Source organism: Streptomyces lateritius (genome assembly GCF_014649715.1).
Lineage (GTDB): Bacteria > Actinomycetota > Actinomycetes > Streptomycetales > Streptomycetaceae > Streptomyces > Streptomyces lateritius.
This window is the reverse complement of record NZ_BMTO01000006.1, coordinates 66,982-123,047: the sequence shown is the minus strand read 5'-3', so window position 1 is coordinate 123,047 and position 56,066 is coordinate 66,982. Positions and strand designations below refer to the sequence as shown.

General features: G+C 70.9%; 53 protein-coding genes, 1 pseudogene and 1 riboswitch. Of the genes and pseudogenes, 24 read left to right on the top strand and 30 right to left on the bottom strand.

The annotated features are described in order from the left end of the window. Window positions 1-163: 163 nt before the first annotated feature. The 3 genes from IE136_RS13730 to def all read left to right on the top strand — a co-directional run bounded on the left by IE136_RS13730 (window position 164) and on the right by def (window position 3,173). Window positions 164-1,423 (top strand): HD-GYP domain-containing protein, encoded by a 1,260-nt coding sequence (locus IE136_RS13730; RefSeq protein WP_158990265.1) that lies wholly within the window; start codon window positions 164-166, stop codon window positions 1,421-1,423. Between the two features lie 79 nt (window positions 1,424-1,502). Then, the gene (locus tag IE136_RS13725; RefSeq protein ID WP_158990267.1) at window positions 1,503-2,483 is read left to right on the top strand and encodes a tetratricopeptide repeat protein; all 981 of its coding nucleotides are present in this window, start codon (window positions 1,503-1,505) and stop codon (window positions 2,481-2,483) included. Between the two features lie 60 nt (window positions 2,484-2,543). After that, window positions 2,544-3,173: a peptide deformylase gene (gene def, locus IE136_RS13720; protein ID WP_189600467.1), complete on the top strand. Its 630-nt coding sequence runs from the start codon at window positions 2,544-2,546 to the stop codon at window positions 3,171-3,173. 74 nt (window positions 3,174-3,247) lie between these two features. Here the strand turns inward: def and IE136_RS13715 are convergent, their stop codons facing one another. The 6 genes from IE136_RS13715 to IE136_RS13690 all read right to left on the bottom strand — a co-directional run bounded on the left by IE136_RS13715 (window position 3,248) and on the right by IE136_RS13690 (window position 11,004). Further along, window positions 3,248-4,258 carry a ribonucleotide-diphosphate reductase subunit beta gene (locus tag IE136_RS13715; RefSeq protein ID WP_158990271.1) on the bottom strand — a complete coding sequence of 337 codons (1,011 nt, stop codon included), beginning with the start codon at window positions 4,256-4,258 and terminating at the stop codon, window positions 3,248-3,250. Continuing rightward, a complete protein-coding gene (locus IE136_RS13710) occupies window positions 4,258-6,633 on the bottom strand; it encodes a ribonucleoside-diphosphate reductase subunit alpha (RefSeq protein WP_158990273.1) in 2,376 nt (791 codons plus the stop codon). Before IE136_RS13710 ends, IE136_RS13715 begins: the two co-directional genes overlap by 1 nt. A 129-nt stretch (window positions 6,634-6,762) precedes the next feature. Continuing rightward, a riboswitch (cobalamin riboswitch) is annotated at window positions 6,763-6,897 on the bottom strand. Between the two features lie 52 nt (window positions 6,898-6,949). Beyond that, a complete protein-coding gene (locus IE136_RS13705; protein WP_158990275.1) occupies window positions 6,950-7,453 on the bottom strand; it encodes a GNAT family N-acetyltransferase in 504 nt (167 codons plus the stop codon). Between the two features lie 147 nt (window positions 7,454-7,600). Then, the gene (locus IE136_RS13700; RefSeq protein ID WP_158990277.1) at window positions 7,601-7,816 is read right to left on the bottom strand and encodes a YbdD/YjiX family protein; all 216 of its coding nucleotides are present in this window, start codon (window positions 7,814-7,816) and stop codon (window positions 7,601-7,603) included. After that, window positions 7,813-10,050: a carbon starvation CstA family protein gene (locus tag IE136_RS13695; RefSeq protein WP_158990279.1), complete on the bottom strand. Its 2,238-nt coding sequence runs from the start codon at window positions 10,048-10,050 to the stop codon at window positions 7,813-7,815. Before IE136_RS13695 ends, IE136_RS13700 begins: the two co-directional genes overlap by 4 nt. A 189-nt stretch (window positions 10,051-10,239) precedes the next feature. Next, on the bottom strand, window positions 10,240-11,004 hold the full coding sequence (locus tag IE136_RS13690; protein WP_158994681.1) for a GntR family transcriptional regulator: 765 nt from the start codon (window positions 11,002-11,004) through the stop codon (window positions 10,240-10,242). Between the two features lie 286 nt (window positions 11,005-11,290). Between IE136_RS13690 and IE136_RS13685 the strand changes: the two genes are divergently transcribed. From IE136_RS13685 to IE136_RS13670, 4 genes are all read left to right on the top strand, one after another. After that, entirely contained in the window at window positions 11,291-12,571 is a 1,281-nt protein-coding gene (locus IE136_RS13685) for an extracellular solute-binding protein (protein WP_158990281.1), read from the top strand. 80 nt (window positions 12,572-12,651) lie between these two features. After that, window positions 12,652-13,659 carry a carbohydrate ABC transporter permease gene (locus tag IE136_RS13680; RefSeq protein WP_158990283.1) on the top strand — a complete coding sequence of 336 codons (1,008 nt, stop codon included), beginning with the start codon at window positions 12,652-12,654 and terminating at the stop codon, window positions 13,657-13,659. Continuing rightward, window positions 13,656-14,519: a carbohydrate ABC transporter permease gene (locus IE136_RS13675; RefSeq protein WP_158990285.1), complete on the top strand. Its 864-nt coding sequence runs from the start codon at window positions 13,656-13,658 to the stop codon at window positions 14,517-14,519. Before IE136_RS13680 ends, IE136_RS13675 begins: the two co-directional genes overlap by 4 nt. Window positions 14,520-14,528: 9 nt before the next feature. Continuing rightward, window positions 14,529-16,043, top strand: coding sequence for a glycoside hydrolase family 3 protein (locus tag IE136_RS13670; RefSeq protein WP_189600466.1), 1,515 nt, complete (start codon window positions 14,529-14,531; stop codon window positions 16,041-16,043). Window positions 16,044-16,145: 102 nt separating this feature from the next. Here the strand turns inward: IE136_RS13670 and nagB are convergent, their stop codons facing one another. Continuing rightward, entirely contained in the window at window positions 16,146-16,931 is a 786-nt protein-coding gene (gene nagB, locus IE136_RS13665) for a glucosamine-6-phosphate deaminase (RefSeq protein ID WP_189600465.1), read from the bottom strand. Window positions 16,932-17,088: 157 nt separating this feature from the next. Continuing rightward, window positions 17,089-17,853 (bottom strand): SDR family oxidoreductase, encoded by a 765-nt coding sequence (locus IE136_RS13660; RefSeq protein ID WP_189600464.1) that lies wholly within the window; start codon window positions 17,851-17,853, stop codon window positions 17,089-17,091. 82 nt (window positions 17,854-17,935) lie between these two features. Here IE136_RS13660 and IE136_RS13655 point away from each other — a divergent pair, with 82 nt between their 5' ends. Then, the gene (locus IE136_RS13655; protein ID WP_158990293.1) at window positions 17,936-18,607 is read left to right on the top strand and encodes a TetR/AcrR family transcriptional regulator; all 672 of its coding nucleotides are present in this window, start codon (window positions 17,936-17,938) and stop codon (window positions 18,605-18,607) included. Window positions 18,608-18,910: 303 nt separating this feature from the next. Further along, window positions 18,911-20,377 carry a sensor histidine kinase gene (locus tag IE136_RS13650; protein WP_158994683.1) on the top strand — a complete coding sequence of 489 codons (1,467 nt, stop codon included), beginning with the start codon at window positions 18,911-18,913 and terminating at the stop codon, window positions 20,375-20,377. Window positions 20,378-20,527: 150 nt separating this feature from the next. Here the strand turns inward: IE136_RS13650 and IE136_RS13645 are convergent, their stop codons facing one another. Together IE136_RS13645 and IE136_RS13640 are read right to left on the bottom strand one after the other, a co-directional pair. Continuing rightward, entirely contained in the window at window positions 20,528-20,785 is a 258-nt protein-coding gene (locus tag IE136_RS13645; RefSeq protein ID WP_003953983.1) for a WhiB family transcriptional regulator, read from the bottom strand. A gap of 317 nt (window positions 20,786-21,102) precedes the next feature. Further along, on the bottom strand, window positions 21,103-22,071 hold the full coding sequence (locus IE136_RS13640; protein ID WP_158990295.1) for a diacylglycerol/lipid kinase family protein: 969 nt from the start codon (window positions 22,069-22,071) through the stop codon (window positions 21,103-21,105). Between the two features lie 74 nt (window positions 22,072-22,145). On the opposite strand from IE136_RS13640, the gene IE136_RS13635 reads away from it, so the two are divergent. Then, entirely contained in the window at window positions 22,146-22,583 is a 438-nt protein-coding gene (locus IE136_RS13635) for a hypothetical protein (RefSeq protein WP_158990297.1), read from the top strand. 64 nt (window positions 22,584-22,647) lie between these two features. On the opposite strand, the gene IE136_RS13630 is transcribed toward IE136_RS13635, so the two are convergent. The 3 genes from IE136_RS13630 to IE136_RS13620 form a co-directional block, all read right to left on the bottom strand. Then, window positions 22,648-23,625, bottom strand: a complete 978-nt coding sequence (locus IE136_RS13630; protein ID WP_158990299.1) for an RNA polymerase sigma factor SigF — start codon at window positions 23,623-23,625, stop codon at window positions 22,648-22,650. Further along, window positions 23,622-24,035 carry an ATP-binding protein gene (locus tag IE136_RS13625; RefSeq protein ID WP_019889334.1) on the bottom strand — a complete coding sequence of 138 codons (414 nt, stop codon included), beginning with the start codon at window positions 24,033-24,035 and terminating at the stop codon, window positions 23,622-23,624. Before IE136_RS13625 ends, IE136_RS13630 begins: the two co-directional genes overlap by 4 nt. A 258-nt stretch (window positions 24,036-24,293) precedes the next feature. Continuing rightward, window positions 24,294-24,554, bottom strand: a complete 261-nt coding sequence (locus IE136_RS13620; RefSeq protein ID WP_158990301.1) for a UBP-type zinc finger domain-containing protein — start codon at window positions 24,552-24,554, stop codon at window positions 24,294-24,296. 40 nt (window positions 24,555-24,594) lie between these two features. On the opposite strand from IE136_RS13620, the gene IE136_RS13615 reads away from it, so the two are divergent. Beyond that, window positions 24,595-26,193, top strand: a complete 1,599-nt coding sequence (locus IE136_RS13615; protein ID WP_158990303.1) for a Na+/H+ antiporter — start codon at window positions 24,595-24,597, stop codon at window positions 26,191-26,193. A 10-nt stretch (window positions 26,194-26,203) separates the two neighbouring features. Here the strand turns inward: IE136_RS13615 and IE136_RS13610 are convergent, their stop codons facing one another. Both IE136_RS13610 and IE136_RS13605 read right to left on the bottom strand, forming a co-directional pair. Further along, entirely contained in the window at window positions 26,204-27,103 is a 900-nt protein-coding gene (locus IE136_RS13610; protein ID WP_158990305.1) for a 1-aminocyclopropane-1-carboxylate deaminase/D-cysteine desulfhydrase, read from the bottom strand. 22 nt (window positions 27,104-27,125) lie between these two features. Next, a complete protein-coding gene (locus tag IE136_RS13605) occupies window positions 27,126-27,716 on the bottom strand; it encodes an N-acetylmuramoyl-L-alanine amidase (RefSeq protein ID WP_189600463.1) in 591 nt (196 codons plus the stop codon). A 267-nt stretch (window positions 27,717-27,983) separates the two neighbouring features. Here IE136_RS13605 and IE136_RS13600 point away from each other — a divergent pair, with 267 nt between their 5' ends. Beyond that, window positions 27,984-29,399, top strand: coding sequence for a family 2B encapsulin nanocompartment shell protein (locus IE136_RS13600; protein WP_158990309.1), 1,416 nt, complete (start codon window positions 27,984-27,986; stop codon window positions 29,397-29,399). A gap of 86 nt (window positions 29,400-29,485) precedes the next feature. Continuing rightward, a complete protein-coding gene (locus IE136_RS13595; protein ID WP_189600589.1) occupies window positions 29,486-30,529 on the top strand; it encodes a family 2 encapsulin nanocompartment cargo protein polyprenyl transferase in 1,044 nt (347 codons plus the stop codon). A 77-nt stretch (window positions 30,530-30,606) separates the two neighbouring features. Here the strand turns inward: IE136_RS13595 and IE136_RS13590 are convergent, their stop codons facing one another. Beyond that, complete coding sequence (locus tag IE136_RS13590) at window positions 30,607-31,182, bottom strand: TetR/AcrR family transcriptional regulator (RefSeq protein WP_158990313.1); 576 nt, start codon at window positions 31,180-31,182, stop codon at window positions 30,607-30,609. Between the two features lie 126 nt (window positions 31,183-31,308). Here IE136_RS13590 and IE136_RS13585 point away from each other — a divergent pair, with 126 nt between their 5' ends. Genes IE136_RS13585 through IE136_RS13575 form a run of 3 tightly spaced genes read left to right on the top strand, consistent with a single transcriptional unit; the run spans window position 31,309 to window position 32,759 of the window. Further along, a complete protein-coding gene (locus IE136_RS13585; protein ID WP_189600462.1) occupies window positions 31,309-31,896 on the top strand; it encodes a dihydrofolate reductase family protein in 588 nt (195 codons plus the stop codon). A 26-nt stretch (window positions 31,897-31,922) separates the two neighbouring features. Continuing rightward, window positions 31,923-32,297 carry a hypothetical protein gene (locus IE136_RS13580; RefSeq protein ID WP_189600461.1) on the top strand — a complete coding sequence of 125 codons (375 nt, stop codon included), beginning with the start codon at window positions 31,923-31,925 and terminating at the stop codon, window positions 32,295-32,297. 42 nt (window positions 32,298-32,339) lie between these two features. Then, on the top strand, window positions 32,340-32,759 hold the full coding sequence (locus IE136_RS13575; RefSeq protein ID WP_158990317.1) for a DUF6304 family protein: 420 nt from the start codon (window positions 32,340-32,342) through the stop codon (window positions 32,757-32,759). A gap of 363 nt (window positions 32,760-33,122) precedes the next feature. Here the strand turns inward: IE136_RS13575 and snpA are convergent, their stop codons facing one another. Further along, on the bottom strand, window positions 33,123-33,779 hold the full coding sequence (gene snpA / locus IE136_RS13570; RefSeq protein ID WP_158990319.1) for a snapalysin: 657 nt from the start codon (window positions 33,777-33,779) through the stop codon (window positions 33,123-33,125). A gap of 200 nt (window positions 33,780-33,979) precedes the next feature. Between snpA and IE136_RS13565 the strand changes: the two genes are divergently transcribed. Then, window positions 33,980-35,023 (top strand): LysR family transcriptional regulator, encoded by a 1,044-nt coding sequence (locus tag IE136_RS13565; protein WP_189600460.1) that lies wholly within the window; start codon window positions 33,980-33,982, stop codon window positions 35,021-35,023. Continuing rightward, complete coding sequence (locus tag IE136_RS13560; RefSeq protein WP_373309059.1) at window positions 35,020-35,490, top strand: GNAT family N-acetyltransferase; 471 nt, start codon at window positions 35,020-35,022, stop codon at window positions 35,488-35,490. Before IE136_RS13565 ends, IE136_RS13560 begins: the two co-directional genes overlap by 4 nt. Before the next feature lie 88 nt (window positions 35,491-35,578). Here IE136_RS13560 and sodN read toward each other — a convergent pair whose 3' ends face one another. Then, a complete protein-coding gene (gene sodN, locus IE136_RS13555) occupies window positions 35,579-35,974 on the bottom strand; it encodes a superoxide dismutase, Ni (protein WP_158990323.1) in 396 nt (131 codons plus the stop codon). Window positions 35,975-36,124: 150 nt separating this feature from the next. On the opposite strand from sodN, the pseudogene sodX reads away from it, so the two are divergent. After that, a pseudogene (sodX, locus tag IE136_RS36415) lies at window positions 36,125-36,409 on the top strand (nickel-type superoxide dismutase maturation protease); the annotation flags it as partial. 17 nt (window positions 36,410-36,426) lie between these two features. On the opposite strand, the gene IE136_RS13545 reads toward sodX, so the two are convergent. Then, entirely contained in the window at window positions 36,427-37,101 is a 675-nt protein-coding gene (locus IE136_RS13545; protein ID WP_229818829.1) for a CGNR zinc finger domain-containing protein, read from the bottom strand. A gap of 94 nt (window positions 37,102-37,195) precedes the next feature. On the opposite strand from IE136_RS13545, the gene IE136_RS13540 reads away from it, so the two are divergent. Then, the gene (locus IE136_RS13540) at window positions 37,196-37,960 is read left to right on the top strand and encodes a class I SAM-dependent methyltransferase (protein WP_189600457.1); all 765 of its coding nucleotides are present in this window, start codon (window positions 37,196-37,198) and stop codon (window positions 37,958-37,960) included. A 71-nt stretch (window positions 37,961-38,031) separates the two neighbouring features. On the opposite strand, the gene IE136_RS13535 is transcribed toward IE136_RS13540, so the two are convergent. Genes IE136_RS13535 through IE136_RS13525 form a run of 3 tightly spaced genes read right to left on the bottom strand, consistent with a single transcriptional unit; the run spans window position 38,032 to window position 40,741 of the window. After that, complete coding sequence (locus tag IE136_RS13535; RefSeq protein ID WP_158990329.1) at window positions 38,032-38,793, bottom strand: amino acid ABC transporter ATP-binding protein; 762 nt, start codon at window positions 38,791-38,793, stop codon at window positions 38,032-38,034. Further along, window positions 38,790-39,734, bottom strand: coding sequence for an amino acid ABC transporter permease (locus IE136_RS13530; protein WP_158990331.1), 945 nt, complete (start codon window positions 39,732-39,734; stop codon window positions 38,790-38,792). The genes IE136_RS13535 and IE136_RS13530 overlap by 4 nt, the downstream gene beginning before the upstream one ends. Before the next feature lie 29 nt (window positions 39,735-39,763). Continuing rightward, complete coding sequence (locus tag IE136_RS13525; RefSeq protein ID WP_158990333.1) at window positions 39,764-40,741, bottom strand: ABC transporter substrate-binding protein; 978 nt, start codon at window positions 40,739-40,741, stop codon at window positions 39,764-39,766. A gap of 535 nt (window positions 40,742-41,276) precedes the next feature. Here IE136_RS13525 and IE136_RS13520 point away from each other — a divergent pair. The 3 genes from IE136_RS13520 (at window position 41,277) to IE136_RS13510 (ending at window position 45,195) form a co-directional block, all read left to right on the top strand. Then, window positions 41,277-42,488, top strand: coding sequence for an NAD(P)-dependent malic enzyme (locus IE136_RS13520; protein WP_158990335.1), 1,212 nt, complete (start codon window positions 41,277-41,279; stop codon window positions 42,486-42,488). 205 nt (window positions 42,489-42,693) lie between these two features. Then, the gene (locus IE136_RS13515; protein ID WP_158990337.1) at window positions 42,694-43,659 is read left to right on the top strand and encodes a zinc-binding dehydrogenase; all 966 of its coding nucleotides are present in this window, start codon (window positions 42,694-42,696) and stop codon (window positions 43,657-43,659) included. Window positions 43,660-43,815: 156 nt separating this feature from the next. Further along, entirely contained in the window at window positions 43,816-45,195 is a 1,380-nt protein-coding gene (locus tag IE136_RS13510; RefSeq protein ID WP_189600588.1) for a cellulase family glycosylhydrolase, read from the top strand. Window positions 45,196-45,379: 184 nt separating this feature from the next. Here IE136_RS13510 and IE136_RS13505 read toward each other — a convergent pair whose 3' ends face one another. Beyond that, window positions 45,380-46,273 carry a PadR family transcriptional regulator gene (locus IE136_RS13505; protein ID WP_189600456.1) on the bottom strand — a complete coding sequence of 298 codons (894 nt, stop codon included), beginning with the start codon at window positions 46,271-46,273 and terminating at the stop codon, window positions 45,380-45,382. Between the two features lies 1 nt (window position 46,274). Then, a complete protein-coding gene (locus tag IE136_RS13500; RefSeq protein WP_158990343.1) occupies window positions 46,275-47,177 on the bottom strand; it encodes a DUF4097 family beta strand repeat-containing protein in 903 nt (300 codons plus the stop codon). A gap of 157 nt (window positions 47,178-47,334) precedes the next feature. On the opposite strand from IE136_RS13500, the gene IE136_RS13495 reads away from it, so the two are divergent. Beyond that, window positions 47,335-48,192: a hypothetical protein gene (locus IE136_RS13495; RefSeq protein WP_158990345.1), complete on the top strand. Its 858-nt coding sequence runs from the start codon at window positions 47,335-47,337 to the stop codon at window positions 48,190-48,192. 51 nt (window positions 48,193-48,243) lie between these two features. Here the strand turns inward: IE136_RS13495 and IE136_RS13490 are convergent, their stop codons facing one another. The 6 genes from IE136_RS13490 to IE136_RS35585 all read right to left on the bottom strand — a co-directional run. Beyond that, complete coding sequence (locus IE136_RS13490; RefSeq protein ID WP_037695221.1) at window positions 48,244-48,426, bottom strand: DUF6104 family protein; 183 nt, start codon at window positions 48,424-48,426, stop codon at window positions 48,244-48,246. Window positions 48,427-48,759: 333 nt separating this feature from the next. Beyond that, window positions 48,760-52,590 carry a multifunctional oxoglutarate decarboxylase/oxoglutarate dehydrogenase thiamine pyrophosphate-binding subunit/dihydrolipoyllysine-residue succinyltransferase subunit gene (locus tag IE136_RS13485; protein ID WP_158990347.1) on the bottom strand — a complete coding sequence of 1,277 codons (3,831 nt, stop codon included), beginning with the start codon at window positions 52,588-52,590 and terminating at the stop codon, window positions 48,760-48,762. A gap of 280 nt (window positions 52,591-52,870) precedes the next feature. Then, entirely contained in the window at window positions 52,871-54,010 is a 1,140-nt protein-coding gene (locus IE136_RS13480) for a HAMP domain-containing sensor histidine kinase (RefSeq protein ID WP_506417208.1), read from the bottom strand. Continuing rightward, complete coding sequence (locus IE136_RS13475) at window positions 54,007-54,744, bottom strand: response regulator transcription factor (protein WP_158990351.1); 738 nt, start codon at window positions 54,742-54,744, stop codon at window positions 54,007-54,009. Before IE136_RS13475 ends, IE136_RS13480 begins: the two co-directional genes overlap by 4 nt. A 59-nt stretch (window positions 54,745-54,803) precedes the next feature. Continuing rightward, on the bottom strand, window positions 54,804-55,478 hold the full coding sequence (locus tag IE136_RS13470; protein ID WP_158990353.1) for a spermidine synthase family protein: 675 nt from the start codon (window positions 55,476-55,478) through the stop codon (window positions 54,804-54,806). A 166-nt stretch (window positions 55,479-55,644) separates the two neighbouring features. After that, the coding region (locus IE136_RS35585; RefSeq protein WP_229818828.1) for a hypothetical protein at window positions 55,645-56,066 on the bottom strand (422 nt) is incomplete at its 5' end.

The window sequence follows — 56,066 nt, the reverse complement described above, 5'->3', positions numbered from 1 at the left end:
TGCCCCCGGGGCGGCAGGTCCCGGCGTCCGGTTCCGCGTCCCGGGAGGGGGCGGTCCCGGCAGCCGGCCATGGGCCCGCCGGGGCCCGCCGAGCGGCCGGACAGGAGGACCGGGCCGCCGGCGGCCGGGCAGGCCACGCGGCCCCGCCGCGGCGGGGGCGGGCGTGAGGGCCGGAGGCGCGATTCCCGGCGCGGTTCGCGCGGCCGCGCTCGCCCTCACGCTCGCCGGGTTCGCCTCCACCCTCTGGAACGGCGTCGACGAGCCCGGCCACGCCCTCGCCTTCGGCGTCCTCATCGCGCTCGGCGAGCTCGCCCGCCGCGGCGCCCTGCCCGGTGACAGGGAGCCCGCGCCGCTCGCCTCCGCCGGAGCCCTCGCGTACGCCCTGCTCGGCGAGAGCGCGGGCGGCGGCACGAGCCACGGCGTCCTCCAGATCGTCGCCGTCGTCGTCGCCGGCGGACTCGCCGGGCTCGTCCCGCACATCGCCCGCGGCAGCGGCCCCGACCTCGACCACCTGGCCCGGCGCATCCTCAGCGTCGGCTTCGCCGCCCTCTGCTTCCAGCCGCTCTACAACGCCGGCGCGGTCACCACCGTCCTCGGCCACGGTCCCTCCTACGCCCTCTTCCTGCTCCTCCTGCTCCTGCTCACCGCCCTGTGCGACGCCGTGCTCGCCGCCCTGATGCTCCGCGCCCGCAAGGGCTACCCTTACGGCCCCCTGCTCCGAGAGGAGCTGCGCGCCCTCCTCGGCATCGGCTCCGCCGTCTGCGCCACCGGCGCCGTGATGGCCCTCGGCGTGGCCGTCGCCGGGCTGTGGGCGCTGCCCGTCTTCTGCGTCCCGCTCCTCCTCACCCAGGTCTCCTTCCGCCGGTTCACCGCCGTGCGCACCACCAACCGGCAGACCATCGCGTCCCTCGCCCGCGCCACCGAGATCGCCGGCTACACCTCTCCCGGGCACGCCCGCCGCGTCGCGGCCCTGAGCGGCGCCGTCGGGCGCGAGCTCGGCCTCTCCGAGCCCGACCTGACCGTCCTGGAGTACGCGGCGCTCATGCACGACATCGGGCAGCTCTCCCTCGTCGACCCGGTGCCCGAGGGCGCCACCGCTCTCCTCCCGGCCGAGGAGCAGCGCCGGATCGCGCTCCTCGGCGGCGCCGTCGTCCGCCAGACCGGCGTCCCGGCCGCCGTGGCCGTCATCGTGGAGCGCCAGGCCGACCCGTACCACGAGCAGCCCCTGCCCGCCCGGATCGTCCGTACCGTCAACGCCTACGACGACCTCGCCGCCGGCAGTGCCTGCGGGGCGCTCACCGCCCTGGAACGGCTCCGCCTGGCCACCGCCCGCGACCACCACCCCGAGGTCGTCGAATCCCTGGCCCGCGTCCTCGCACGCGGTGACGGAGCGGGGAGCATCGCCCCCGTCCCTCCTGGGTAACCCATGGGTAATGAGCGCGCGTCCAACCGGGCATGGTTGGATGCGAACAAGAGGGTGAAGCGACCGGCAGGCGGGAAACGTGAGGATCTTCGGGAAGGTACGGCATCGGCCCTCCGCCTCGTGGCGGCAGGCCACCGACCGCGCGTTCACGCTGATCGGTGACGGCCGGTACGAGGACGCGGGCGCGCTGCTGACGCGCGCGGCGGACCTGGAGCCCTGGCTCTCGGAGTCCTGGTTCAACCTGGCGCTGCTGCACAAGTTCCGGCACGACTGGGAGCAGGCGCGGGCCGCCGGGCTGCGCGCCGTCGCGCTGCTCGACAAGGAGACCGGCGCCCCGGACTGGTGGAACGTCGGCATCGCGGCCACCGCGCTCCAGGACTGGCCGCTGGCCCGCCGCGCCTGGCAGGCGTACGGATTGAAGGTGCCCGGGGCCTCCGCGGGCACCGGGGAGCCGGCCGGGATGGACCTGGGCAGCGCCGCCGTCCGGCTCTCGCCCGAGGGCGAGGCCGAGGTCGTGTGGGGCCGCAGGCTCGACCCGGCCCGTATCGAGGTCCTCTCCATCCCGCTGCCGTCCTCCGGCCGCCGCTGGGGCGAGGTCGTCCTGCACGACGGAGTGCCCAACGGCGAGCGGACCACCACCGCGGGGCCGTCCTATCCCGTCTTCGACGAGATCGAGCTGTGGGCCCCGTCACCCGTCCCGACCTGGGTGGTCCTCCTGGAGGCCGCCACCGAGGCCGACCGGGACGCGCTGGAGCAGCTCGCCGCCGACGCCGGCTTCGCCGCCGAGGACTGGTCGTCCTCGGTCCGCCTGCTCTGCCGCGCCTGCTCGGAGTCGACCATGCCGAGCGCCGAGGGCGAGGGCGAGCACCTCGACCCCCACGACCACAGCGAACCGGGCCACCCCGGACCGCTGGGCCACCGCTCGCCCGGCGAGCTGTGGGTCCCCGAGCGCGAGTGCGGCATCGCGGCGCCCGTCGGCCTGGTCCGCGGGCTCCTCGACGGGTGGGTCGCGGACAGCCCCGACAGCCGTGAGTGGCGGGATCTCGAAGAAGTCTGCTGACGGCTGCCCGTAGGCTGTACGGGATCGATTACCGGGGTTCTAGGAAGGCGTGCGGCGGACATGGCGCAGCAGGAGACGGACGAGCAGATCAACGACGGGTTCGTCGTCGACACGGAGGACTGCGAGGCGCGGGAGCTCGCGTACCGCGAGCGTGGCACGGCGCGCCCGATCACGGTCGTCGGCAACCCGGTGCTCCACCGGGAGTGCAAGGACGTCACCGAGTTCGACGACAAGCTCGCGGCGCTGATCGACGACATGTTCGCCAGCCAGAAGGCGGCCGAGGGCGTCGGCCTGGCCGCCAATCAGATCGGCGTGGACCTCAAGGTCTTCGTCTACGACTGCCCGGACGACGAGGGCGTGCGGCACACCGGTGTCGTGGTCAACCCGGTCCTGGAGGAGCTGCCGGCCGAGCTGCGGGTCCTGGACGAGTCCAACGAGGGCTGCCTGTCCGTGCCGACCGCCTACGCCGAGCTGGCCCGCCCCGACTACGCCGTCGTCCGCGGCCAGGACGCGCAGGGCAACCCGATCAAGGTCCGCGGTGCCGGCTACTTCGCCCGCTGCCTCCAGCACGAGACGGACCACCTGTACGGCTACCTGTACATCGACCGGCTCTCCAAGCGGGACCGTAAGGACGCGCTGAAGCAGATGGCCGAGGGTACGCCGCGCTACGAGACCGTCCCGAACGACTGACCCGCGGCGACCGAGGTACGACAGAAGGGGCCCCGCTCGAAGCGAGCGGGGCCCCTTCTGTTCACAGGCCCGGCCTAGAAGTCCTCGTCGAGGTCCACCGAGCCCTCGACCGCCACCTGGTAGGCGGACGGGCGGCGCTCGAAGAAGTTCGTCAGCTCCTGGACGCCCTGGAGCTCCATGAACGCGAACGGGTTCTCGGAGCCGTACACGGGGGCGAAGCCCAGGCGCTGCAGCCGCTGGTCGGCGACGCACTGCAGGTACTCGCGCATCGACTCGGTGTTCATGCCCGGCAGCCCGTCGCCGCACAGGTCGCGGCCGAACTGCAGCTCCGCCTCCACGGCCTCCTTCAGCATGTCGGTGACCTGTCGCTGGAGCGCGTCGTCGAAGAGCTCCGGCTCCTCTTTGCGGACGGTGTCCACGACCTCGAAGGCGAAGTTCATGTGCATCGTCTCGTCGCGGAAGACCCAGTTGGTGCCGGTGGCCAGGCCGTGCAGCAGGCCGCGGGAGCGGAACCAGTAGACGTAGGCGAAGGCGCCGTAGAAGAACAGGCCCTCGATGCACGCGGCGAAGCAGATCAGGTTGAGCAGGAAGCGGCGCCGGTCGGCCTGCGTCTCCAGACGGTCGATCTTCTCGACAGAGTCCATCCAGCGGAAGCAGAACTGCGCCTTCTCGCGGATCGAGGGGATGTTCTCGACGGCGGCGAACGCGGCGGCGCGGTCGTCCGGGTCGGGGAGGTAGGTGTCGAGCAGCGTCAGATAGAACTGGACGTGCACGGCCTCCTCGAACAGCTGACGCGACAGGTACAGCCGCGCCTCGGGGGAGTTGATGTGCTTGTAGAGCGTCAGCACCAGGTTGTTCGCCACGATCGAGTCGCCCGTCGCGAAGAACGCGACCAGCCGGCCGATCATGTGCTGCTCACCGGGGGTGAGCTTGGCGAGGTCGGCGACGTCGGAGTGGAGGTCGACCTCCTCCACCGTCCAGGTGTTCTTGATCGCGTCCCGGTAGCGCTCGTAGAAGTCCGGGTAGCGCATGGGACGCAGGGTCAGCTCGAAGCCCGGGTCGAGGAGATTCTTTTCAACGGACATCACTGGCAGGCCTCGCAGGACTCGGGGTTTTCCAGGGAGCAGGCGACCGCGTCGGGGTCGGCGGCCTGCTGGACGGGGATGGGCGTCGCGGACGCCGCGCGGGCGATCCGGGTCGCCGGGCGGGAGCGCAGGTAGTACGTCGTCTTCAGGCCCTGCTTCCAGGCGTACGCGTACATCGACGACAGCTTGCCGATCGTCGGCGTCTCCAGGAACAGGTTCAGGGACTGCGACTGGTCCAGGAACGGGGTCCTGGCCGCCGCCATGTCGATGAGGCCGCGCTGCGGGATCTCCCACGCCGTGCGGTACAGCTCGCGGACCTCGGCCGGGATCCAGCTGAACCCCTGCACCGAGCCACTCGCCTCGCGCAGCGCCTCACGGGTCTGCGCGTCCCACACGCCGAGCTTCTTCAGCTCGTCCACGAGGTACGCGTTGACCTGAAGGAACTCACCGCTGAGCGTCTCGCGCTTGAAGAGGTTGGAGACCTGCGGCTCGATGCACTCGTACACGCCCGCGATCGAGGCGATGGTCGCCGTCGGCGCGATGGCGAGGAGGAGGCTGTTGCGCATGCCGACGGCCGCGATCCGCTCGCGCAGCGCCGCCCAGCGCTCCGGCCAGTTCAGCTCGACGTCGTAGTGGTCGGGGTGCAGGACACCGCGGGCCGCGCGGGTCTTCTCCCAGGCCGGCAGCGGGCCGTTGCGCTCGGCGAGGTCGGCCGACGCCTCGTACGCGGCGAGCATGATCCGCTCGGCGATCCGGGTGGACAGGGCGCGCGCCTCGGCGGAGTCGAAGGGCAGCCGCAGCCGGAAGAAGACGTCCTGGAGGCCCATCGCGCCGAGGCCCACCGGCCGCCAGCGGGAGTTGGAGCGCCCGGCCTGCTCGGTCGGGTAGAAGTTGATGTCCACGACCCGGTCGAGGAACGTGACGGCCGTACGGACGGTCGCGTCGAGCCGTTCCCAGTCGATGTCGGAACCGGCCACGAACGCGCCCAGGTTCACGGAGCCCAGGTTGCAGACCGCCGTCTCGCCGTCGTCCGTGACCTCGAGGATCTCCGTGCAGAGGTTGGAGGAGTGGACCGTGTGGCCGGGCTCCGCCGTCTGGTTGGCCGTGCGGTTGGAGGCGTCCTTGAAGGTCATCCAGCCGTTGCCGGTCTGGGCCAGCGTCCGCATCATCCGGCCGTACAGGTCGCGGGCCGGCATGGTCTTGCGGGCCAGGCCGGCCGCCTCGGCGGCGCGGTAGGCGGCGTCGAACTCCTCGCCCCACAGGTCGACCAGCTCGGGAACGTCCGCCGGGGAGAAGAGCGACCACTCGGCGTCGGCGTTCACCCGGCGCATGAACTCGTCCGGGATCCAGTGCGCCAGGTTGAGGTTGTGCGTACGCCGCTGGTCCTCACCGGTGTTGTCGCGCAGCTCCAGGAACTCCTCGATGTCCGCGTGCCAGGTCTCCAGGTAGACCGCGGCCGCGCCCTTGCGCCGCCCGCCCTGGTTCACGGCGGCGACGGAGGCGTCCAGGGTCTTCAGGAACGGGACGATGCCGTTGGAGTGGCCGTTGGTGCCGCGGATCAGGGAACCGCGGGCGCGGACGCGGGAGTAGGAGAGCCCGATGCCGCCCGCGTGCTTGGAGAGCCGCGCGACCTGGTGGTAGCGGTCGTAGATCGAGTCCAGCTCGTCCAGCGGGGAGTCGAGCAGGTAGCAGGACGACATCTGCGGGTGGCGGGTGCCGGAGTTGAAGAGCGTGGGGGAGGAGGGCAGGTAGTCGAGCCGGCTCATCAGGCCGTACAGCGCGGCGACCTCGTCCAGGGCGCGGACGGTGTCGTCCTCGGCGAGACCGCAGGCCACGCGCAGCATGAAGTGCTGGGGGGTCTCGATCACCTTGCGGGTGATCGGGTGGCGCAGCAGGTAGCGGGAGTAGAGGGTGCGCAGACCGAAGTAGCCGAAGCGGTCGTCTCCCGCCGGGTCGAGGAGGGCGTCGAGCCGCTCGGCGTGCAGTGCGACGAACTCGGCCGTGCGGTCGGCGATGAGGCCCTCGCGGTGACCGACGGCGACCGAGGCGGAGAAGGAGACCGCGCCCTGGCCGGCCGCCTCCTCGGCGATGGTGACGGTCAGGAGCCGGGCGGCGAGCCGGGAGTACGCGGGGTCCTCGGCGATCAGACCGGCGGCCGCCTCGGTGGCCAGTTCGCGCAGCTCCGCCTCGTCCGAGCCGGCGTTGCGGCCGCGCAGCGCGGCGGCGGCGACCTTGCCGGGGTCGGTGTCGGTGAGGTCGGCGGTGAGGTCGGTCAGGGTCCGCAGGAGCACGGTCCCGGGGCCGTCGCCCTCGGTTCCGCTCCGGACTCCGTCGCTCTCGATCGCTGTGGCCGGATCGGCGGGCGCGATGGTCACGTGGGGGCTCTCCCTCGCTCGGCTCGGGGCCGTCGGGGGGAGGCGGGCAGCCGCGCGCCCGTACGCAGGGCAGCGCCGCGCCACGGCCCACTCCGCGAGGCCCGGACGTCTGTGGCACCCGGAACGGACGCACCGGGCGCGCTGTCGGCAGGTGTTCGGACTCGCTCCGGTGCACGAGCCAGGCAAGAGCACCGAAAACACACCGTTGCGGGACAGTTCCGGATTTCCACCGGATTCCCCTGCGACGACAGCGAGCTTGAGCATACATGTGGGGGGCACTCCTCGAAGCACCCCCCACATGTAGTGTCGTTGGGCGTCAGAGCTCTAGGCCGTAGGTGAGCAGGGGATCCATGTCGGCGATCGGCTTCCAGTCCCGTTCGGGGGAGCGGGCGAAGCCCGTCCGCTCGTAGATCCGGTGCGCGGTGGCCATGCCGGGCTGGGTGGAGAGCACCAGGCGCCGGCAGCCCTCGGTCTCCCGCGCCCGCGCCGCACAGGCTCGTACGAGCGCCTCGCCGACGCCCCGGCCACGGGCGTCCTTCGCCACGGCGAGCATCCGGAACTCAGCCTCACCGTCCCGGGCGATGTCGGCCCACGGGCTTGCGGCGGTGGCGAAGGTCACCCCGCCGAGCAGCGTGCCGGACGCGTCCACCGCCACGAGCACCTCTGCCTCGGCGTCCCGCCGGGCCACGTCCCGCAGGACGTGCAGATAGCCGTCGTCCTCGCCGAAGTCGAGGTGTCCGTCGTCGAGATAGGCACGCGCGGTGAGTTCGCCGAGGGCCTCGTACTCCTCGGGCCGTATCGCCCTGATGGTGAAGTCCATGCCGGCAGTCTGCCGCCGGTCACCGTTCCCGCCCACCGAGTTCCCGGCGGGTACGGCGGGCACGCGCCGGTGGCCGGGGAAAGGCGGCGGGCCGCCGCCTTTCCCGCGAGGGGGAAGGCGGCGGCCCGTCGGACGGCCGGGGAGGGCTCAGCAGCAGCGGAAACCCTCGCGCGGATCGGCCTCCCGCGCGTCGGTGCGGCTGCGCTCGAACTCCCGCCGGGTCATCACCTCGGCGTCCGGGTCGCAGCTCCTGGCGTGGGCGACGTACCGGTCGTACACGGCCTCGCCGGACAGCTCGCGCACGTACCAGCGGATCCCGTGCACCGCGCGCCGCAGATGGCGGACCGTGTTCACCGCGCTCATGCCGCGCCGGTCCCGGCCGGCACGTCACCCTGCGACTCGCCCGGTGCGCTCTCCTTGCGCATGCCGCCTCCGGTGCCGAGTCCGGCGGCCACCAGCTCCGCCTTCTCCTCCCGGGTGGGGAACATTCCGGCGGGTGCGACGAGCTTCGACTCGGTGTGCGGTTCCTCGGCGAGCCGGACGCCCTCCGGGTTCCTGATCGCCTTGAGGCAGACCCGGCCCGCGTCGGCGATGACCACGATGATGAGGATCGCGAACAGGGCGGACAGCACACCGTCCACGGTGGAGTTGGTGACGACGGTGTGCATGTCGTCGAGGGACTTGGCGGGCGGCAGCACCTTGTCGGCGTCGATGCCCGCCTGGTACTTGTCCCGCTGGGCGAAGAAGCCGACCCGCGGGTCCTCGGAGAAGATCTTCTGCCAGCTCGCGGTCAGGGTGACGGCGACGTCCCAGGCGAGCGGGATACCGGTGACCCAGGCCCACTTCAGGCGGCCGGACTTGATGAGCAGCGTGGTGCAGACGGCCAGCGCCACGGCGGCGAGCAGCTGGTTGGCGATGCCGAACAGCGGGAACAGCTGGTTGATGCCGCCCAGCGGGTCGTGCACGCCGACCCAGAGGAAGTAGCCCCAGCCACCGACCACGACCGCGCTGGCGAACCAGACGCCCGGCTTCCAGCTGACCTGGCGGAACGGCTTGTAGACGTTGCCCAGCATGTCCTGGAGCATGAACCGGCCGACGCGGGTTCCCGCGTCCACGGTCGTGAGGATGAACAGCGCCTCGAACATGATCGCGAAGTGGTACCAGAAGGCCTTCATCGCGGTACCGCCGATGACGGCGGAGAAGATCTCCGACATGCCCAGGGCGAAGGTCGGCGCGCCACCGGTACGCGAGAGCAGGCTCGCCTCCTCGACGTCCTTGGCCGCCTGGGCCAGCGCGTCGGGAGTGATCGTGAAGCCCAGGTTGGCGACGGCCTCGGAGGCGGACTGGACCGTGGTGCCGACGACCCCGGCGGGGGAGTTGATGGCGAAGTACAGACCCGGGTCGATGATGCAGGCGGTGATCATCGCCATGATGGCGACGAACGACTCGGTGAGCATGGCCCCGTAGCCGATCATCCGGACCTGGGTCTCCTTCTGGATCATCTTCGGGGTGGTGCCCGAGGAGACCAGGGAGTGGAAGCCGGAGAGCGCGCCGCAGGCGATGGTGATGAAGACGAACGGGAACATCGAGCCGGCGAAGACGGGGCCGTCGCCGCGCGTCGCGAAGTCCGTGACGGCGTCCATCTTCATGGCCGGCAGGGCTATGACCACCCCGAGCGCGAGCAGCACGATGGTGCCGACCTTCATGAAGGTCGACAGGTAGTCGCGCGGTGCGAGCAGCATCCAGACCGGGAGCACGGAGGCCAGGAACCCGTACACGATCATCCAGATGACCAGGGTGCCCGGTTCGAGCGTGAAGGTGCCGGCCCAGGACGACTCGGCGACCCAGCCGCCCGCGACGATGGCGAGGAGCAGCAGCGCCACGCCGAGGACCGAGACCTCGGTGACCCGGCCGGGGCGCAGGACGCGCAGATAGACGCCCATCAGAAGGGCGATCGGGATCGTCATGCCGATGGAGAAGACGCCCCACGGAGAGTGGGCGAGAGCGTTGACGATGACCAGGGCCAGCACCGCGAGCAGGATGATCATGATGGCGAAGACCGCGATCAGCGCGGCCGCGCCACCGAACGGGCCGATCTCGTCACGGGCCATCTGGCCCAGCGACCGGCCGTTGCGCCGGGTGGAGAAGAACAGCGTCACCATGTCCTGGACGGCGCCGGCGAAGATGACGCCGACGATGATCCAGATGGTGCCGGGCAGATAGCCCATCTGCGCGGCGAGCACCGGGCCGACCAGCGGACCAGCGCCGGCGACCGCCGCGAAGTGGTGTCCGAAGAGCACCCTGCGGTCGGTCGGGTGGAAGTCGACACCGTTGTCGAGGCGTTCGGCGGGAGTGGCCCGCGTCTTGTCGACCTTCAGTACGCGCCGTGCGATGAACAGGGCGTAGAAGCGGTAGGCGATCGCGTACGAGCCGAGTGCGGCCGCGAGCATCCAGGCGGCGGAGATCTCCTCACCGCGGGAGAGCGCGAGCACGCCCCAGCCCGCCGCGCCCACGAGGGCGACGAGCGACCAGATGGCGATGGACTTCGGAGTGAGTCCCGTTCGCCGTGTATCGGGTGTTGCTTCCGGCTCTGGCATTGCTGCAACCGTCCCCTCGCTGATCACCGTGTAATGCGCAGGAAATCTAGGCGCTCGCTTCGCGCAGCGTCACCCCCCGTCCGCATATCGGTACGGCAACGCTTTTCCGTCCAACTCCCCCGGCGGGCAACGCGAAGGCCCCACGGAGGGTGCTCCGCGGGGCCTTTTCCCATGGCGTTCGGCCGGGCTTCAGCCGTTGGGGCGCTTGAGCCTCGCGACGAACTTGTACCGGTCGCCGCGGTAGACCGAACGCACCCATTCCACGGGCTCGCCCTGGGCGTCCAGCGAGTGGCGGGAGAGCATCAGCATCGGCAGGCCCACGTCCGTACCGAGCAGGCCGGCCTCCCTCGGGGTGGCGAGCGAGGTCTCGATGGTCTCCTCGGCCTCGGCCAGGTGCACGTCGTAGACCTCGGCGAGTGCGGTGTAGAGCGAGGTGTACTTCACCAGCGAACGCCGCAGTGCGGGGAAGCGCTTGGCCGAGAGGTGCGTGGTCTCGATCGCCATCGGCTCGCCGCTCGCCAGACGCAGCCGCTCGATCCGCAGCACGCGCCCGCCGGCCGCGATGTCCAGGAGCCCGGCGAGGGTGTCGTCGGCGGTGACGTAACCGATGTCGAGCAACTGCGAGGTGGGCTCCAGGCCCTGGGCCCGCATGTCCTCGGTGTACGAGGTGAGCTGCAGCGCCTGCGAGACCTTGGGCTTGGCCACGAACGTGCCCTTGCCCTGGATCCGCTCGAGCCGGCCCTCGACGACCAGCTCCTGCAGGGCCTGGCGCACGGTGGTGCGCGAGGTGTCGAACTCGGCGGCGAGGGTGCGCTCCGGCGGGACGGGCGTGCCGGGCGGCAGCGTCTCCGTCATGTCGAGCAAGTGCCGCTTCAGTCGGTAGTACTTGGGCACGCGAGCGGTGCGGGTGGCGACGCCACCCTCCTTCTCCGTACTGCCCGCGTCCGTGGCCATGGCCTGCCTTCCCGACTCCTGTGCTGCTGCCGTCACCGGCTCCTCCGTCTGTCGCGGCTCACATGGTGGCACGGACCGGTCACGGGTCGTCGCCCTCCCTCAGGTGTCGGTCCGATAACGGACCCGACTGCCCTTCTTATACACCCTTGACACCCCTAAAGGTCTAGGCCAAGCTCCCGGTACTGGTCTAAACCATTAAAGACCAGGTCCCAGCCCCGACGAGCTTTACTCGGCGTTTGTCTTCGCGCGGTGGGCAGGGGTTGCAGGCATCCCTGAGGAGGGTGGCGTGAAGCGCAAGCTCATCGCGGCGATCGGCGTCGCGGGCATGATGATCAGCATCGCGGCGTGTGGCGGTTCCGGCAAGGGTGGGGACTCGGCCGGAGGCGACGTCAAGGAGATCACCGTCTGGCTGACGGTGGACGCCCAGAACAACTGGCCCGAGCTGGTCAAGGCCGCCGATGACGCGGTGACCAAGAAGCACCCGGGCATCAAGATCAACCACGAGTACTACGGCTGGCCGGACAAGAACACCAAGCTCGACGCGGTGCTCGCCACGGACAAGGCCCCGGATGTTGTCGAAATGGGCAACACCGAGATGATCAGCTACATGGCCAAGGGCGCCTTCGCCGAGGTCGACGCGTCGAAGTTCGAGAACTCGGACAAGTGGCTCGACGCCCTCAAGGACTCGGTCACCTACAACGGCAAGACCTACGGCGTCCCCTACTACGCCGGTGGCCGCGTGGGCACCTGGCGCAAGGACATCGCCGCCGAGGCCGGCGTCAAGGCCGCCCCGAAGACCTGGGCCGAGCTGACCGCCGCGCTCGACGCCATCCAGAAGAAGAAGGGCGGCAAGTTCAGCGCCTGGTACCAGCCGTCGCCGGACTGGTACGCCGCGATGTCCTTCGTCTACGACGCCGGCGGCTCCATCGCCAAGCAGGACGGCGAGACCTGGAAGGCGAACCTGTCCTCGCCGGAGTCCATCAAGGGCCTCACCGAGTACAAGAACATCGTCGACAAGTACATGCACGGCGACAAGACCAAGGACGAGTCCGACCGCCCGGTCGTCTTCGGCCAGGGCAACGCCGCCACGATGTTCGCCGCCGGCTGGGAGGGCGCCACCGCGGCCGACCCGAAGAGCGACAAGGTCGGCGGGCTGAAGGACAAGCTCGAGAACTTCGTGATGCCCGGCCCGTCCGGCAAGAACCTCCCCGTCTTCCTCGGCGGCTCGGACCTGGCCATCCCGGTCAAGTCCAAGGCGCAGGGCGTCGCGGCCGAGTGGATCGCCGCCTTCACCGGCGCCGAGGGCCAGAAGGGCCTCGTCGCCAAGGGCAATCTGCCCAACAACAAGGCGGACCTCGCCCCGCTGAAGGCCGACCCGGCGACCGCCGTCCCGGCCACCGCGGCCGAGTCGAGCTGGTTCGTGCCGACCGCCCCGGGCTGGGGCCAGGTCGAGAAGGCCCAGACCCTCAAGACGATGCTCATCGACATCGCCAACGGCAAGAAGTCGGTCGAGGCCGCCGCCAAGGACGCGGACGCCGCGATCGACAAGGTCATCAACACCAAGTGACCTGTGGGCAGGGCCCCGTCACGCGCGACGACGGGGCCCTGCCGCCCGTATGCACGAGAGGGATCGCTGAGGAGCACGGGATGAGTGCCGCAGACACAACCACCGCGAAGGTGCCGCCGGTGCGGCAATCGCCACCATCCGGCCCCGGAGCCGGTACCCCCGGGAAGCCAGGGGAGAAGCCGTCCACGACAGCCGGCCGAGGCGGGGGCGGAATCCCCTGGCTGTTGCTCGCGCCCTGCCTGCTCGTCCTGCTCCTCGTGCTCGGCTATCCGCTGGTGCGCCTGGTCACACTCTCCTTCCAGAAGTTCGGCCAGCCGCAGCTGTGGGGCTTCCAGGAGGCCGAGTCGGCCGGCTTCGAGAACTTCTCGAAGATCCTCGGGGACACCGAGTTCTGGACCGTCGTCCTGCGCACCGTCCTCTTCACGGCGGGGGCGGTGATCCTCACCATGGTCCTCGGAATGATGATCGCCCTGCTGCTCCAGAAGGTCTCCGGCTGGGTCAAGGCCCTCGTCAACATCGTGCTCGTGGCGAGCTGGGGCATGCCCATCATCGTGGCCACCGCCATCTTCAAGTGGCTCTTCGACGCCGACTACGGCGTGCTCAACTGGCTGCTGAGCAGGCTCCCCGGCGTCGACATGATCGGCCACAACTGGTTCGCCAGCGGCCCCCAGGGCCTCGCCGTGATCATGCTGCTCGTCGTCTGGGGCGCCGTCCCCTTCGTCGTGATCACCCTCAGCGCCGGTCTCACCCAGGTGCCCAAGGAGCTCGAAGAGGCCGCCCGCCTCGACGGCGCCGGAGCCTGGGGCGTCTTCCGCTTCGTCACCCTGCCGATCCTCAAGCCCATCATCGTCATGCTGACCACGCTCTCGGTGATCTGGGACATGGGCGTGTTCCCGCAGGTGTACGTGATGCGCAACGGCCATCCCGAGGCCGAGTTCCAGCTCCTGACCACGTACTCCTTCGACCGGGCGTTCGTCGTCAACGACTACGGCACCGGCTCGGCGATCGCGCTCGTCACGGTCCTCCTGCTGCTCGGCGTCGTCGCCGTCTACATGCGCCAGATGCTCAAGATCGGAGATGTGGAGTGAGCACCGCGACCGCGCAGACCACGCCGCCCGCAGTCACCCGGCCGCGCAAGTCCAGGCTCGGCTGGAACCTGCTGGGACTGCTCGTCTTCGTCACGGCCGGCTTCCCGGTCTACTGGATGGTGAACACGGCCTTCAAGCCGGCCAAGGACGCCATCGACCCGGACCCGCACTTCTTCCCCTCCACCTTCACGCTGGAGAACTTCAAGCGGGCCCTGGAGATCGCGGACTTCTGGGGTCCCGTCCTGCGCAGCTTCGTCGTCTCCGGCGTCGTGGTCGTCATCGGCATCGTCGTCGGCATGCTGGCGGCGCTCGCCATCTCCCGCTTCGCCTTCCGCGGCCGCAAGATCGTGATCGTCGGCATCCTCGCCGTCCAGATGGTCCCGCTCGTCGCGATGATCATCCCGGTCTTCCTGCTCCTCAACGACCTCGGTCAGTACGACAGGCTCAGTGGCCTGGTCATCACGTACCTGACCTTCGTCCTGCCCTTCACGGTCTGGACGCTCCGCGGCTTCATCGTCAACATCCCGAAGGAGCTGGAGGAGGCGGCCATGGTCGACGGCTGCACCCGCACCGGCGCCTTCGTCCGGGTCGTCTTCCCGCTGCTCGCCCCGGGCATGGTCGCCACGTCCGTCTACGCCTTCATCCAGGCGTGGAACGAGTACCTCTACGCGCTGATGCTGATGAGCCAGCAGAACCAGACGGCCACCGTCTGGCTCTCCAACTTCATCACCAAGAACGGCACCGAGTACGCCCCGATGATGGCCGGCTCCACCATGATGGCCGTCCCCATCGTGATCCTCTTCCTCCTTGTCCAGCGCAAGATGGCGGCGGGTCTCACCGCCGGCGCGGTGAAGGGATAACGCAGCCCCATGACGACTCTTGTACGTGGATCACGGACCCTGACCCGTGACGCGCTCACGGTCCTCCAGCCCGGCTTCACCGGCACGACCGCCCCCGACTGGCTCCTGCGCCGGATCGGTGAGGGTCTCTCCTCCGTCGGCCTCTTCGGCCGGAACATCGCCTCGCCCGAACAGCTCGCCGCGCTCACCGCGCGGCTGCGGGCCGAGGGGGACGACGTCCTGGTCGCCATCGACGAGGAGGGCGGGGACGTCACGCGACTGGAGGTCCGGCACGGCTCGTCGTTCCCCGGCAACTACGCGCTCGGCTCGGTCGACGACGTGGACCTCACCAGGGCCGTCGCCCGGGAGCTCGGCCGCCGTCTCGCCGAGTGCGGGGTCGACCTCAACTGGGCGCCCTCAGCGGACGTGAACTCCAACGCCGAGAACCCCGTCATCGGCGTCCGGTCCTTCGGCGCCGACCCGGAACTGGTCGCCCGGCACACCGTGGCGTACGTCGAGGGCCTCCAGGCCGTCGGCGTCGCCGCCTGCACCAAGCACTTCCCCGGACACGGCGACACCAACGTGGATTCGCACCACGCGCTGCCCCGGATCGATGTGGACCTCGCCACACTGCACGCCCGTGAGCTGGTACCTTTCCGCGCCGCGATCGCCGCCGGTACCAAAGCGGTCATGAGCGCGCATATTCTGCTCTCCGCGCTCGACCCCGATCGTCCGGCCACCCTGAGCCCGCAGATCCTCACCGGTCTGCTCCGCCAGGAGCTGGGCTTCGAGGGGCTGATCGTCACCGATGGCATGGAGATGCGGGCCATCGCGTCGACGTACGGCATCGAGCGCGGATCCGTCCTCGCGATCGCCGCGGGCGCCGACGCCATCTGCGTCGGCGGCGGGCTGGCCGACGAGGGCACCGTACTGCGCCTGCGCGACGCGCTGGTCGACGCGGTACGGACCGGTGAACTGCCCGAGGAGCGGCTGGCCGACGCCGCGGCGCGCGTGCGCGCCCTGGCGTCCTGGACCCAGGCGCACCGGGTCAGGGGGGCTGTATCGGGGCCGGGCGCGGCAGTGCAGGAGGGGACCGCGCCCGGCACCGAGATCGGGCTCGTGGCGGCCCGCCGGGCGCTGACGGTGACGGCGAGGGAGCGTCACACGCCGATCACCGGCCCTCCCTATGTCGCCGCCTTCACCCCGGTCGCCAACTTCGCGGTCGGTGACGAGACGCCGTGGGGCGTCGCGGCGGAGCTGGAGCGGCTGCTGCCGGGCACCACGACGGGCTCGTACGACACCTCCTCGGTGGCCGCGGTGCTCGCCGCCGCGGGGGAGCGCCGGATCGTGGCGGTCGTACGGGACGCCCACCGGCACCCGTGGATGGCCGAGGCCCTGGACGCCCTGCTCGCGGCCCGCCCGGACACCGTGGTGGTCGAGATGGGCCTGAACGGCTCGGAGCCCCGTGGCGCCCTGCACATCGCCACGCACGGCGCGGCGCGGGTCTGCGGCCGGGCAGCGGCGGAGGTCATCGCCGGCGTCTGACAGCGATACGGAAGGAGGGGCCCGACACCTGAACAGGTGCCGGGCCCCTCCACGTACCGCCGATCGCCGACGCCTGCCCAGGGGGTGTCTTGTGGACTCTTTTCAGATGCCCTGCCAAGCGGGCTTGTTCGCGAACGTGTGGCGGAAGTAGTCCGCCAGCTTCAGCTTGGAGGCGGCGGCCCCGTCCACCACGACCGTGGCGTGCGGGTGCAGCTGCAGCGCGGAGGCCGGGACGAGCGCGGCGACCGGGCCTTCGACGGTCTGGGCCACGGCGTCGGCCTTGCCCTCGCCGGTGGCGAGGAGGACCAGGTGCCGGGCCTCCAGGATGGTGCCGATGCCCTGGGTGATGACGTGGTGCGGCACCTGCTCGATGTCGTCGTCGAAGAAGCGGGCGTTGTCGACCCGGGTCTGTTCGGTGAGCGTCTTGATCCGGGTCCGGGAGGCGAGCGAGGAGCAGGGCTCGTTGAAGCCGATGTGCCCGTCGGTCCCGATGCCCAGGATCTGCAGGTCCACGCCGCCGGCGTCTCGCAGGGCCCGGTCGTAGGCCTCGCAGGCCGCCTGGACGTCCTCGGCCGAACCGTCGGGGCCCATGAAGGCCTCCGGGGAGAGCCCGAGCGGCTCGACGACCTGGCGCAGGACGGTGGAGCGGTACGACTCCGGGTGCCCGGCGGGCAGCCCGACGTACTCGTCCAGCTGTGCGATCCGCGCCCGCGAGGCGTCCACGGCACCGGCCTCGACCTGCGCGATCAGGGCCTCGTAGATGGGCAGCGGAGTCGAGCCGGTGGCCACGCCGAGCAGCGCGTCGGGCTTGCGGCGCAGGAGGCCCGCGATGCCGTCGGCGATGAGCGCGCCGCCTGCCGTGGCGTCCGGGACGATGACAACTTCCACGCTGTGCCTGCCGATCGTGTGAGGGGCCTGTGTGGTATAGACCAATCATAGCGAAATCTAGCAGAGGAAAGGGCTCGCGCTCGGGTCCGTCCGTGAGCCGGACCCGGACCCGGACCCTTCCATCCTCGGCCGCCACCACCCCACGAGCCACTCGGCATCAGGCGAGGGAGCCTCCCGTGGCGTCGATCCACTGGCCCGTCACCCAGCGCCCGTCGTGCGAGGCCAGGAAGGCCACCACGTCCGCGATCTCCGCCGGCGTGCCGACCTTTCCGAGGGCCGACATCGCCGCCGCCCCGGCCCACGCCTCCTCGTTCCCGCGCAGCCAGCTCGCGTTGATGTCCGTGTCCACGATCCCGGGCGCCACGGCGTTGACCGTGATGCCCCGCTCGCCGAGCACCTTGGACAGATAGCGCGTGAACACGTCCAGGGCGCCCTTCGACATCGCGTACGCGATCGTGTCCGGCATCATCGCCGCCCGGCTCAGGCCCGTGGAGACATTGACGATCCGGCCCCCGTCCCGCAGTCGTTCGGCACCGAGCCGCGCCAGGAAGAACGGCGCCTTGGTGTTGACCGCGAAGAGCCGGTCGTACTCCGCCTCCTCGATCGTCGCGAACGGCCGCGAGGCCCCTATCCCCGCGTTGTTGACCAGGATGTCCAGGCCGTCGGCCCGGGCGTCGAACGCCTCCCACAGCGCCGCCGCGTCTCCCGGCACGCCCAGCTCCTGCCCGATCGCGAACGCCTCGCCGCCCGCGGCCTCGATCGCCGTGACCGTCTCCTTCGCCGCCGCCTCGTTGCTTCCGTAGTGCACCGCGACCCGCGCCCCGTCCCGCCCGAGCCGCTCGGCGATCCCTCGTCCGATGCCCCGGCTGCCGCCCGTGACCAGCGCCGTCTTCCCCTTGAGCTTCCCCTCGAGCGCGCCCATGACGAGCCCCCCTCACTTCCCTAGTGGTCGTTACAGAAAGAACCGTACCACTTTGCGTAGCGCCCGCTATAGAATTGGCGTCATGACGACAAGACAGCGTGGCCGGCCGCGCTCCTTCGACCGCCTGACGGCGCTGGAGCAGGCCACGATGGCGTTCTGGGAGCACGGGTACGAAACGACGTCCGTCTCCGACCTCACCCGCGCCATGGGCATCAGCGCCCCGAGCCTGTACGCGGCCTTCGGCGACAAGCGCACCCTGTTCGAGGAGGTCGTGGAGGCGTACGCCGGCTCGTACGGCGCGTACGGCGGCCGGGCCTTCGCGGAGGAGCCGACCGCGCGCGGCGCGCTGGGCCGGCTGCTCAGGGAGGCGGCGGACGTCTTCACCGATCCGTCCCACCCCCGTGGCTGCCTGATGATCTCCGCCGCGGTCAACTGCTCCACGCCGGAGGTGGAGGAAGCCCTGCGCGAGCGCCGCAACCGCAACCTGGCGTCCTTCGAGGCGCGGATCCGCGCGGGTGCCGAAGCGGGGGAGCTGCCCGCCGGCACCGACGCCGGCGCGCTGGCCCGCTTCTGCGGCGCGGTGCTGCAGGGCATGTCCCAGCAGGCGCGCGACGGGGCGACGCGGACGGAGCTGGAGGCGGTGGCGGAGATCGCGATGCTGGCCTGGCCGCAGGCGGGGGTGCCGGTGGCGGCCACCGGAAAGGCGCCGGAAGCGGGAAAGGCCCGGGAAACACCCGCGGGCCGCGGCGCCTGACGGGACCCTCAACCCGTCCGGCACCGCAGCCCGGAGTTGCCCGGCCGGGGGTGTGCGGTCCCTCGGCCGTTGTGGGAGGTCTCGGCGCAGTCAGGGCAGAGAGCGCCGGGTACCTCGTCCACCCTCCTGTGCGGGGAGGGCGGAGGTCATGATGGGATGCTGCTCGGCCATTGTGGACTAGACCATTCGGTAAGTCCATCCATGGGAGCGGGGTGCTTCCCGGTCCATCCTCCAACACGAACGCCCTGAGATCCAGGTTCAGCGGCCTCCGATTCCGCGGGTACGCTCGCACCTGTGCCCTCCATGAACGACCTCGTACGCCAGCACACCGCTCTGAGTGAGTCCGACCTCGAGTGGCTCCACCTGCTGGTCTCGGAGTGGCAACTGCTCTCCGACCTCTCCTTCGCGGACCTCGTCCTGTGGGTCCCCACCCTGGACGGCACTCGCTACGTCTCCGTCGCCCAGATGCGACCCAACACCGGCCCGACCTCCTACCAGGACGACATGGTCGGCCACCTGGTCCCGCGCGGCCGCCGCCCGCTCCTCGACGCCGCCCTCGACGAGGGCCGGATCGTGCGCGAGGGCGACCCCGAATGGCGCGAGGAGGTTCCGGTACGGGTCGAGTCCATCCCGGTCCGCAGGGAGGGCCGTGTCCTCGGCGTCATCGCCCGCAACACCAACCTGCTGACGGTGCGCACCCCGAGCCGGCTGGAGCTCACCTACCTCCAGTCCGCCTCCGACCTCGCCCAGATGATCGCCGCCGGTGCCTTCCCCTTCCCCGGCGAGGTGGTCGACATGGACTCCTCGCCGCGCGCCGGCGACGGCCTGATCCGCCTCGACGCCGACGGCATCGTCCAGTACGCCTCGCCCAATGCCCTCTCCGCGTACCACCGGCTCGGCCTCGCCGCCGACCTCGTGGGCCAGCACCTCGGCCAGATCACCGCCGAACTCGCGCCCTCCCGCGGCCCGGTCGACGAGGCTCTGGTCAAACTGGCCTCCGGTTACGCGCCCCGCGAGGCGGAGGTCGAGGGCAACGGCGGTGTGATCCAGCTGCGCGCGATTCCGCTCAAGCCCAAGGGCACCCGCATCGGTTCACTCGTCCTGCTCCGCGACGTCACCGAACTGCGCCGCCGCGAGCGTGAGTTGATCACCAAGGACGCCACCATCCGGGAGATCCACCACCGGGTGAAGAACAACCTCCAGACGGTGGCCGCGCTGCTGCGCCTGCAGGCCCGCCGGATGGACTCCGACCGGGGTCGCGAGGCCCTCAACGAGGCGGTGCGCAGGGTCGGTTCCATCGCGATCGTCCATGAGACGCTGTCTCAGAACCTGGATGAAAGGGTCGAGTTCGACGAGATCGCCGACCGGGTGATCGCGATGGTCGCCGAGATCTCGCCCGGCAAGGTCGGCTGCCGGCGCAACGGCCGCTTCGGCATCCTCGACGCCGAGGTCGCCACCCCGCTGTCGATGGTCCTCACCGAAATCCTCCAGAACGCGCTGGAGCACGCCTTCGCGCCGGGTGAGCAGGGAACGGTCGAGGTCACGGCCGTCCGCGGCGAGCCCCGGGTCGACGCCCGTCTGCTGATCACGGTCCAGGACGACGGCCGCGGCCTGCCCGAGGGCTTCGATCCGCAGCGCGCCGGGAACCTGGGTCTGCAGATCGTGCGGACACTGGTGGAGGGCGAGTTGGGCGGCAGCTTCGACATGCTGCCGGGCGCAGGACGCGGTACCAAGGTCGTCCTCGACATCCCCGTACAGCCCCAGAAGTAGTCGACCGGGCCGTACACAGCAGCGAGCCCCGGACCGAAGACGATCGGTCCGGGGCTCGAATGCTGTGGGTTACTGCTGCGCGCTGCGGCTCGGGGGGCGGTGATTGCGCACGCTATGTACGCGCCGCTTGCCTCAGGCTTGTCAGGGTGTTCAGGCGCTGGCGTTGCGCGCCCGGTTGCGAGCGGCGCGGCGCTTCATGGCACGGCGCTCGTCCTCGCTGAGGCCACCCCAGACGCCGGAGTCCTGGCCGGACTCGAGCGCCCACTGCAGGCACTGCTCCATGACGGGGCAGCGGCGGCAGACGGCCTTGGCTTCCTCGATCTGCAGCAGCGCAGGACCGGTGTTGCCGATGGGGAAGAACAGCTCGGGGTCTTCCTCACGACAAACGGCGTTGTGACGCCAGTCCATGGCTGCTACCTCTCTTGGTATTACGTGCGGGTTGCTTGTGAATGTGAACGCTTTCACGAATCCCCCCGCAAGGGAAGGGCCGACTGCCAGATGAACTGGTGTGGTCCTTGGACTGAGGAGGGGTTCTGGCTCTCAGTGGAGGCCGGTCTTGCGGGCCGTCCCGATCGCCATGAAGAGATTCGCAAACCTCGGCGGCGGATACAACCCCTTCAGGAAAGTTTTTTTTGATTCCTCGGTGTCGGCTAGGTCACAGCCGTACTTCTAAGGGGTGGATGCCAGCCTAAACGTTCGAGTGAAAGGACTTTCGGCCCTTCCACTCACACAATCACACGCAGTGCACGGCGTACGCCTGTGAACGTCACGCTCGTACGCAGTCCGAGGTGGTCTCCGTCCATCTGCAAAGGGAGGGGAACCTTCGAATGCAAGGTGAAGTCCGTCAGATCGTGCAGAGAGGCCGCGTGCTTGCCCCGGGGGCCCCGGTCGGGGGTCGAGGTCAGCAGTTGGGTGGCGTACCGGGCCACCGCGGCGGTCGAGAGCCGGCTCAGTCCGAGGACGTCCAGAGCGGTCTCGAAGGACGCCTCCGGGGACGCGTACACCGGGCGATTGCCCAGGTAGGTCCAGGGAGAGGTGTTGCAGATTATCGACAGGACCAGGTCCTCGACCGGGTCCGCGCCGGGGCGCTCCAGGGTGATCGTCCCGCGCCGCCGGTGCGGTTCCTCGAGGAACTGTCGGAACACCTGACGGAGGTAGAGGGCGTGCGTGGATCTCTTCCCGCGTTCCCTCTGCTGTTCGACCCGCCCGATGACACCGGCGTCGAAGCCGAACCCCGCGCAGAACGTGAACCAGCGAGCCGGCACCGACTCGTCCTCGGTGCCGGGGGTCCCCGACGCCAGGCCGAGGCTCACGGTGCGTGCACGGCGCTCTCGCAGGGCGTCAAGGAGTGCCCCGGTCGCCTCCACCGCGTCGTTCGGCAGTCCGAGCGCGCGGGCGAAGACGTTCGTGGAGCCGCCGGGGACGACCGCGAGGCCGGGCAGCCGCTCGGGGTCCGGGCCGTCGTGAAGGAGCCCGTTGACCACCTCGTTGACGGTGCCGTCCCCGCCGAGGGCGACGACCAGCTCGACGTCCTTCGACTCGGCCGCCCGCCGGCCGAGGTCACGGGCGTGACCGCGGTACTCGGTGGTGACGGCCTCCAGCTTCATCTCGCTCGCGAGCGCGTGGATGAGGACGTCACGCGTGCGGGCACTGGTGGTGGTTGCTGCCGGATTGACCACGAGAAGTGCGCGCATGGCCGCCAGCGTACCTACCCGGGGGTACCGGGCCCAGAGGGGTGGGTCCGCCGCACCCCGCTACCCTGCCAGGTATGAGCAGTACGGAACAGACCGCTGAACAGCCCGCCGAGGAGACCTCCCGCCCGGCCCGACTGACCGCGGCGGCCGCGGTCGCCGGGATCGAGGCGCTGGCGCTGCTGGTCGGAGGCCTGTACGTCCTCGTGACCGGAATCACCGGCAAGCCGGACGACCTGACCCAGGCCGTCACCGCCGGGGCGACGCTGGTCGCCCTCGGACTGATCCCCGGCGCGGCGGCGCGCGGACTGCTGCGCCGCAAGGGATGGAGCCGCGGCCCGGCGATCATCACCCAGATCCTGGCCCTGCCGGTCGCCTGGCAGCTGCTCCAGGCGAACAGCGGACTGATCCCGGCGGGCATCGCGCTCGCGGCCCTCGCCGTGACCGGCCTGGTGCTCCTGGTGAACCCGGCGACGACCGAGGCCCTGGGCATCGGCCGTCGCGGCGAGGCGTAGCGGCACCGTAGCGGGAGACGAGGCCGGGGGCCTCTCCCCGCTCCGCCCCTCCCCGACCCCTGTTCTACTCCTCGACGAGGAGCTTCTCCCGGAGCTGGGCCAGCGTGCGGGCCAGCAGGCGGGAGACGTGCATCTGGGAGATGCCGACCTCCTGTGCGATCTGCGACTGCGTCATGTTGCCGAAGAAGCGAAGCAGCAGGATCCGCTTCTCCCGGGGCGGCAGGTCCTCCAGGAGCGGCTTGAGCGACTCGCGGTACTCGACGCCCTCCAGGGCCTCGTCCTCCGCGCCCAGCGTGTCCGCGACCGCCGGGGACTCGTCGTCCGTGTCCGGGACGTCCAGGGAAAGCGTCGAGTAGGCGTTCGCCGACTCCAGACCCTCCAGGACCTCCTCCTCCGAGATGCCCAGGCGCTCCGCCAGCTCGTGCACCGTGGGGGAGCGGCCGTGCTGCTGGGAGAGCTCGGCCGTCGCCGTTGTCAGCGAGAGCCGCAGCTCCTGCAGTCGGCGCGGCACCCTGACCGCCCACCCCTTGTCCCGGAAGTGGCGCTTGATCTCGCCGACGACCGTCGGGGTCGCGTACGTCGAGAACTCGACGCCCCGCTCCGGGTCGAACCGGTCCACCGACTTGATCAGGCCGATCGTCGCGACCTGCGTCAGGTCGTCGAGCGGCTCGCCTCGGTTGCGGAAGCGCCGGGCCAGGTGCTCGACCAGCGGCAGGTGCATCCGTACCAGCCGATTGCGCAGCTCCGCCTTCTCCGGGGAGCCCTCGGGCAACTTGCGCAGCTCGATGAAGAGCGCCCGTGCCCCACTCCGGTCGTGCGGATCCGGAGCCTCCTGCGGCTCGGACACCTCCGGGGCCTCGGGCGTCCCTGAGGTCCCGGGACCCTCATGGCCTTCGGCTGTCCCGGAGACCTCGGGGACATCGTTGTGTTGCTCGTGCTCGCTCATCTGGACCGCCTGCTCCGTAGCGACCTCGACCTCGACCTCCGGATGCGGCCGCGCCTGCTGCTCAGGGATGCCGGCCGTCGCGTCCCCGCTCCTCACGCCGGGCCTGGCCCCGCGCCGCGCTGTTTGTACAGGCTGATGGAGACCGTGCGGTCGTCCGCCACGGAGGACTCGACCTTTCCGGCCAGCGCCGAGAGGACGGTCCACGCGAAGGTGTCCCGCTCCGGGGCCCGGCCGTCCGTCGTCGGGGCCGAGACCGTCACGTCGAGCGAGTCGTCGACCAGGCGGAAGACACAACTGAGGACGGACCCCGGTACGGCCTGCTGGAGCAGGATCGCGCAGGCCTCGTCGACCGCGATCCGCAAGTCCTCGATCTCGTCGAGGGTGAAGTCCAAGCGCGCCGCGAGGCCGGCCGTGGCCGTACGCAGCACGGACAGGTAGGCACCCGCAGCGGGCAGCCGGACTTCCACGAAGTCCTGGGTCCCGGGCTCGCCTGCGATCTGGGACACCCTCACCTCCAAGGTGGCACAAGCTCATTCGGGGCCCGGGGAGAAAGCCCCCGAACCGGGCGGTACGCAGTCGGTTGCGCAATCCGCCGTGACGCTATCGCGATCCATGCCGCCGTGTCGCCGTGGGCCCCGGACGGGGCCCACCCCGCTGTCACTCATGGTAAGTCCATGGGTACGCACAGTGGCTAGGGGTCTGCGGGGCCCAAATCGGCAACGGTCGGCGGCCCATTGACCGCGGGGGTGTGACGTACCCAGACCTCAGACGATCGAACCGTCCACGAAGCACCAGCGCCAGCGTTCCCCCGGCTCGAAGGTCCGCATCACCGGGTGCCCCGTGGTCGAGAAGTGCCCCGTGGCGTGCCGTCCCGACGACGAGTCGCAGCACCCCACGTGCCCACAGCTCAGGCAGAGCCGCAGCTGGACGGGGTGGGTGCCGTCGGACAGGCACTCCGGACAGGTGTCGGTCAGCGGCGCCGGTTCGGGGCGCGGCATTTCGGCAACGTGGGGGCACTCGCTCATGATGGCCAGGTTACGTGGTGGAGCGAGACGGGGACCGGGCATGGACGCACTGCAGCTGGTGGGGCTGGTCGCGGCGAGCGCCGCGGTCGCGGGGATCGCTCGAAGAACCCCGGTACCCGCGCCGCTGCTCCTGGTGGGGGCCGGACTCGCCGCCTCCTACGTCCCGGGCGTCCCCGACTACACGCTCGATCCGCACATCGTGCTGCCGCTGATCCTCCCGCCGCTCCTCCACACGGCCGCGGTGGAGTCCTCGTACCTCGACCTGCGGGCCAACATCCGGCCGGTCGCCCTGCTCTCCGTCGGCTACGTCCTGTTCGCCACAGTGGCGGTCGGCTGGCTCGCGTACGTCCTCGTCCCGGACCTGCCGCTGACCGCCGCGCTCGTGCTCGGCGCGGTGGTCGCGCCGCCGGACGCCGTCGCGGCGACCGCGATCGCCCGCAAGCTCGGGCTGCCGAACCGCATCACCACCATCCTCCAGGGCGAGTCCCTGGTGAACGACGCCACCGCGATCACCGCCTACAAGGTCGCGCTCGCCGCTGCGGTCGGGGCGGGCGTCAGCTGGGCGGGCGGGATCGGCGAGTTCGCCCTCGCGGCGGTCGGCGGAATCGGCGTCGGACTCGTGCTCATGGTGCCCATCCACTGGCTGCGCTGCCGCCTGGACGGCCAGGCCCTGCTCCAGAACACCCTCTCCCTGCTGATCCCCTTCATCGCCTACGCGGCCGCCGAGGAGGTCGGCGCCTCCGGCGTCCTCGCGGTGGTCGTCGTCGGCCTCTTCCTCGGCCACCGCAACTGGCAGGTGGACTTCGCCACCCGCCTCCAGGAGGAGGCCGTCTGGAAGATGGTCGCCTTCATCCTGGAGTCCTCCGTCTTCGCCCTCATCGGACTGCAGCTGCCGTACGTCGTCGAGGGCCTCGGCCGGTACGGGATCGGCGAGGCGGTCTGGTACGCGGTGGGGGTCTTCGTGGCCGTGGTCGTCGTCCGGTTCGTCTGGGTCTTCCCGGCCACCTTCCTGCCCCGCCGGATGTCGGAACGCATCCGGCGACGCGAACCGGGCGTGGACTGGAAGGCTCCGGTCGTCGTCGGCTGGGCCGGCATGCGGGGCGTGGTCTCCCTCGCGATCGCCTTCTCGATCCCGGTGGCCACCGGCGGCGTCGAGTTCCCCGCGCGCAACCTCGTGCTCTTCCTCACCTTCACGACCGTGATCGGGACCCTGGTGGTGCAGGGCCTCACCCTGCCGCCGCTGATCCGGCGGCTGAAGCTCCCCGGCCGCGACGCGCACGGGGAGACCCTCGCCGAGGCGCAGGCCCAGAGCGAGGCCTCCAGGGCCGCGGAGGAACGCCTGGAGGCGCTTCTCGCCGACGAGCGCAACACCCTGCCCCAGCCGCTGGCCGACCGGCTCCGCACGGTTCTCGAGCGGCGCCGCAACGCGGTGTGGGAGCGGCTCGGTGCCGTCAACGAGGTCACGGGCGAGACGGCCGACGACACCTACCGGCGGCTCGCGCGGGAGATGATCGACGCCGAGCGGGAGGTCTTCGTCCGGCTCCGCGACGAGCGCCGGATCGACGACGAGATGATGCGCACCCTGCTGCGCCGCCTGGACCTGGAGGAGGCGGCGGCCTACCGCGAGGGGACCGCCTGAGCCGCCGCCGTCAGGACCGGGGGCCGGTTGTCACGGCCGCGATCCGGGTCCCCGGAGCGAAGGCGCCCTCCTCGGCCAGGGCGACGAGTCCGTAGAGCATTTTGGCGACATACAGTCGCTCGATGGCGAGTTCATGCCGCGCCTCGAAGTCCTGGGCGAACGCCTCCAGGGCGGGCGTCGTACGGGCGTAGCCACCGCAGTGGAAGCGATCGTCCAGGGACCAGGCGCCCCGCGGACCGCCGAAGGCCGCCGTCTGCAGGGCCCGGATCTCCGCGCCCAGGAAGCCGCCCTTGAGGACCGGGACGCCCAGTGCCCTCTGCCCGGCGTCCAGACCGGCCGCCAGGCCCGCGAGGGTGCCGCCCGTACCGCAGGCGACGGCGACCACGTCCGCGGCGCCGGACAGCTCGCGGCCCAGCTCCACACACCCCTGGACGGCGAGTGCGTTGCTGCCGCCCTCGGGCACCACGTACGTCCCCGCGGGGGACCGCGCGAGCAACCGGGCCAGCACCTCGGGGTCGTTCTTCGCCCGGTAGGTGGCCCGGTCCACGAACACCAGCCGCATCCCGTCCGCCGCGCACCCCGCCAGCGAGGGGTTCAGCGGCCGGCCGGCCAGTTCGTCCCCCCGCACGACTCCGATCGTGTCGAAGCCGAGCAGCCGGCCGGCGGCGGCCGTCGCGCGCAGATGGTGCGAGTACGCGCCGCCGAAGGTGAGCACCGGGCGGCCGTCCGCCGCGCGCAGATTCAGCGCCAGCTTGCGCCACTTGTTGCCCGGCAGCTCCGGGTGGATCAGATCGTCGCGCTTGAGCAGCAGCCGCAGGCCGTGCCGGGTGAGACGTTCGTCCTCGACCGGCTCCAGGGGGGACGGGAGCCGGGGCCGCAGGCGGGAAAGGGCGAGGTCGAACGCGTTCACCCGGCCATTCTCTCCCAGGGGCCTACCGCAGCCGCTCCGCGATCCGCTCCCGCATCGAGGCCATCGTGAAGCCGCGCGGATCCACCTTCCCCGGCTGCCACTCCCGGTGCCCGATCACCGAGCGCTGGGTCCAGCCGTGCACCCGGCAGACCGCCGCCGCGGCCTTCGCGATGGCCTCCAGCTGGACCTTCGGCCACGGGTCCTTGCCGTCGCCGAGGTTCTCGCACTCGAAGCCGTAGAAGTGACGGTTGCCGTCGGTGGTGGCCTCGTTGTCAGGTGGGAGGTGCTGCTCGGCGATGACCGCCCGAAGCACGTCGTCGTCGCCGGACCCCGCGTGGTTCGCGCGGCCGTAGCCGACCACGTGGACGGTGCCGTCCTTGGCGATCACGCCGTGACAGAGCGGGCCGGGCAGCGACGCGTGGCCGTCGCGGCAGATACGGACGGTGTTGGCGGTGCCCCGGGTGACGGTGTGATGGATCATCACGCCGTGGACGGGGCCCCAGGGGCCCTTGTGGTTGCGGTTGTGCCTACGCCAGTCGCCGACCTCGACGACCGAGAGGCCCTCGCCGCGCAGTGCGGCGAGGAACCTGCTCGCGGGCATGGGGGAGGCCATGGCCGACTCCTTCGGACAAGCGGAACGGGAGGAACGCTCGTGTCCGGAGTACCGGAGGGGGCCGCTCCACGGCTATCCGTTCGGGCCGTGTGCGAGCCGATCCGGACATTGCGCCAGAGGGGCCGATGTGGCTGAGCTGTTCGAGTGGAAACCGAGTGACATGCCCAGCCGACGGTGATCCACTCCCACCCGTTTGTGTAATGGCGCGCGCACTCTCCGTGCTGAAAGGCTTTCTCTCGCAGCTCAGTCATATCGAGAGGGAGTTCCATGTCCGTTGGTTCGGTTGGCGACGAGGTCCGCGCGGAACAGGCAGGCCCGCAGCAGAGTCTCGGTACCGCCGCCGCGCGGAACCTCGCGACCACCACCAAGTCGGCCCCGCAGATGCAGGAGATCACCTCCCGGTGGCTGCTGCGGATGCTGCCGTGGGTGCAGGTGCAGGGCGGTACGTACCGGGTGAACCGGAGGCTCAGCTACTCCGTGGGTGACGGCCGCGTCACCTTCGTCCAGACCGGTGAGCGGGTCGCGGTCATCCCCGCGGAACTCGGCGAACTCCCCGCCCTGCGAGGCTACGACGACGAGGAGGCCCTCAACGAGCTGGCATCGCGCTGCGTTCAGCGGCAGTACGCGGCCGGAGAGATCATCGCCACCGCCGGCGAGCCCACCGACCGCGTCCACCTGCTCGCCCACGGAAAGGTCGAGCAGATCGGCGAGGGGCCCTACGGCGACGAGGCGATCCTCGGCGTCCTCGCCGACGGCTCGTACTTCGGCGACAGTTCGCTGACCCACGCGGACGCCACCTGGGAGTGGACCGCCCGGGCGGCCACCACCTGCACGGTCCTCGAACTCACCCGCGACGACGTGCGGAACCTCGCCGAGCGTGCGACCTCGCTCGGCGCCCACCTCGCGGGCTTCGCCGCACTGCCGCACCAGCGCACCAACAGGTACGGCGAGGCCGCTATCGACCTCTCCGCCGGCCATGTCGGCGAAGCGGTCGTCCCGCACACGTACGTGGACTACGACGCCTCGCCGCGCGAGTACGAACTGTCCGTCGCGCAGACCGTGCTGAAGGTCCACAGCCGGGTGGCCGACCTCTACAACCAGCCGATGAACCAGACCGAGCAGCAGCTGCGGCTCACGGTCGAGGCGCTGCGCGAGCGCCAGGAACACGAGCTGATCAACAACCGGGAGTTCGGCCTCCTCTCCAACTGCGACTACGGGCAGCGGCTCCAGCCCCACGACGGCGTGCCCAGCCCGGACGACATGGACGAGCTCCTCTCCCGCCGCCGGGGCTCCAAGATGTTCCTCGCCCACCCGCGCGCCATCGCCGCCTTCGGGCGCGAGTGCAACCGGCGCGGCCTGGTCCCCGAGTCCATCGAGATCAACGGCAACCGGATCCCCACCTGGCGCGGCGTACCGATCTACCCCTGCAACAAGATCCCGATCTCGGACGCCCGGACCACCTCGATCATCTGCATGCGTACGGGCGAGTCCGACCAGGGCGTGATCGGCCTGCACCAGACCGGGATCCCGGACGAGATCGAGCCCAGCCTGTCCGTCCGCTTCATGGGCATCGACGAGCAGGCGATCATCTCCTACCTCGTCACGGCCTACTACTCGGCGGCGGTGCTCGTCCCGGACGCCCTCGGTGTCCTCGAGAACGTGGAGGTCAGCCGCTGGCACTGACCCCCGGTGAGCCACGGCGGGGGTCAGCCCCCCCCCCGCGCCCACCCTCCCCACGCCGAGCCCGAGAAGGAGGGAAGACCGTGACCATGACCCGTGCGGATGCCGCTGCCGACAGCCGAAGCGCCGTGGCGCTCCTGGACCAGACGCGGACCGCCGTCCATCCCCAACTGCGGTCCACCGTCGAGTCGTTGCCGGGCTCCATACGGCGAGTGGCGATGTACCACTTCGGCTGGGAGCACGCCGACGGCTCCCCGGCCGCGGGGCAGGCGGGCAAGGCGATCCGGCCCGCGCTCGTGCTCGCCGCCACCCGCGCGCTCGGCGGTGATCCCGCCCCGGCGGTCCGGGCCGCCGCCGCGGTGGAGCTGGCGCACAACTTCACCCTGCTGCACGACGACATCGTCGACGAGGACCCGACCCGCCGTCACCGGCCCACGGCATGGACGGTTTTCGGCATCCCGGACGCGCTGATCGCGGGCGACGCGATGCTGGCACTCGCCCTCAGGCTGCTCGCGGAGGACGGCCACCCGGCCTCGGCCGCCGCCTCCGCCCGGCTCGCCGCGTGCGTCATCGAACTCTGCGCCGGCCAGCAGGCGGACTGCGCGTTCGAGCAGCGCGGGCCGCACGAGGTCTCGCTGGACGAGTGCCTGGCGATGGCCACCGCCAAGACGGGCGCGCTGCTGGGGTGCGCCTGCGCCGTGGGCGCGCTGTACGCGGGCGCGGGCGAGGAGGAGGTCGCGGCGATGGACGCGTTCGGCCGGGAGGCCGGGCTCGCGTTCCAGCTCATCGACGACCTGATCGGGATCTGGGGCGATCCGGAGCGCACGGGCAAGCCGTCCGGCGCTGATCTCGTCGCCCACAAGAAGTCGCTGCCGGTGGTGGCGGCGCTCGCCTCGGGGACCGAGGCGGGGGAGGAGCTGGCGGCGCTGTACGCCCGTACGGGACTCGACGCCCCGGCGGTACGGGCGGCGGCGGACGCGGTCGAGCGGGCGGGCGGCCGGGACTGGGCGCAGACCGAGGCGGCCGACCGGATGGCCCGGGCCGTCCAGCGGCTCTCCCACGCGGTCCCGGACCTGACGGCGGCGGGGGACCTGCTGGCCCTCGCGGAGTTCGTCACCCGGCGCACCCGCTGAGACACGGACGCGCGCTGGGACACGGACTCCCGCTGAGCCCGCGTCCGCTCAGCCCGATGCGTCCGGCCGGCGGGAGGTCATGCCTCGGGCACGATCCGGGTGACCACGGTCTCGATGAGGGTGTCGAGTGCGCGCTCGTCGTGGAGGCCGGGGACGGTGAAGTGGTCCAGCAGCAGGCCGGTGAGGGCGAAGTAGAGCAGTCGGACCGTGTCCGCGTCACCCGGCATCCCGGAGGCGAGGTGCAGGCGGATGTTCTCGTCGAGGTCGGCGCGCAGCACCTTGGTGAGCTGCGTGCGCAGCTCCGGGCGGCGCGCGGCCTCCAGGCGGAGTTCGAAGAGCCCCAGATAGCAGGTGCGCTCAGCCGCCATCCGGCGGGCGAGCCACCGCATCAGCTCGACGACCAGCTCCCGGCTGGGCTCGGGCCGCAGGGCGGTCTCCAGGGACCCCTCTTCGGGGGTCAGCCGTACGAAGATCTGGTCCGCGACCTGGGAGAGCAGCTGGTCGCGGTCGGCGAAGTAGTTGGACGAGGTGCCCGTGGGGACCCTCGCCCGCGCGTCGACGGCTCGGAAGGTCAGCCCGCGGGCGCCTTCGTCCGCGAGCACCTCGATCGCGGCGTCGAGCAGCGCCGTCCGGCGTTCCGGGTTCCTCGCCATCCTGGGCTCCTTCCGTCGTCTTTCGGGATCTTCTCGAAAATAGGCCTTGCGTAACCACTACAGGTGAAGCACTATAACCGTCGTGGTTGCGATCGCAGCCGCACCCTGGAGAAGAAGAGGACCGGTTTGCGCAAGCTCACCTATTTCATCGCCTGCACCATCGACGGGTTCATCGGCGACCCGAAGGGCGACGCCACGTCCACGTACCGGTACGTGGCAGGGGAGTACCTGGAGTACCTGAAGACCGAGTACCCGGAGACCATCGCGGCCCCCGGGCGGCCGGTCGTCGGGCTCGACCCCGACGCCGAGAACCAGCACTTCGACACCGTGATCCAGGGCCTGAACTCGTACAGGATCGGCCTGGACGTCGGTGTCACCAGCCCGTACAGCCATCTGCGCGAACTGGTCGCGACCCGCTCGCTGACCGAGTCGCCCGACCCGAACGTCGAGCTGATCGCCGACGATCTGGTCGGCCGGGTCCGCGAGCTCAAGGCTGAGGACGGTCCGCTGGGCATCTGGCTCTGCGGCGGTTCCACGATCGCCGGTGAGCTCATCGACGAGATCGACGAGCTGATCATCAAGACGTACCCGCAGGTGTACGGCTCCGGCATGCCGATGTTCGGTGCCGACTTCGAACCCCGCGACTTCGAGCTGGGGGCGGTCCGCACCTTCGACAACGGCGTCCTCGTCCGTACGTACATCAGGAAGCGGTGACCAGGGGGCCGCTCTACCCTTGAGGTATGGGCAGCAGCCAAGGACGTCACACCGGCCACGATCCGCAGGCCGAGCCGGTCTGCTTGGCCTGTGGCCGGCCCGTGGGTACGGCCATCAGACGGCACAAGGTCATGGGGGCCTGGGTGCCGTACTGGGAGGCACGGCCGTGCGCCAACCCCGGGTGCGCACTCTTCGGGAGGAAGGCCGACGGCTCGCTCCCGGTGGGCGCCGAGGCGGCCGGGGACACCGAGGGCGTCGGGGAGCCGGAGGTCTCGACGGCCGCCGGGCCCACGCAGGGCGCCGGGCCCCCGGAGGGCGGCGGGCCCGGGGGTGCGGATGCCACTACCGCGCATGTGACCGGCAAGAACGGCGAGACCGGGAGAAGTCCGGCCTCAGGGTGACCGGCCGCGCGGAGGTGCCGGTCAGACCGCTACAGTCCGCGCATGTCATCGGAGTCGACGGAAGTCTGGACCGGCTGGTACCGGGATCGCAGTGGCGCGGAAGCGATCGTGATCACGGCGGGCGGGAGCCGGGTGTCCACCCGCATCAGGGGAATCGAGTACACGGGCGAGACCTTCGCCGCCCTGTGCGCGGCGGGAGAGGGCGGCGAGACCCTCACCGGCTGCGTGCTGGAGTGGGACCTGCCGCTCCCCGTCGTCATGGGCGGCGCGACCGAGCAGGCCACGCTCAGCTGCCTGCTGACCCTCGGTGAGCGTGCGGACCTGAGCCTCACGCTTCACTACGCCGGCGCGGCCTTCGCGTCGGGCATCGCCGGGGGCGGCTTCGACGAGGCCCTGGAGCGGGTCAGGCGCCAGTTGCCGTCGGGGGCCGAGTTCGGCCGCCGGCTGCTCCAGACCGCCTGACCGACTCGCCCCGCCGGGCGGCGACATCACGAGATCAGGCGAGCCCGTCCCACTCCCCCCAGCGCGGAGCGGGGCCCGGCTCGCCCAGGTCCGTGCCCGGTTCCGAGGCCGAGACGTCCTTGGCGATCGGGTTCCCCAGCCGAAGTCAGGACCGCTCCGTGGAACGTGCCGGAGAGCCGGCGCAGCGCGTCCGGCCCGCCCACGGCCTCGTGCAGGGTGTGTTCGTGCTCGGCGGTCATGGAGCGCCTCCGGGTCCGGGGTCCGTGCCCTCGGCATCCACGCAACGAGCCGTGGGACCAGGGGCGTCCGGACCCGGAGGGTTCAGCTCTCCGCGATGTCCGCAGGCCTCAGGGGGCGAGGGCCTCAGGAGGTCTTGAACGCCGACGCCAGGCCGTAGCGCCACAGCTGGTCGACGCGGGCCCGCTCCTGGGAGTTCGGCTGGGCGTTCTGGCAGGAGGTGCCCGGGCCGCCCCCGGACATCAGCTCACTGCACGGGCCGGAGTAGTGGTCCGGGAGGCCGAGGACGTGCCCGGTCTCGTGGGCGGTGACGCGGGTGGAGTTGTACTGCTGGTTCTGGCGGTAGTCGAGGAAGATGTAGCCGCGGCCGTGACCGTCGGTGGAGGCGTACGAACCGCGGGAGTCGTTGCCCTCGTAGTAGCGGAAGTCGGGGTTGCTGCCCTCCACCAGCCGCACGTTGACCACGGAGCTGTTCCATATCTGGGTGCTCCGGGCGATCTGGGTGCGGAACGTGGGGGCGTTGGCGGCGCTGTAGACGACGGTGACGGCGGCCGCGCCGGGGTTGGCGGCCCGCTTCTCGGCCACGGACTTCACGACGGCTTCGAAGAACGCCTTGTTGGCCTTGGCCTCTTCGGCGGACCCGGCGTAGGCCGCGTAACCGGAGGGCGCCGCGGCCGCGGGGGTGGGGGCGGCCGAGGCGGTGGGCGCGGCTCCGAGCGCGGTGGCGAGGCCGAGGCCGAGGGTGGCGGCGAGCGAGGCGGTGAGGACCTTGGGGTGTCTCATGGGGGGGCTCCTCCTGATGGGTTGGAGAGAGTGTCGGGGGAGCCGGGGCCGCGGCGGATGATGGCAGCAGGCGATAGCGCGAGAGCATCACCACGGCCTGGGAATCCTGTCGCCGCTCCTTCCAACTGCGCGTGCAGGCAAGCGGATTGGTGGGACGCGAGTGTCTGGTGCGGCCCGGGGTGCCGTCCTACCCTCGGGGCATGGAGCTGGAGGTGAGGCATCTGCGGGCGCTCTGCGCCATCGCGGACACGGGCAGTCTGCACAAGGCGGCACGTCAACTCGGCGTGAGCCAGCCTTCGTTGACGACCCAGCTGCGCCGGATCGAGAACGCCCTCGGCGCCGAGCTCTTCGCGCGCGGCCGCACCGGCTGCCGTCCCACCCCGCTGGGCCGTTCGGTCCTCAGCAGGGCACGGCCGCTGGTGGACCAGATGGCGACGCTGATCACCGAGACCAGGGCCGCGGCCGCGCGCGTCGACGGGCCGCTGCTGCGGGTGGGTTCGACCGCGAGCCGGGCCCTGCCGGGCTGGCTGCGCCGGCTGCGCCAGGGGCGCCCCGGCACGGACATCGCGCTCCACATGGACGTCTCCGCCAACGCGCTGCTGCGGTCGGTCGCGTCCGGCCAGCTGGACGTGGCCTTCGTCCACGAGGTGGAGGGGTGTCCGCTGCGGGTGCCCGAGGGGCTCCAGGAGCGGGTCCTGGTCGAGCGGGAGCCTCAGTTCGTCTCGATGGCCCGGGACCACCCAGCCGCCGGACGGCCCGTGGTGGAGCTCACCGACCTCGCCGAGGACCGCTGGATGGTGGACCCGACGGTGGACGGCGAGTGGGACGGGCTGCGGCGCGTCCTGCGCGAGGCGGGCATCGACCCGCCGCTCCTGCACGGGGACTACCACACGGCGGCCTCCCTGATCGTCCTCGGCGAGGCCGTGGCGCCCTGTCAGCCGACCTCCGGCCCGCGCGAGGACATGGCGATCCGCCCGCTGCGGGACGACCCGCTGGCGGTACGCCTGCTGCTGTACGCCCGCCGTGGGGCCCCGCTTGATCCGCTGTACGCCGATCTGGCGGCGGCGTACCGGGAGGCGGCGCTGCGGGCGGCGCCGTACCGGCAGTGGATCCGGCTGCACGGCTTGTCGGTGGGGCCGGGCATGATGACGGGCATGACGGATCTTGTGGACGTGGCGCCGCTCATGGCGGAGGAGTGCGTACGGGCATGGGCGGCGGACGGCGCCGGGGGAGAGCCGCGGTGAGCGCCGCACGCGTGCGCCACGCGCTGCCCGGCGACATGGAGCGGGTGGCGGAACTGGCCGCCGAACACGCCGCCTACGAGAAGGCCGCCCCGCCGGCGCCGGGCCTCGCGGACCGCCTGTCCCGCCTGCTGTTCGGCCCCGAACCGTCCCGCCTGCGCTGCCTGGTCGCCGAACTCCCCGACGGCAGCCTCGTCGGCTACGCCACCTGCGCCCCCGAATTCTCCACCTGGGACGCGGCGGAGTACCTGCACATGGACTGCCTCTACCTCTCCGCGGCACAGCGCGGCCTGGGCCTCGGCCCTCTCTTCATGACGGCGCTGCGCGCCGAGGCCCGCGCCCTGGACCTCCCCGAGATCCAATGGCAGACCCCGGCCTGGAACGAGGGAGCGATCCGCTTCTACGACCGCCTGGGCGCCGCCTCGAAGCAGAAGCTCCGCTACTCCCTGCCGGTGGGCGACGCCGGCTGACGCTCCGGACCTGAGCGTGCCCCACGCCGAAGGCGCCCGGCCGGGATCACCGGTCGGGCCCCTTCGGGCGGTGCGGGAGGGAGGAAGGTCAGGCCTTCTTCGTCTCCCAGAAGATGCGGTCGATCTCGGCGATGAGTTCCAGCGCCTTCTCGCCCGTCTTCGGGTCCGTCGACGCCTTGGCGGCCGACAGGGCCTTCAGGGTGTCGTTGATCAGCGTGTGCAGCTCGGGGTACTTCTCGAAGTGCGGGGGCTTGAAGTAGTCGCTCCACAGCACCGAGACGTGGTGCTTGGCGAGCTCGGCGCGCTGCTCCTTGATGACCGTGGCACGCGCGCGGAAGTGCGCGTCCTCGTTGGCCTGGTACTTCTCCTGGACGGCCTTGACCGACTCGGCCTCGATCCGGGCCTGGGCCGGGTCGTAGACACCGCAGGGGAGGTCGCAGTGGGCGCTGACCTTCACCTTGGGGGCAAACAGGCGGGAAAGCATTCAGCTGTCCTTCCTCGTGATCGTCTTCTCAGGTGGGAGATTACTCCCCGAGAAGCCTGTTTTCGCGAGCGCCCCCTGGGGCTTAGGACAAAAGTCCAGGGTCACCATGGGACTCGTGGAGGAGTGGACGATCGGACCGGGAGGTGCCGGATGACGGAAACGGGGCGGGGGTCCGGGCCTCTGTTCGGGATCGCCGAGGTGACGGGGGTGTCCATGGTGCCCACGCTGCTCCACGGCGACCAGCTGCTCGTGCACTACGGCGGACGGCTGCGCCCGGGGAGCGTGGCGGTGCTGCGGCATCCGCTTCAGCAGGACCTGCTCATCGTCAAGCGGCTGATCGAGCGACAGGGCGCCGGCTGGTGGGTGCTCGGCGACAACCCCGACACCGAGGGCGACAGCCGGGTCTTCGGCGCCGTGCCTCCGGAGCTGGTCCTCGGCCGCGTACGGGCGCGCTACCGGCCCGTGACGCCCGGCCGCCGGCGCTCGCCGCTGGTGGTGCTCTCCTGGCTGTTCTCGGCCGTCAGGCCCGTGTGGTCGTCCTCCAGGCCCTCCCGGTCGCTCCGTTCGGCCTCAAGGCGCTTGCGGGCCCGGTAGGCGGCCACGTTGGCGCGGGTCGCGCAGCGGTCCGAGCAGTAGCGGCGGGAGCGGTTCGTCGAGGTGTCGAGGTAGGCGTTGCGGCACGGCGCCGCCTGGCACAGGCCGAGCCGGTCGGCGCCGAACTCCGTGAGGTGGAAGGCGAGCCCCATCGCCGCGATGGCCGCGTAGCCCGCGGTCGCGTTCGAGGGGTGGTCGGCCAGGTGCATGTGCCAGCGCGGGCGGCCCTCGTCGTCCAGGTGGTCGTGCCCCGAGATCTGCGGGCTGACCGGGAACTCCAGGAGCAGCGAGTTCAGCAGGTCCACGGCGTGGGTGTGGTCCCCCTCGTCCGCCGCGGTGAAGACCGCCCGCAGCCGGGCGCGGACCGAGCGGAAGCGCGTGACGTCGGCGTCCGTGACGCGCCGGGCCATCTGCGAGGCCGCGCCGAAAAGCTCGCGGACCGCCTCGACCGAGGTCAGGGAGTCCTTGTTACGGGCCGGCTCCTCGGTGTTGACCAGACGCACGGCGTAATCCGAGTAATAGGCCAGTTCCACTTGTAGTCCTTACTCCGGCGGTCTAGGGTCTCGTGAGGGAGGGGTAAGCGATGGCTCCCCTCCGAGGGTATTACGAAGAGGGGAAGGTACGGAGATGACGGACACGGCGACGACCGGAACCGACTGGGCGGCCTGGCAGCGGAGCTGGGACCGTCAGCAGGAGTGGTACATGCCGGACCGCGAGGAGCGGTTCCGCGTGATGCTCGACATGGTCGAGGCCGTGGTGGGGCCGGAGCCCCGCGTCCTGGACCTGGCGTGCGGTACAGGGAGTATCACGGACAGGCTGCTCAAGAGGTTCCCCGGAGCGCGCAGCACCGGCGTCGACCTCGACCCCGCCCTGCTCGCCATCGCCGAGGGGTACTTCGCCGGCGAGGAGCGCGTCACCTTCGTGACCGCCGACCTCAAGGACCCTGACTGGGTCACCGCGCTCCCCCACACCTCGTACGACGCCGTGCTCACCGCCACCGCGCTGCACTGGCTGCACACCGAACCCCTCACCACCCTCTACGGGCAGCTCGCCGGCCTCGTCCGCGACGGCGGTGTCCTCATGAACGCCGACCACATGATCGACGAGACCACGCCCCGTATCAACGCCGCCGAGCGCGCCCGGCGCCACGCGCGCATGGACCAGGAGAAGGCCGCCGGCGTCCTCGACTGGACCGACTGGTGGGCGGTGGCCGCCAAGGACCCCGTCCTCGCCGAGCCCACCGCCCGCCGCTTCGAGATCTACGGCGAACACGCCGACGGCGACACGCCCTCCGCCCGCCGCCACGCCGAGATCCTGCGCGCCGCCGGTTTCGACGAGGTCCGCCCGGTCTGGGCCTCGCCGTCCGACACCCTGCTGCTCGCGCTGAAGTAGCCGCCGCGAGCACACGGGCAGGGGCGGTACGGGAATCCCGTACCGCCCCTGCGCGTCGTACCGCTGCGCCACTACAGCACCTTGGACAGGAACGCCTTCGTCCGGTCGTGCTGGGGGTTGCCCAGGACGTCGCGCGGGTGACCCGACTCGACCACCACACCGCCGTCCATGAACACCAGGGAGTCGCCCACCTCGCGGGCGAAGCCCATCTCGTGGGTGACGACGACCATCGTCATGCCGGACTCGGCGAGGTCGCGCATGACGTCGAGGACATCACCGACCAGCTCCGGGTCCAGCGCCGACGTGGGCTCGTCGAAGAGCATCAGCTTCGGCTCCATCGCCAGCGCGCGGGCGATGGCGACACGCTGCTGCTGGCCGCCGGAGAGCTGCGAGGGGTAGTTCCCGGCCTTGTCGGCCAGGCCGACCCGGTCGAGCAGCCGCTCGGCCCGCTCGCGCGCCACCGCCCTCGACTCGCCCTTCACCTGGATCGGCGCCTCCATGACATTGCCCAGGGCCGTCATGTGCGGGAACAGGTTGAAGCGCTGGAAGACCATGCCGATGTCCCGGCGCTGGGCCGCGACCTCACTGTCCTTCAGCTCGTAGAGCTTGTCGCCCTTCTGGCGGTAGCCCACCAGCTGGCCGTCGACGTAGAGCCGACCGGAGTTGATCTTCTCCAGGTGGTTGATGCACCGCAGGAAGGTGGACTTGCCGGAACCGGACGGGCCGATCAGGCAGAACACCTCGCCGTTGTTCACCTCGAGGTCGATGCCCTTGAGGATGTGCGCGGCGCCGTAGGACTTGTGGACGCCCTCGGCCTTCACCATGGGGGTCATGCGGCACCTCCGCTCTGGTCGGACCTCAGGGACAGCAGGTTCGATTTGATCTTCTGCCACGGCGTGGGCGGCAGCGAGCGCAGCGAGCCGCGGGCGTAGTGCCGCTCCAGGTAGAACTGACCGACGCTGAACACCGAGGTCAGGATGAGGTACCAGATCGAGGCGACGAAGAACATCTCCATGACCGCGAACGAGGTCGAGGCGATGTCCTGCGCGGCGCGCAGCAGATCCGGGTACTGCACGGCCACGACCAGGGACGAGGTCTTCAGCATGTTGATGAACTCGTTGCCGGTCGGCGGGATGATCACACGCATCGACTGCGGGAGCACCACGCGCCGCATGGTCTTGGCCTGGCTCATGCCCAGGGCGTGCGAGGCCTCGGTCTGGCCCTCGTCGACCGACTGGATGCCGGCCCGGACGATCTCCGCCATGTACGCGCCCTCGTTCAGGCCGAGGCCCAGCAGGGCGGCCAGGAAGGGGGTCATGACATCGGTCATCTCGTCCTTGTAGAACCCGATGTTGAACACCGGGAAGATCAGGGCGAGGCTGAACCAGATCAGCAGCTGCACATAGACCGGCGTGCCGCGGAAGACCCAGATGTAGAGCCAGGCGACGGAACTGGTCACCGGGTTCTTCGACAGGCGCATCACGGCGAACAGCACGCCGAGCACCAGGCCGAGGGCCATCGAGGCCACGCTGATCAGGATGGTGTGCCAGAGACCGCTCAGGATGGTGGAGTCGAACAGCTTCTCCGGCACGGTCGCCCAGCGCACGTTGCCCTGGGAGAAGGCGTATCCGAGGAGCGCCAGCAGGGCGACCACCACGACGCCGGCGACCCAGCGTCCGTAGTGGCGGACCGGAATGGCCTTGATGGCCTCCGGCGGGACTCCGGCCGGGGCGGGCGACGCCCCGGCGGGAACCTTGTCGAGCTTGTCAGTCACAGCGACTGCCCTTCAGTGGTACGCGTGGGTCAGGAGCCGCCGTTGATCTTCGCCGCCGGGATGGCGCCGTCACCGGCGTTCCACTTGTCCAGCGCTGCCTTGTAGGTGCCGTCCTTGATGATCGCGTCCAGCGCTTCCTTGATGGCGTCGCGCAGCTGGGTGTCCTTCTTGTCGACGGCGATGCCGAAGAAGCCCGCGTCCGTCTTGTTGGCGATGGCCTCGAAGTCGTTGCCGCCGCCCGCGGTCTTCGCGATGTACGCGGCGACCGGCGAGTCGTTCAGGTCGGCGACGGCGCCGCCCGCCTTCACGCGGGTCTGGGCCTCGGCGTCGGTCGGGAAGGACTCGAAGGTGAGGGCCGGCTTGCCGTCCTTCTTGCACTTCTCGGCCTGGTCCTTGGCGGCCTGCTCGTACGTCGTGCCCCGCTGGACGGCGAGCTTCTTGCCGCACAGGTCGTCGAGGGACTTGATGTTCTCCGGGTTGCCCTTCTTCACCAGGATGCCGGTGGAGGCTGTGAAGTAGTCGACGAAGTCGACGCCGGTGCCGACCTTCTTGCCCTTGTCGTCCAGACCCTCCTGGCGGGCCTTGGTGTCGGTCATCGAGGACATCACGATGTCCGTACGACCGGTCGGCAGCGCGGTGAGCAGGGTGTCGAAGGTCCCGCTGGCGAACTCGAACTTCACCCCGAGCTGCTTGGAGAGGGCCGCGGCGATGTCGGGGTCGACACCGACGATCTTGTCGCCCTGCTTGAACTCCATCGGGGCGTACGTGGCGTCCGTGCCGACCTTGATGACGCCGGCCTTCTGGATTTCGGCGGGCAGCTTCGAGAAGAGCGGGGCGTTGGACGACGCGGCGCCGGTCTGGGTACCGCCCTCCGTCTTCCCGCCTTCGGTCTGGTCGCCGCAGGCGGTCAGCAGCATGGAGCCGGCGACCGCGATGGCGGCGACCGCGGCAAGACGGGACGTGCGGGTCTTGGCGGCGGTCGTACAGCGCGTGGAGCGTGCGGTCATGGTCGGGTTCCTCCGGCGTGTGAGGGAGTTGCCATAGGCCGCGCACGCACCTTCGGGTGTCGCGACCTCGTGTGATTACGGCATCTTGCCATTCGGACTGCCTCAAACGGACGGCCACGCATGTCAAAATCGGGTAACGGGTGACCCCCGAATCGCGACAGGCCGGTACATCAGGGCCGGACCTTCTCCTGGGATACCCCCCTGGAACCGAAAAATCTCCGGTTGATCTCGCCATTCGGACGACACGAAGGCCACGATCCGGTGTACCGATCCGCTTGTCCGGACATGGGGTGACGCGCCTGCTCTGCGCAAGCCGCCGATACGGCCGTATGAGTCGCATCACCGCTCCGTTATGGACTCGTCCGCGGTGCCCTCCGTCCGGTAAGAAGGATCCTTACACCCCTCATCCGGGGCTCAGGGCGCGTTGTGCGGCGCGCCCGCGCGGCTGCCAGACACGGCGGCTGCGGGTTCCGCCCACCCCTCCTCACCAGGAGAGGCCAACCCTCAGGCAATGAAGAATTAAGGGGTCAACCCAATGGCAGCGGAGATCGTCAATCCTCGCAGCGAAAGCGGTACGGAAGGGGCTCAGGAGGAGCCCTTCGATCCGGCTTTCGCCCTGCACCGCGGCGGCAAGATGGCCATCTCGGCCACGGTGCCGCTCCGCGACAGGGACGACCTGTCCCTCGCGTACACACCCGGCGTCGCCAAGGTGTGCACCGCTATCGCCGAGCAGCCGGAACTGGTCCACGACTACACCTGGAAGTCTCAGGTCGTCGCCGTCGTGACCGACGGAACGGCCGTGCTCGGACTCGGCGACATCGGCCCGGAGGCCTCGCTTCCGGTCATGGAGGGGAAAGCGATCCTCTTCAAGCAGTTCGGCGGCGTGGACGCGGTGCCGATCGCGCTCGCCACGACCGACGCCGACGAGATCGTGGAGACCGTCGTCCGGCTCGCTCCCTCGTTCGGCGGAGTGAACCTGGAGGACATCTCGGCGCCGCGGTGCTTCGAGATCGAGCGCAAGCTGCAGGAGCGCCTTGACATCCCCGTCTTCCACGACGACCAGCACGGCACGGCTGTCGTCACCCTCGCCGCGCTCCGCAACGCGGCGAAGCTGACCGGCCGGACCCTCGGTGACCTGCGCGGAGTCATCTCCGGCGCCGGCGCGGCCGGGGTCGCCATCGCCAAGTTCCTGCTTCAGGCGGGGCTCGGCGACGTGGCCGTCGCGGACCGCAAGGGCATCGTCAGCGTGGACCGTGAGGACCTCACCCCGGTCAAGCGCGAGCTCGCGGAGATCACCAACAAGGCGGGCCTCACCGGCTCCCTGGAGACCGCCCTGGCCGGCGCGGACGTCTTCATCGGCGTCTCCGGCGGTACGGTCCCGGAGGCGGCGGTCGCCTCGATGGCGCCGAACGCCTTCGTGTTCGCCATGGCCAACCCGAACCCCGAGGTCCACCCCGACGTCGCGCACAAGTACGCGGCCGTCGTGGCGACCGGCCGTTCGGACTACCCGAACCAGATCAACAACGTGCTCGCGTTCCCCGGCATCTTCGCGGGCGCCCTTCAGGTCAGGGCCTCCCGGATCACCGAGGGCATGAAGATCGCCGCGGCCGACGCGATCGCGGACGTGGTCGCCGACGAGCTCTCCGCCGCATGCGTGATCCCGTCGCCGTTCGACGAGCGGGTCGCCCCGGCGGTCGCGGCCGCGGTGGCCGCCGCCGCCCGCGCGGAGGGCGTGGCGCGACGCTGACGTGTCCGTCCGCGCGACGTACACCGGGAAAAGGCCCCGTCCGAGGACGGGGCCTTCTCCGTGTCCGCGCCCCGTGACCGGGCACGGCCGACCGTCGACAGACGCGACAGGGCGCCCGGAGGTGAACCGAGCGCCAGAAGGGGGGACGTGCGTCACAGTGCGGTGTGGTTCCGTCACCCGGGCGCCGGACCCTAGGCTCACGTGCATGTTCGCTGCCTACGCCGCCAGAATCGACCGCGACCAGCCCCTGAACGGACTCGAGCTCGGCGAACGTCCCGAGCCCGAGGCGCGACCCGGCTGGACGACCGTCACCGTCAAGGCCGCCTCCCTCAACCACCACGATCTGTGGTCACTGCGCGGGGTCGGACTGCCCGAGGAGAAGCTGCCGATGATCCTCGGCTGCGACGCCGCCGGCATCGACGAGCACGGCAACGAGGTGGTCCTGCACTCCGTCATCGGCCAGACCGGCCACGGCGTCGGCCCGGACGAGCCCCGCTCCATCCTGACCGAGCGCTACCAGGGCACCTTCGCCGAGCGGGTCACCGTCCCCTCGTGGAACGTGCTGCCCAAGCCCAGGGAGCTCTCCTTCGAGGAGGCCGCCTGCCTCCCGACCGCCTGGCTCACCGCGTACCGCATGCTCTTCACCAACGCCGGGGTGCGGCCCGGCGACTCCGTGCTCGTGCAGGGTGCGGGCGGCGGTGTCGCCACCGCCGCGATCGCCCTCGGCAAGGCCGCGGGCCTGCGGGTGTACGCCACCAGCCGCGACGAGGCCAAGCGCAAGCGCGCCGTCGAGCTGGGCGCCGAGGAGGCGTACGAGCCGGGCGCCCGTCTCCCGCGGCGGGTGGACGCGGTCATCGAGACCGTCGGCGCGGCCACCTGGTCGCACTCGGTCAAGTCGCTGCGGCCCGGCGGCACCGTCGTCATCTCCGGCGCGACCAGCGGCGACCGTCCCTCGCACGCCGAGCTGACCCGGATCTTCTTCCTGGAGCTGAAGGTCGTCGGCTCCACGATGGGCTCGAAGGACGAGCTGGAGGACCTGCTCTCCTTCTGCGCGGCCACGGGGGTGCGGCCGGTGATCGACGAGGTGCTGCCGCTGGACCGCGCGCGCGAGGGCTTCGAGAAGATGGCCTCGGGCGAGCTTTTCGGGAAGATCGTCCTCACGGCCTCTTGATGGCCGGTCAGATGAGCTGATGGGATCTCCGGCACCGCGAACACACCGTCGTGCCGGAGGTTTCCCGTGTTACGAACATCCCCTGGGGGGCGAACGAGCCTCGCGCCCCGAGCCACCCTGGTGTCCCGTACCACCCTGGTGTCCCGGGCCACGCTCGTGTGGCGAACCGCCCTCGCGGCGGGCGCCGTTCTCGCCGCGCTGCTCACCCCCACGGCCGCCGCCCGCGCCGACAGCGGCGGAGGCGGCGGCACGGACATCCCCGTCCTCACCGACGAGCGCGGCCGCGCCCTGACCCTGCGTGGCTGGAACGTCGAGGACAAGGCGGGCCGCGGTGAGCAGGCGCTGGCCGCCGTCACCGAGCGGCACTTCCGGGACATGCGGGCCCAGGGCTTCAACTTCGCCCGCCTGCTCGTCTTCTGGGACGACCTGGAGCCGCGGCCGGGCGCGTACAGCCAGCCCTATCTGCGGAAGATCGAGCGCGTCCTGGACTGGGCCGAGAAGCACGACGTCCAGGTCCTGCTCGACTCCCACCAGGACGTCTTCGGGCCGGCTTTCGGCCATCGGGGTGTCCCCGCCTGGGCCACCCGCACCGACGGGCTGCCCTTCACCCCGCACCCGGACGACTGGTTCGCCGAGTACTTCGAGCCGGCCGTGCAGCGCGCCTTCACCCATCTCTACGAGGACGAGGACCTCCGGCGGGCGCAGGAACGGATGTGGCGCGTCCTCGCCGACCGCTTCGAGCACCACCCCGCCGTCCTCGGCTACGACCTGATCAACGAGCCGATGGGCGAGCTGCGGGAGGGCGAGGACCTGCCGACCGCCGCACGGCGGATCGAGCGCGACCATCTGACGCCGATGTACAACCGCCTCGCGGACGCGGTCCGTTCGGTCGACCCCGGCACCTGGATCTTCGTGGAGCCCACCCCCATCGTCGGCGAGGGCGTGCCGACGGGCCTCGGGCGGATCGAGGACCCGAAGGTGGTCTACGCCCCGCACTTCTACAACACGGCGATGGAGGCGGGCGCCGACTACGACCCGGCGGCGGGCTGGATCGAGACGTACGAGCGGGCCGTGACCCGGTACCCGAAGGAGTACGGGGTCCCGATGGTCGTGGGGGAGTGGGGGCCGCTCAACAACTCCCTGCCGAACATGAACCACTTCTACCGGGACGCGATGGCCTCCCTCGGCCGCTACGGCTCCGGATGGGCCGGCTACGTCTGGTGCTACGGAGGCGGGTACTGCGCGGTGGACGGCTCCGGAGCCTTCCGTACGAACAAGGAGCTGACCGCGCAGCCGTACGCGGAGGCGGTCGCGGGCACGGTGCGCTCCTCCTCCTACGACCCCGACGCCGGCGTCTACCGGCTGGAGTACGACTCCGGGCGGCGCGGCTCCCGGTGGACGGTGTTGTCCCTGCCGCCGGGGCCCTGGACGGTCGAGGCGGGCGGCGGGGCGGTCGTGGTGCGCGAGGCGGCCGGCCGGGCCTCGCTCCTCGCGGCCCCGGCCGCCCGGGTGACGGTCACCGTCACCCGGGGCTGACACCCCCCTCAGCCGTGTCCGTGAAGTCCCGCCTGGTCCGTGACGCCTGGCACGCACGCTTGCCGCGTTGTCGTGATCACCCGAGTACGCCCGGTATGAGGGCGACCCTTCGCCTTGCGATCGCACGCACCGGACGCCGCGGGCCCTGCCCTGCGGGCGGACGGCGCTACCTTCCGGACACGACCTAGACCTTGCGGCGCGGCTGCAGCAGGGAGGTGATCCGGTCCGCGGCCGTCGACAGATGGCCGCGGGCCTCCGCCAGTTGCTCCGCGCTCACCCCGTGGTCGCGGGCCGCGTCGCGGATGTCGTCGCGGAAGCGGTCCAGGAGCCGGTCCAGGTCGCGGGCCGGGTCGCCCGTCGACTCGGCGTCCTTCGCCCACTCCGAGGCGGCCTGCTCGGGCGTCTCCGGCTGCCGACTCGCCTTGGGGTGCGTCGTGCCGGTGACCAGACCGCCCAGCTGGGCCGTGATGTCCGAGATGCCCTCCCAGACCCCTGACGGCCAGTCACCGCGGGCGAAGCGGTCCTGGACCTGCTCCTGGACCTGCTGGGCGATCCGCTGGAACTCCTTGGCCTGGCGGCGCGCCGACTGGGCCTCCGCGCGGGCCTGCCGGGTCTGCTCACGCCACTCCTGCTTGGCGCGGCGCAGCTCCTCCTTGACGTCGGTGAAGGAGGACGAAGAGGAGGAGCCACGCCGGGTCTCGCTCGCCGCGGCGCGCATCTCGCTGCGCAGCTTGCCCGCGGCGCCGCGCACGTCGTCGCGGATCTCGGCGGCCAGCTCGGAGACCGACTCGCGGATCTCCTGCTCCAGGTCGGCCAGTTCGCCGCCGCGCCCGGCGAGCTCGGCGCGGCCCGCGTCGGTGATCGAGTACACCTTGCGGCCGCCCTCGGTGGCGTGGGTGACCAGGCCCTCCGCCTCCAGCTTGGCCAGGCGCGGATAGACCGTGCCCGCCGAGGGTGCGTACAGCCCCTGGAAGCGCTCCTCCAGGAGGCGGATCACTTCGTAGCCGTGGCGGGGGGCCTCGTCGAGGAGCTTGAGCAGATAGAGGCGCAGTCGGCCGTGGGCGAAGACGGGCGGCATGTCAGAGCACCTTTCCGGATGCGGAGGGGGCGGTGTCGGCGGCGCCGTCCGCTTCGGCGGTCTCGATGGTGTCGGCGTACTCGTCGACCGGGTCCGGGCGGCGCAGCAGGGCGAGGGAGCCGGAGATCGTGGTCGCCCTGAGCGTGCCCCGGCCGGCGCCGAGTGTGCCGGTGATGCTCTTGGCGCCCCACTGCCCTCCCACCCGCAGGTCGTCGAAGGCGTTGGAGACGGAGCCGCTCGTGGTGTTCGCCTCCACCCGGGCGTCCGCCGGGTGCGGCAGCCGGATGGCGACCTCGCCGGAGACGCTGCTCAGCCGGATGTCGGCGGGCGGCCCCTCCAGGTCGGCGGGGTCGAGGTCGATGACCATGTCGCCGCTTACGGTGTCGGCCTTCACGGAGGCGCCCGCGCCCTCGATCACCGTGACGTCGCCGGTGACGGAGTTGACCCGCAGGGCGCCGGTGACGGACTGGGCCTCCAGGCTGCCGGAGATGCTCTCGGCGCGGACCGGCCCGGAGAGGCCGACGAGGGTGGTGTCACCCGTGACCCCCCGGACGTCCGTGCGGCCCTTGATGCCGGAGATCACCGCGCCGGCGCCGATCACGCCCACCTCGACGTCCGTGCCGGCCGGCACGGCCACGGAGACGACGGCCCGGCGGCGCAGGCCCTTGCGGTCGAGCCACTTGAGGAAACCCTTCCAGTGCAGGTCCTCATAGCTGACGGTCAGGGTCGAACCCTCCTGCGTCACGATCAGGGGCGGGCCCTCGATCTCCGAGATCTCCAGCCGGACGGAGCTCTCGTCGGTGCCCACGACGTTCACCGTGCCGTTGACGACACGCACCTGGAGCCGCGTCACAGGGTCGGTCAGCGAGAGTTTCCTCGGCTCGGCCACGGACCACTCTGTCATCGTGCTGACCTCCCGTATCGGGGACGCAACATATCGCGTCTCACACGAGACACGATATATCGCGGTGGGGTGAAGTCAACCCCGCCCGGTGCGGCCACGCGCGGCGCGGCGGCCCGAAGTGGCAGCTATACGGATGAATTGGCCTAGCGTATGAGCCATGAACGCGACACCCGGATCGCGCCCCGTCGGCGCGCTGCTGCTCTGCCGTGCCGAGCCCGCGGCGGTCCGCCCGCCGGCCCAGCTGCTGCGCGAAGAGCTCCTCCTCGCCCCGGCCGGCATCGACTGGAGCGTCCTCGTCCCGGAGGGAAAGCCCTGGGTCCACGGCGGCGAACCCGTCGAACGGGTCGTCACCGGCTGGGCCACCGCCCTCGCCGTCTCCGCCGCCGCCTGGCCCGTCCTCGCCCTCTGGTGGGACGGGGACCGGGCCGGATTCATCCTCGCCGCCGGCTTTCGTCGTTCCGTCGGCTACACCTGGCTCGCGGACGGCACCCCGGTCGGCGAGGACGAGGCCATGCGCACCTTCGCGGCCCGCCTGGCCCTCGACCCCGTCCTGGACGTCCAGGCCCTGGAACCGCTCACGGAACCGGACAGGGACGCCGACGCCCACACCCGGCTCATCGGGCTCACCGCCGTCCTCGCCCGCGTGGGCCTGGAGCTGCCGACCGGGCTCACCCCCGGCCACAGCGCCGACCGGCTCCGCTCCGTCGCACTCGCCCAAGGGGCCGAGGAGGTCGAATGGTCCGGCTGGCGCGATGCCGTGCGGGCCGAACTCGACGCGGTGGAGGGCGGCCGCCTCGGCCCGTACCTCGTCGGGCCGAGGGCCCGGCTGCTCTGCGCGGCCCAGCTCGGGGCGGGACTGCCGGTGCTCGCCTGGGGTCTCGCCCGCCGCAGTGGCGGCTGGACGACGGCGGGGGCGCTGCTCGTCGCGGACGGGATGCTGGGTCTCGCCTACGACCGTCTGCGAGGCCTTCCCACGAGGGAGTCAGGAGCGATTCCCCGCCGCTTCTCCTCGTGACTCCCGGACCCGGACCAGCCCTCCGGGATCCGGCTTCCCGGCTCCGGGGTCCTACTCGTCCTCGTCCTCGTCGTCGAGACGGGCCAGCCAGGTCGCGAGGCGCTCGACCGGCACCTCGAAGTCGGGGTTGAGGTCGACGAACGTCCGCAGTTGCTCGGCGAGCCACTCGAAGGAGACCTCCTCCTCGCCTCGCCGCTTCTCCAGTTCCTCGATGCCACGGTCAGTGAAGTACATGCGATCAGGATAGGCCGTGGGCTCCCGCGCCCCTCAGCCTCGGCATCGAACCGTCGGCGCGGGCCGGCAAGGTGATCGGCGTCTCGCGGACGGCGGCGGCACGGCATCGGTCTCCGCCCCCTGACCTGGAACGAACCAGGGCCCGCGCCGATACCGGGGTGCGACCCCGTCCCGGCGGCCGAGCTCAGCCGCGAGACGTTGCGCGGGCCCCGCCACGTCCTGGGCGACGGCCGTCCGCTGTCCCTCTCCTGAACGCCCGAACGGCACCGGACACGCCGGAGGCCCGGCACCCCTCTCGGGGTGCCGGGCCTCCGTACGTACCGGAACAGCGGGTCAGGCGTCGAAGACCTCGTTGACCAGCTGCTGCTGCTCGGCCTGGTGACGCTTGGCCGAGCCGACCGCGGGGGACGAGGAGTGCGGACGCGAGATCCGGCGCAGGCGCTCACCGTGCGGGATGTCGGCGCCGACCGCCAGGTCCAGGTGGTCGATCAGGTTGAGCGCGATGAACGGCCAGGCACCCTGGTTTGCCGGCTCCTCCTGCGCCCACAGGTACTTCTCGGCGTTCGGGTACTTGGCGATCTCGGCCTGGAGCTCGGCACCCGGCAGCGGGTACAGGCGCTCCAGACGGATGATCGCCGTGTCCGTGACACCGCGCTTCTGACGCTCGGCGTCCAGGTCGTAGTAGACCTTGCCCGCGCAGAAGACGACCTTGCGGACGTCGGCCGCGTTCACCGACTCGTCGCCGATCACCGGACGGAATCCGCCGGTGGTGAACTCCTCCGCCTTCGACGCCGCCGCCTTCAGACGCAGCATCGACTTCGGGGTGAAGACGATGAGCGGCTTGTGGTGCGGGTTGTGGACCTGCCAGCGCAGCAGGTGGAAGTAGTTCGACGGCAGGGTCGGCATGGCGACCGTCATGTTGTCCTGGGCGCACATCTGGAGGAAGCGCTCCGGGCGCGCGGACGAGTGGTCCGGGCCCTGGCCCTCGTAGCCGTGCGGCAGGAGCAGCGTGACGCCGGAGGTCTGGCCCCACTTCTGCTCGGCCGAGGAGATGAACTCGTCGACGACGGTCTGCGCGCCGTTGACGAAGTCACCGAACTGGGCCTCCCAGATGACCAGCGCGTCCGGGCGGGCCAGCGAGTAGCCGTACTCGAAGCCCATCGCCGCGTACTCGCTGAGCAGCGAGTCGTAGACGTTGTAGTGGGCCTGGTCCTCGGCGAGGTAGAGCAGCGGGGTGTAGTCCTCGCCGGTCTCCTGGTCCACCAGGACCGCGTGCCGCTGACCGAAGGTGCCGCGGCGGGAGTCCTGGCCGGACAGCCGGACCGTGGTGCCCTCCATGAGGAGCGAGCCGATGGCGAGGGTCTCGCCGAAGCCCCAGTCGATCGTGCCGTCGTCGATGGAGGCCGCGCGGCGCTGCATCTGCGGCATCAGACGCGGGTGGACCTTGACCCGCTCCGGGATGCTGACCTGCGACTCGGCGATCCGCTTCACGACCTCCTGGGAGACCGCGGTGGAGACGGCGACCGGGAACTCGGGCTGCGGTTCCGGGCTGTGCGCCGGAGCCGGCGCGGAGGTGGCCTCGCGGACCTCCGCGAAGACCTTCTCCAGCTGGCCCTGGAAGTCCTGGAGCGCCTGCTCCGCCTCTTCCAGCGTGATGTCGCCGCGACCGATCAGCGACTCGGTGTACAGCTTGCGCACCGAACGCTTCTTGTCGATCAGGTTGTACATCTGCGGGTTGGTGAACTGCGGGTTGTCGCCCTCGTTGTGACCGCGGCGGCGGTAGCAGATGAGGTCGATCACGACGTCCTTGTTGAACGTCTGGCGGAACTCGAAGGCGAGCCGCGCGACGCGGACCACGGCCTCCGGGTCGTCGCCGTTCACGTGGAAGATCGGCGCCTCGATCATGCGGGCCACGTCGGTCGCGTACATCGAGGAACGCGAGGACTCCGGGGCGGCGGTGAAGCCGACCTGGTTGTTGATGACGATGTGGACCGTGCCGCCGGTGCGGTAGCCGCGCAGCTGCGACATGTTCAGCGTCTCGGCGACGACACCCTGGCCCGCGAAGGCCGCGTCACCGTGGAGGGCGACCGGCAGGACGGTGAAGTCCGTGCCGCCCTTGTTGATGACGTCCTGCTTGGCGCGGACGACACCCTCCAGGACCGGGTCGACCGCCTCCAGGTGCGAGGGGTTGGCGGTGAGCGAGACCTTGATCTGCTCGCCGTCCAGGCCCGTGAAGGTGCCCTCGGCGCCCAGGTGGTACTTCACGTCGCCGGAGCCGTGCATCGACTTCGGGTCGAGGTTGCCCTCGAACTCGCGGAAGATCTGCGCGTACGACTTGCCCACGATGTTGGCGAGGACGTTCAGACGGCCGCGGTGGGCCATGCCGATGACGACCTCGTCCAGGCGGGACTCGGCGGCGGAGTCGATGACCGCGTCGAGCAGCGGGATGACGGACTCGCCGCCCTCCAGCGAGAAGCGCTTCTGGCCGACGTACTTGGTCTGCAGGAAGGTCTCGAACGCCTCGGCCGCGTTCAGGCGGCGCAGGATCCGCAGCTGCTCCTCGCGCTCCGGCTTGGAGTGCGAGCGCTCGACGCGGTCCTGGATCCACTTGCGCTGCTTCGGGTCCTGGATGTGCATGAACTCGACGCCGGTGGTGCGGCAGTACGAGTCGCGGAGCACGCCGAGGATGTCCCGGAGCTTCATCATCGACTTGCCGGCGAAGCCGCCGACCGCGAACTCGCGCTCCAGGTCCCACAGGGTGAGGCCGTGCTCGGTGATGTCCAGGTCGGGGTGCTTGCGCTGGCGGTACTCCAGCGGGTCGGTGTCGGCCATGACGTGGCCGCGGACCCGGTAGGAGTGGATCAGCTCGAAGACGCGGGCGGCCTTGGTGACGTCGTCGTCGTGCGAGGCGTCGATGTCCTTGAGCCAGCGGACCGGCTCGTAGGGGATCCGCAGCGACTTGAAGATCTCGTCGTAGAAGCCCTCCTCGCCGAGGAGGTAGTTCGCGACGACGCGCAGGAACTCGCCGGAGGCGGCACCCTGGATGACCCGGTGGTCGTAGGTCGAGGTCAGGGTCATGACCTTGGAGATGCCCAGCTTGTTCAGGGTGTCCTGGGAGGTGCCCTGGAACTCGGCCGGGTAGTCCATCGAGCCGACGCCCATGATGACCGACTGTCCGGGCATCAGACGCGGCACCGAGTGGACGGTGCCGAGGCCGCCGGGGTTGGTCAGCGAGACCGTGACGCCGGTGAAGTCCTCCATCGTCAGCTTGCCGACGCGGGCGCGCTTGACGATGTCCTCGTAGGCCTGCCAGAACTCGAAGAAGTTCAGGGTCTCGGCCTTCTTGATGCCGGCGACGACGAGCTGGCGGTCGCCGTTGGGCTTCACCAGGTCGATCGCGAGGCCGAAGTTCACGTGCTCCGGCTTGACCAGCGTCGGCTTGCCGTCCTTCTCCGCGAAGGAGTAGTTCATCGACGGCATGGCCTTGATCGCCTGCACCATCGCGTACCCGATGAGGTGCGTGAAGGAGATCTTCCCGCCCCGGGCGCGCTTGAGGTGGTTGTTGATCACGATCCGGTTGTCGAAGAGCAGCTTCACCGGGACGGCGCGGACGGACGTGGCCGTCGGCACCTCCAGCGAGGCGTTCATGTTCTTCGCGACGGCGGCGGCGGGGCCGCGCAGCGTGATCAGCTCCGGGCCCGCGGGAGCCTCGGAGGCCGCAGCAGAGGGCGCGGCGCCGGTGGAGCCGGTGCTTGCAGCGGGCTTCGCGGCGGGCGCGGGCGCCTTGGCGGGGGCCGGAGCGGCGGCGGCGGGCTTCGCGGGCGCCGGGGCGGCGGGAGCCGGTACGGCGGCCTGGGCCGGAGCCGCGGCCGGGGCGGCCTCGGCGGGCGCCGGGGCAGCGGCCGGCGCGGGGGCGGCCGGAGCGGCAGGTGCGGCCTGTGCGGGGCTCACCTGCGGCGCGGCGGCGGGAGCCTCCGTCGAGCCGGGCTTGTAGTCGGCGAAGAAGTCCCACCAGGCACGATCGACCGAATTCGGGTCCTGGAGGTACTGCTGGTAGATCTCGTCGACGAGCCACTCATTGGCGCCGAAGGCGGTCGCAGGGTTTTGACCCTGCCCGTCTTGGTCGGTGGAGATGCTCGAGTTACTGGGGGACTGAGACGACACGGCGGTAACCGCCCTCTTCCGCTTCACAAGGTGATGGACAGCGGAAATAAAGGCTACGCCTCCCTGGCCGAGAGGTGCAGGCCGGGCACTCCAACGTCGTGCAAGTCACACTTGACGGAGTGTTTCGGGGCTGGGAATGGCGGGAAACAAGCGTGGTTCTGCCCTCTCGCGGGTAAGCGAGAGCGCGGCTGCAGTCCGTTCCCGGGCGCATCCCTGACCATCTCCTGTCCACGTCCTGATCACCTACACGCAGAACGTGCCCTTCCGGTTCGACCCTACGTCAATCCCGCGCCGGGAGGCTGCCCGGAAGAGTGACCTGGATCCGGCACCCGCGTGACGATTCGGCCACTCCGATCTCCCCGCCGTGCAGATCCACCGCCCAGCGGGCGATCGCCAGCCCCAGTCCCGTACCGCCGTCGCTGCCCGGACCCGCCTGGGCCGGTACCTGTCCCCGGTTGAACCGCTCGAAGACGGTGTGCCGCAGCGCCTCGGGGATGCCGGGGCCCTCGTCCTCGACCTCCAGCGCCAGCGAGTCCCGCCAGGGCCCGCGCCGGGCCCGTACGGTCACCCGGCCGTGGGGCGGAGAGTGCTTCACGGCGTTGTCGATCAGGTTCGCCATCACCTGGTGGAGCCGCTCCGCGTCCGCGTGCGCGGTCAGTTCCGGCGGCGAGACGTCCAGGTGCAGATGGACGTCCGTACGGTTGTGGAGGCCGGAGCTGGAGGTGAGGCCGCGCTGGGAGGCGGCGAGATTGGCCTCCCTGAGCACCCCGGACAGATACGGCCAGACCTCGAAACGGCGTGCCCTCAGCGTGACGACACCGTTGTCAAGACGTGACAGGTCGAGCAGCGTCTCCACCAGCCTGCCCAGCCGCTCGGTCTGTTTCAGCGCCGTCCGCATGGTCTCCGGATCGGCCTCGGAGACGCCGTCGACCACGTTCTCCAGAACGGCGCGGAGCGCGGCGATCGGAGTGCGCAGCTCGTGCGAGACGTTGGCGACCAGCTCCTTGCGGTGCCGGTCGACGGCCTCCAGATCGTCCGCCATGCGATTGATCGTCGAGGCGAGGTCGCCCAGCTCGTCACGCCGGTCGGCGCCCCGCACCCGTCGGCTGAAGTCACCCCGCGAGATCGACCCGGCGACCGTGTTCATCTCGTCCAGCGGCGCCGTCAGCGACTGCGCCACGAATTGGGTGATCAGCAGGGTCGCGATCATCGCGAAGATCGTGATGTAGCGGAACTCCGTGGAGGTCCGGATCGCCACCAGCGCGAGGCACGAGGTCAGCAGAACCGCCCCGACGACCAGCGCGCCCAGCTTCGTCTTGATCGAGATCACCAGGCGCCGCCCGGCCCGGCGCCGCTCGGTGCGGTGCTGCTCGCCGCGGTGCTCGGTGCGGTGTTCGGCGCGCGCCCCCCGCCGGCTCACGGCGCCGGGGTCTCCAGCGCGTATCCGACGCCGTGGACGGTACGGATCCGCTCCGCGCCGATCTTCCGGCGCAGCGCCTTGATGTGGCTGTCCACCGTCCGCGTCCCGGAGGCGTCCGCCCAGTCCCACACCTCCGCGAGCAGCTGCTCGCGCGAGAGGACCGCGCGCGGGGTGTTCGCCAGGCAGACCAGCAGGTCGAACTCGGTCGGCGTCAGGTGCACGTCCTCGCTCCGGACTCGTACCCGGCGCTGCGCGTGGTCGATCTCCAGTTCGCCAAGGCGCAGTATCCCGCTGCGCGGGGTCACCGCCGCGAGCGCGGCCCGCTCCACCCGGCGCAGCAGCACGTGCACGCGCGCCGCCAGCTCCCGCATCGAGAACGGCTTGGTCATGTAGTCGTCGGCGCCGACGCCGAGCCCGACCAGCATGTCCGTCTCGTCGTCACGCGCCGTGAGCATCAGGACCGGAACCGGCCGCTGGGCCTGGACCCGGCGGCACACCTCCAGACCGTCGAATCCCGGCAGCATCACATCGAGCACCATCAGGTCCGGCTGCCACGCCTCGGCGGCGTCCACCGCGGCCGGACCGTCGGTCGCCGTCTGCACGAGGAAACCCTCCGCCCGCAGCCGTGCGGAGATCGCATCCACGATCGTCGTGTCGTCCTCGACGACCAGCACCCGCCTCTGCGCGCCCGGAGTGGCCGCCGCACCGTGGTGAGTGGTGTGTGTCTGCTCCATTGCCCCGCCTCGCATCGCTGATGTCGGCCAGCAGCCTAGAGGCACCGGCGGCGTCCCGGCTACGCAGGCCTGACGCCGAGGTGCACCACGTCGGGGACGCCCCGGGCAACGGGGATCTCTTCCGTCCGTACCCCGCTGAATCCGGCATTCCGCAACGACTCCTCGAAATCCGGGGACGGCTGGGCGGACCAGACGGCGAGGATCCCGCCGGGGTTCAGCCGGGCGGCGCAGGCCGCCAACCCCTCGGCGGAGTACAGCCCTTGGTTGTCCTCGGTGACGGTCCAGTCGGGTCCGTTGTCGATGTCCAGGCAGAGGGCGTCATAGGTGTCGGGCGAGGTACGGACGTACTCGACCAGATCCGTGTGCAGGATCACGCACCTCGGATCGGCGAGCGCGCGGCCGGAGATGGCCGCGAGGGGGCCGCCCCGGTGCCAGTCGATGATGGCCTCTTCGCGCTCGACGACCGCGATCCGGCTCCAGCGGGGGTCCGCGGCGGCGTGCGCGAGGGAGAATCCGACGCCCAGCCCGCCGATCAGGACGGACGGGCCGCCGTCCGCCCGCTCCGCGGGGAGGGCGCCCATCGCCACGTCGATCAGCAGCCGCTCGGAGCGCCCGTCGGAGGTGTCCATGAGGAACGTTCCGTTGGCGATGATCTCGAAGTGTTCCGCGCGTCGGCGCAGGACGACTTCTCCGTACGGGCCCTCGCGGCGGTCGAGGGTGACGGGGTTCGGCATGTTCACTCACTCCGGTCTCGGCTCGGCGGACGGTCCCGGCCATCCTCGCCGGGAGGGGAGGGCGGGGACAAACCGATACCGGCGAGACGGAGTTGGTCACGGCGGCAGACGCACGACGCGGGCGGAGCGTGCCGGGTGGCGTACCGGAATCGCCGCGCCCCGGCGCTCACTGGCGTACGGGGCGGGCGCCGCGGGTCGCGAGGAGCGCCGTGCCCGCGGCGAACGCCCCCACCGCCACCGCCCAGGCGGACACCTGCGGGCCCGGCTGCATCGGCCACGCCCACACGGCCGCCGCACCCCCCGGCGCGGACGGCGCCGTCAGGTAGACCGAGCCGAGGTACACCGTCACCGGCAGCCAGCTCAGCCGAGCGCCGACGATCGCGGCCGCGGCGGCCGCGACGCCCACCGAGCCCAGCGTGTTGCGCACGATCGCCGGCCCGCCGAACGCCTCCGGATGTCCCGGTACCGCGAGCCGGAGCAGGGCGCCGGCCAGGGCGGTCAGGGCGAGGACGTGCGCCGCACGCCGCAGCGGCCAGCGCAGGGCCGACGTCCGGTCCAGCTCGTCGCTCGGCGCGTACAGACTCGTGC

Coding starts and splice junctions, on each gene's coding strand:
- def (WP_189600467.1), top strand. CDS start 2,544: ATGGCGCAGCAGGAGACGGACGAGCAGATCAACGACGGGTTCGTCGTC.
- IE136_RS13715 (WP_158990271.1), bottom strand. CDS start 4,258: ATGTCCGTTGAAAAGAATCTCCTCGACCCGGGCTTCGAGCTGACCCTG.
- IE136_RS13705 (WP_158990275.1), bottom strand. CDS start 7,453: ATGGACTTCACCATCAGGGCGATACGGCCCGAGGAGTACGAGGCCCTC.
- IE136_RS13700 (WP_158990277.1), bottom strand. CDS start 7,816: ATGAGCGCGGTGAACACGGTCCGCCATCTGCGGCGCGCGGTGCACGGG.
- IE136_RS13695 (WP_158990279.1), bottom strand. CDS start 10,050: ATGCCAGAGCCGGAAGCAACACCCGATACACGGCGAACGGGACTCACT.
- IE136_RS13690 (WP_158994681.1), bottom strand. CDS start 11,004: ATGGCCACGGACGCGGGCAGTACGGAGAAGGAGGGTGGCGTCGCCACC.
- IE136_RS13680 (WP_158990283.1), top strand. CDS start 12,652: ATGAGTGCCGCAGACACAACCACCGCGAAGGTGCCGCCGGTGCGGCAA.
- IE136_RS13670 (WP_189600466.1), top strand. CDS start 14,529: ATGACGACTCTTGTACGTGGATCACGGACCCTGACCCGTGACGCGCTC.
- IE136_RS13660 (WP_189600464.1), bottom strand. CDS start 17,853: ATGGGCGCGCTCGAGGGGAAGCTCAAGGGGAAGACGGCGCTGGTCACG.
- IE136_RS13655 (WP_158990293.1), top strand. CDS start 17,936: ATGACGACAAGACAGCGTGGCCGGCCGCGCTCCTTCGACCGCCTGACG.
- IE136_RS13650 (WP_158994683.1), top strand. CDS start 18,911: ATGAACGACCTCGTACGCCAGCACACCGCTCTGAGTGAGTCCGACCTC.
- IE136_RS13645 (WP_003953983.1), bottom strand. CDS start 20,785: ATGGACTGGCGTCACAACGCCGTTTGTCGTGAGGAAGACCCCGAGCTG.
- IE136_RS13640 (WP_158990295.1), bottom strand. CDS start 22,071: ATGCGCGCACTTCTCGTGGTCAATCCGGCAGCAACCACCACCAGTGCC.
- IE136_RS13635 (WP_158990297.1), top strand. CDS start 22,146: ATGAGCAGTACGGAACAGACCGCTGAACAGCCCGCCGAGGAGACCTCC.
- IE136_RS13620 (WP_158990301.1), bottom strand. CDS start 24,554: ATGAGCGAGTGCCCCCACGTTGCCGAAATGCCGCGCCCCGAACCGGCG.
- IE136_RS13615 (WP_158990303.1), top strand. CDS start 24,595: ATGGACGCACTGCAGCTGGTGGGGCTGGTCGCGGCGAGCGCCGCGGTC.
- IE136_RS13605 (WP_189600463.1), bottom strand. CDS start 27,716: ATGGCCTCCCCCATGCCCGCGAGCAGGTTCCTCGCCGCACTGCGCGGC.
- IE136_RS13600 (WP_158990309.1), top strand. CDS start 27,984: ATGTCCGTTGGTTCGGTTGGCGACGAGGTCCGCGCGGAACAGGCAGGC.
- IE136_RS13595 (WP_189600589.1), top strand. CDS start 29,486: ATGACCCGTGCGGATGCCGCTGCCGACAGCCGAAGCGCCGTGGCGCTC.
- IE136_RS13590 (WP_158990313.1), bottom strand. CDS start 31,182: ATGGCGAGGAACCCGGAACGCCGGACGGCGCTGCTCGACGCCGCGATC.
- IE136_RS13580 (WP_189600461.1), top strand. CDS start 31,923: ATGGGCAGCAGCCAAGGACGTCACACCGGCCACGATCCGCAGGCCGAG.
- IE136_RS13575 (WP_158990317.1), top strand. CDS start 32,340: ATGTCATCGGAGTCGACGGAAGTCTGGACCGGCTGGTACCGGGATCGC.
- snpA (WP_158990319.1), bottom strand. CDS start 33,779: ATGAGACACCCCAAGGTCCTCACCGCCTCGCTCGCCGCCACCCTCGGC.
- IE136_RS13565 (WP_189600460.1), top strand. CDS start 33,980: ATGGAGCTGGAGGTGAGGCATCTGCGGGCGCTCTGCGCCATCGCGGAC.
- sodN (WP_158990323.1), bottom strand. CDS start 35,974: ATGCTTTCCCGCCTGTTTGCCCCCAAGGTGAAGGTCAGCGCCCACTGC.
- IE136_RS13540 (WP_189600457.1), top strand. CDS start 37,196: ATGACGGACACGGCGACGACCGGAACCGACTGGGCGGCCTGGCAGCGG.
- IE136_RS13535 (WP_158990329.1), bottom strand. CDS start 38,793: ATGACCCCCATGGTGAAGGCCGAGGGCGTCCACAAGTCCTACGGCGCC.
- IE136_RS13525 (WP_158990333.1), bottom strand. CDS start 40,741: ATGACCGCACGCTCCACGCGCTGTACGACCGCCGCCAAGACCCGCACG.
- IE136_RS13520 (WP_158990335.1), top strand. CDS start 41,277: ATGGCAGCGGAGATCGTCAATCCTCGCAGCGAAAGCGGTACGGAAGGG.
- IE136_RS13515 (WP_158990337.1), top strand. CDS start 42,694: ATGTTCGCTGCCTACGCCGCCAGAATCGACCGCGACCAGCCCCTGAAC.
- IE136_RS13505 (WP_189600456.1), bottom strand. CDS start 46,273: ATGCCGCCCGTCTTCGCCCACGGCCGACTGCGCCTCTATCTGCTCAAG.
- IE136_RS13500 (WP_158990343.1), bottom strand. CDS start 47,177: ATGACAGAGTGGTCCGTGGCCGAGCCGAGGAAACTCTCGCTGACCGAC.
- IE136_RS13495 (WP_158990345.1), top strand. CDS start 47,335: ATGAACGCGACACCCGGATCGCGCCCCGTCGGCGCGCTGCTGCTCTGC.
- IE136_RS13490 (WP_037695221.1), bottom strand. CDS start 48,426: ATGTACTTCACTGACCGTGGCATCGAGGAACTGGAGAAGCGGCGAGGC.
- IE136_RS13475 (WP_158990351.1), bottom strand. CDS start 54,744: ATGGAGCAGACACACACCACTCACCACGGTGCGGCGGCCACTCCGGGC.
- IE136_RS13470 (WP_158990353.1), bottom strand. CDS start 55,478: ATGCCGAACCCCGTCACCCTCGACCGCCGCGAGGGCCCGTACGGAGAA.